This window comes from Chryseobacterium sp. LJ668 (assembly GCF_019613955.1).
In the GTDB taxonomy this organism is placed as follows: Bacteria; Bacteroidota; Bacteroidia; order Flavobacteriales; family Weeksellaceae; genus Chryseobacterium.
Map to the genome: position 1 here is coordinate 2,018,306 of NZ_CP080443.1, position 57,671 is coordinate 2,075,976.

Annotated in this window: 52 protein-coding genes, 1 tRNA gene and 1 riboswitch (1 of these 54 cut by a window edge); of the genes, 16 read left to right on the forward strand and 37 right to left on the reverse strand. The window is 35.0% G+C overall.

Features of this window, described 5'->3' with window-relative positions:
* Positions 1-176: 176 nt before the first annotated feature.
* The 4 genes from K0U91_RS09425 to K0U91_RS09440 all read left to right on the forward strand — a co-directional run bounded on the left by K0U91_RS09425 (position 177) and on the right by K0U91_RS09440 (position 2,893).
* Entirely contained in the window at positions 177-1,112 is a 936-nt protein-coding gene (locus K0U91_RS09425) for an endonuclease/exonuclease/phosphatase family protein (protein ID WP_220180553.1), read from the forward strand.
* Positions 1,113-1,139: 27 nt separating this feature from the next.
* On the forward strand, positions 1,140-1,610 hold the full coding sequence (locus K0U91_RS09430; RefSeq protein WP_219970459.1) for an Lrp/AsnC ligand binding domain-containing protein: 471 nt from the start codon (positions 1,140-1,142) through the stop codon (positions 1,608-1,610).
* Between the two features lie 6 nt (positions 1,611-1,616).
* The gene (gene deoC, locus K0U91_RS09435) at positions 1,617-2,360 is read left to right on the forward strand and encodes a deoxyribose-phosphate aldolase (protein ID WP_220180552.1); all 744 of its coding nucleotides are present in this window, start codon (positions 1,617-1,619) and stop codon (positions 2,358-2,360) included.
* Positions 2,361-2,578: 218 nt separating this feature from the next.
* Positions 2,579-2,893, forward strand: a complete 315-nt coding sequence (locus K0U91_RS09440) for a hypothetical protein (protein WP_220180551.1) — start codon at positions 2,579-2,581, stop codon at positions 2,891-2,893.
* A 130-nt stretch (positions 2,894-3,023) separates the two neighbouring features.
* Here the strand turns inward: K0U91_RS09440 and dusB are convergent, their stop codons facing one another.
* The 6 genes from dusB to K0U91_RS09470 all read right to left on the reverse strand — a co-directional run bounded on the left by dusB (position 3,024) and on the right by K0U91_RS09470 (position 10,147).
* Complete coding sequence (dusB, locus tag K0U91_RS09445; protein ID WP_219970462.1) at positions 3,024-4,019, reverse strand: tRNA dihydrouridine synthase DusB; 996 nt, start codon at positions 4,017-4,019, stop codon at positions 3,024-3,026.
* 60 nt (positions 4,020-4,079) lie between these two features.
* Positions 4,080-4,346: a Trm112 family protein gene (locus K0U91_RS09450; protein WP_220180550.1), complete on the reverse strand. Its 267-nt coding sequence runs from the start codon at positions 4,344-4,346 to the stop codon at positions 4,080-4,082.
* Positions 4,343-4,972, reverse strand: a complete 630-nt coding sequence (locus K0U91_RS09455; RefSeq protein WP_220180549.1) for a thiamine phosphate synthase — start codon at positions 4,970-4,972, stop codon at positions 4,343-4,345. Before K0U91_RS09455 ends, K0U91_RS09450 begins: the two co-directional genes overlap by 4 nt.
* Positions 4,972-6,021 (reverse strand): AIR synthase family protein, encoded by a 1,050-nt coding sequence (locus tag K0U91_RS09460; RefSeq protein WP_220180548.1) that lies wholly within the window; start codon positions 6,019-6,021, stop codon positions 4,972-4,974. Before K0U91_RS09460 ends, K0U91_RS09455 begins: the two co-directional genes overlap by 1 nt.
* Complete coding sequence (locus K0U91_RS09465) at positions 6,018-6,740, reverse strand: class I SAM-dependent methyltransferase (RefSeq protein WP_220180547.1); 723 nt, start codon at positions 6,738-6,740, stop codon at positions 6,018-6,020. The genes K0U91_RS09460 and K0U91_RS09465 overlap by 4 nt, the downstream gene beginning before the upstream one ends.
* Before the next feature lie 69 nt (positions 6,741-6,809).
* Positions 6,810-6,898: riboswitch (TPP riboswitch) on the reverse strand.
* A 63-nt stretch (positions 6,899-6,961) separates the two neighbouring features.
* Complete coding sequence (locus K0U91_RS09470) at positions 6,962-10,147, reverse strand: hypothetical protein (RefSeq protein WP_220180608.1); 3,186 nt, start codon at positions 10,145-10,147, stop codon at positions 6,962-6,964.
* Between the two features lie 196 nt (positions 10,148-10,343).
* Here K0U91_RS09470 and K0U91_RS09475 point away from each other — a divergent pair, with 196 nt between their 5' ends.
* Together K0U91_RS09475 and K0U91_RS09480 are read left to right on the forward strand one after the other, a co-directional pair.
* On the forward strand, positions 10,344-11,333 hold the full coding sequence (locus K0U91_RS09475) for a T9SS type A sorting domain-containing protein (protein WP_258319621.1): 990 nt from the start codon (positions 10,344-10,346) through the stop codon (positions 11,331-11,333).
* Positions 11,334-11,496: 163 nt separating this feature from the next.
* On the forward strand, positions 11,497-12,354 hold the full coding sequence (locus K0U91_RS09480; protein WP_219970465.1) for a lamin tail domain-containing protein: 858 nt from the start codon (positions 11,497-11,499) through the stop codon (positions 12,352-12,354).
* A 48-nt stretch (positions 12,355-12,402) separates the two neighbouring features.
* On the opposite strand, the gene K0U91_RS09485 is transcribed toward K0U91_RS09480, so the two are convergent.
* The 8 genes from K0U91_RS09485 to K0U91_RS09520 all read right to left on the reverse strand — a co-directional run bounded on the left by K0U91_RS09485 (position 12,403) and on the right by K0U91_RS09520 (position 21,678).
* The gene (locus K0U91_RS09485; protein WP_258561916.1) at positions 12,403-15,222 is read right to left on the reverse strand and encodes an aminopeptidase; all 2,820 of its coding nucleotides are present in this window, start codon (positions 15,220-15,222) and stop codon (positions 12,403-12,405) included.
* Positions 15,223-15,280: 58 nt separating this feature from the next.
* Complete coding sequence (gene pyrF / locus K0U91_RS09490) at positions 15,281-16,654, reverse strand: orotidine-5'-phosphate decarboxylase (protein ID WP_220180546.1); 1,374 nt, start codon at positions 16,652-16,654, stop codon at positions 15,281-15,283.
* A gap of 128 nt (positions 16,655-16,782) precedes the next feature.
* Positions 16,783-17,130 carry a YkvA family protein gene (locus K0U91_RS09495; protein WP_219970467.1) on the reverse strand — a complete coding sequence of 116 codons (348 nt, stop codon included), beginning with the start codon at positions 17,128-17,130 and terminating at the stop codon, positions 16,783-16,785.
* Positions 17,131-17,212: 82 nt separating this feature from the next.
* Positions 17,213-17,752: a TlpA family protein disulfide reductase gene (locus K0U91_RS09500; RefSeq protein ID WP_219970468.1), complete on the reverse strand. Its 540-nt coding sequence runs from the start codon at positions 17,750-17,752 to the stop codon at positions 17,213-17,215.
* Positions 17,749-18,312, reverse strand: coding sequence for a thioredoxin family protein (locus K0U91_RS09505; RefSeq protein WP_220180545.1), 564 nt, complete (start codon positions 18,310-18,312; stop codon positions 17,749-17,751). Before K0U91_RS09505 ends, K0U91_RS09500 begins: the two co-directional genes overlap by 4 nt.
* 17 nt (positions 18,313-18,329) lie before the next feature.
* Positions 18,330-19,400, reverse strand: a complete 1,071-nt coding sequence (aroC, locus tag K0U91_RS09510) for a chorismate synthase (RefSeq protein WP_220180544.1) — start codon at positions 19,398-19,400, stop codon at positions 18,330-18,332.
* A 47-nt stretch (positions 19,401-19,447) separates the two neighbouring features.
* Positions 19,448-21,088, reverse strand: a complete 1,641-nt coding sequence (locus K0U91_RS09515) for an LIC_10190 family membrane protein (RefSeq protein WP_220180543.1) — start codon at positions 21,086-21,088, stop codon at positions 19,448-19,450.
* A gap of 53 nt (positions 21,089-21,141) precedes the next feature.
* Positions 21,142-21,678: a glycine zipper domain-containing protein gene (locus tag K0U91_RS09520; protein ID WP_219970472.1), complete on the reverse strand. Its 537-nt coding sequence runs from the start codon at positions 21,676-21,678 to the stop codon at positions 21,142-21,144.
* 315 nt (positions 21,679-21,993) lie between these two features.
* Here K0U91_RS09520 and K0U91_RS09525 point away from each other — a divergent pair, with 315 nt between their 5' ends.
* On the forward strand, positions 21,994-22,293 hold the full coding sequence (locus K0U91_RS09525) for a DUF3817 domain-containing protein (RefSeq protein WP_220180542.1): 300 nt from the start codon (positions 21,994-21,996) through the stop codon (positions 22,291-22,293).
* Between the two features lie 74 nt (positions 22,294-22,367).
* On the opposite strand, the gene K0U91_RS09530 is transcribed toward K0U91_RS09525, so the two are convergent.
* The 7 genes from K0U91_RS09530 to K0U91_RS09560 form a co-directional block, all read right to left on the reverse strand.
* Positions 22,368-22,438: transfer RNA gene (locus K0U91_RS09530), tRNA-Cys, on the reverse strand.
* 50 nt (positions 22,439-22,488) lie between these two features.
* A complete protein-coding gene (locus K0U91_RS09535; RefSeq protein WP_219970474.1) occupies positions 22,489-22,977 on the reverse strand; it encodes an RDD family protein in 489 nt (162 codons plus the stop codon).
* Between the two features lie 31 nt (positions 22,978-23,008).
* The gene (locus K0U91_RS09540; RefSeq protein WP_220180541.1) at positions 23,009-24,370 is read right to left on the reverse strand and encodes a DUF4403 family protein; all 1,362 of its coding nucleotides are present in this window, start codon (positions 24,368-24,370) and stop codon (positions 23,009-23,011) included.
* 27 nt (positions 24,371-24,397) lie between these two features.
* Positions 24,398-24,781 carry a dihydroneopterin aldolase gene (folB, locus tag K0U91_RS09545; RefSeq protein WP_220180540.1) on the reverse strand — a complete coding sequence of 128 codons (384 nt, stop codon included), beginning with the start codon at positions 24,779-24,781 and terminating at the stop codon, positions 24,398-24,400.
* A gap of 483 nt (positions 24,782-25,264) precedes the next feature.
* Positions 25,265-26,284, reverse strand: a complete 1,020-nt coding sequence (gene nadA / locus K0U91_RS09550) for a quinolinate synthase NadA (RefSeq protein WP_220180539.1) — start codon at positions 26,282-26,284, stop codon at positions 25,265-25,267.
* Positions 26,285-26,385: 101 nt separating this feature from the next.
* Positions 26,386-26,949 (reverse strand): guanylate kinase, encoded by a 564-nt coding sequence (gmk, locus tag K0U91_RS09555; protein ID WP_220180538.1) that lies wholly within the window; start codon positions 26,947-26,949, stop codon positions 26,386-26,388.
* An 82-nt stretch (positions 26,950-27,031) separates the two neighbouring features.
* Complete coding sequence (locus K0U91_RS09560; RefSeq protein ID WP_219970478.1) at positions 27,032-27,889, reverse strand: YicC family protein; 858 nt, start codon at positions 27,887-27,889, stop codon at positions 27,032-27,034.
* A gap of 112 nt (positions 27,890-28,001) precedes the next feature.
* Between K0U91_RS09560 and miaA the strand changes: the two genes are divergently transcribed.
* Positions 28,002-28,928 (forward strand): tRNA (adenosine(37)-N6)-dimethylallyltransferase MiaA, encoded by a 927-nt coding sequence (miaA, locus tag K0U91_RS09565; protein ID WP_220180537.1) that lies wholly within the window; start codon positions 28,002-28,004, stop codon positions 28,926-28,928.
* A gap of 88 nt (positions 28,929-29,016) precedes the next feature.
* Positions 29,017-29,616: a phosphoglycerate mutase family protein gene (locus K0U91_RS09570; protein ID WP_220180536.1), complete on the forward strand. Its 600-nt coding sequence runs from the start codon at positions 29,017-29,019 to the stop codon at positions 29,614-29,616.
* A 54-nt stretch (positions 29,617-29,670) separates the two neighbouring features.
* Here the strand turns inward: K0U91_RS09570 and K0U91_RS09575 are convergent, their stop codons facing one another.
* The 4 genes from K0U91_RS09575 to K0U91_RS09590 form a co-directional block, all read right to left on the reverse strand.
* The gene (locus K0U91_RS09575) at positions 29,671-31,083 is read right to left on the reverse strand and encodes an efflux transporter outer membrane subunit (RefSeq protein WP_220180535.1); all 1,413 of its coding nucleotides are present in this window, start codon (positions 31,081-31,083) and stop codon (positions 29,671-29,673) included.
* A gap of 158 nt (positions 31,084-31,241) precedes the next feature.
* A complete protein-coding gene (locus K0U91_RS09580; RefSeq protein ID WP_220180534.1) occupies positions 31,242-34,412 on the reverse strand; it encodes an efflux RND transporter permease subunit in 3,171 nt (1,056 codons plus the stop codon).
* 65 nt (positions 34,413-34,477) lie between these two features.
* On the reverse strand, positions 34,478-35,638 hold the full coding sequence (locus K0U91_RS09585) for an efflux RND transporter periplasmic adaptor subunit (RefSeq protein ID WP_220180533.1): 1,161 nt from the start codon (positions 35,636-35,638) through the stop codon (positions 34,478-34,480).
* Positions 35,639-35,984: 346 nt separating this feature from the next.
* A complete protein-coding gene (locus K0U91_RS09590) occupies positions 35,985-36,581 on the reverse strand; it encodes a TetR/AcrR family transcriptional regulator (protein ID WP_219970484.1) in 597 nt (198 codons plus the stop codon).
* Between the two features lie 254 nt (positions 36,582-36,835).
* Between K0U91_RS09590 and K0U91_RS09595 the strand changes: the two genes are divergently transcribed.
* A complete protein-coding gene (locus K0U91_RS09595; protein ID WP_219970485.1) occupies positions 36,836-37,390 on the forward strand; it encodes a thioredoxin family protein in 555 nt (184 codons plus the stop codon).
* Between the two features lie 208 nt (positions 37,391-37,598).
* On the opposite strand, the gene K0U91_RS09600 is transcribed toward K0U91_RS09595, so the two are convergent.
* Entirely contained in the window at positions 37,599-38,237 is a 639-nt protein-coding gene (locus K0U91_RS09600) for an MBL fold metallo-hydrolase (protein WP_220180532.1), read from the reverse strand.
* A 60-nt stretch (positions 38,238-38,297) separates the two neighbouring features.
* On the opposite strand from K0U91_RS09600, the gene K0U91_RS09605 reads away from it, so the two are divergent.
* A complete protein-coding gene (locus tag K0U91_RS09605; RefSeq protein WP_220180531.1) occupies positions 38,298-39,509 on the forward strand; it encodes a type IX secretion system plug protein in 1,212 nt (403 codons plus the stop codon).
* A 136-nt stretch (positions 39,510-39,645) separates the two neighbouring features.
* Here the strand turns inward: K0U91_RS09605 and K0U91_RS09610 are convergent, their stop codons facing one another.
* From K0U91_RS09610 to K0U91_RS09625, 4 genes are all read right to left on the reverse strand, one after another.
* Positions 39,646-39,906, reverse strand: a complete 261-nt coding sequence (locus K0U91_RS09610; protein ID WP_220180530.1) for a hypothetical protein — start codon at positions 39,904-39,906, stop codon at positions 39,646-39,648.
* Positions 39,906-40,133 carry a hypothetical protein gene (locus tag K0U91_RS09615; protein ID WP_220180529.1) on the reverse strand — a complete coding sequence of 76 codons (228 nt, stop codon included), beginning with the start codon at positions 40,131-40,133 and terminating at the stop codon, positions 39,906-39,908. The genes K0U91_RS09610 and K0U91_RS09615 overlap by 1 nt, the downstream gene beginning before the upstream one ends.
* A 216-nt stretch (positions 40,134-40,349) precedes the next feature.
* The gene (hemH, locus tag K0U91_RS09620; protein ID WP_220180528.1) at positions 40,350-41,372 is read right to left on the reverse strand and encodes a ferrochelatase; all 1,023 of its coding nucleotides are present in this window, start codon (positions 41,370-41,372) and stop codon (positions 40,350-40,352) included.
* A 75-nt stretch (positions 41,373-41,447) separates the two neighbouring features.
* Entirely contained in the window at positions 41,448-42,326 is an 879-nt protein-coding gene (locus tag K0U91_RS09625; RefSeq protein WP_220180527.1) for a NifU family protein, read from the reverse strand.
* 153 nt (positions 42,327-42,479) lie between these two features.
* On the opposite strand from K0U91_RS09625, the gene K0U91_RS09630 reads away from it, so the two are divergent.
* Entirely contained in the window at positions 42,480-42,995 is a 516-nt protein-coding gene (locus K0U91_RS09630) for a gamma carbonic anhydrase family protein (protein WP_219970491.1), read from the forward strand.
* Positions 42,996-43,075: 80 nt separating this feature from the next.
* On the opposite strand, the gene K0U91_RS09635 is transcribed toward K0U91_RS09630, so the two are convergent.
* Complete coding sequence (locus tag K0U91_RS09635) at positions 43,076-43,522, reverse strand: hypothetical protein (RefSeq protein WP_220180526.1); 447 nt, start codon at positions 43,520-43,522, stop codon at positions 43,076-43,078.
* A 64-nt stretch (positions 43,523-43,586) separates the two neighbouring features.
* On the opposite strand from K0U91_RS09635, the gene K0U91_RS09640 reads away from it, so the two are divergent.
* The gene (locus K0U91_RS09640) at positions 43,587-45,713 is read left to right on the forward strand and encodes a helix-turn-helix domain-containing protein (protein ID WP_220180525.1); all 2,127 of its coding nucleotides are present in this window, start codon (positions 43,587-43,589) and stop codon (positions 45,711-45,713) included.
* Positions 45,714-45,948: 235 nt separating this feature from the next.
* On the opposite strand, the gene K0U91_RS09645 is transcribed toward K0U91_RS09640, so the two are convergent.
* Entirely contained in the window at positions 45,949-47,550 is a 1,602-nt protein-coding gene (locus tag K0U91_RS09645) for an ice-binding family protein (protein WP_220180524.1), read from the reverse strand.
* Between the two features lie 431 nt (positions 47,551-47,981).
* Here K0U91_RS09645 and K0U91_RS09650 point away from each other — a divergent pair, with 431 nt between their 5' ends.
* The gene (locus tag K0U91_RS09650; protein WP_220180523.1) at positions 47,982-48,986 is read left to right on the forward strand and encodes an LLM class flavin-dependent oxidoreductase; all 1,005 of its coding nucleotides are present in this window, start codon (positions 47,982-47,984) and stop codon (positions 48,984-48,986) included.
* Positions 48,987-49,051: 65 nt separating this feature from the next.
* On the forward strand, positions 49,052-50,173 hold the full coding sequence (gene ribB, locus K0U91_RS09655; protein WP_220180522.1) for a 3,4-dihydroxy-2-butanone-4-phosphate synthase: 1,122 nt from the start codon (positions 49,052-49,054) through the stop codon (positions 50,171-50,173).
* 58 nt (positions 50,174-50,231) lie between these two features.
* On the opposite strand, the gene fmt is transcribed toward ribB, so the two are convergent.
* The 5 genes from fmt to folK form a co-directional block, all read right to left on the reverse strand.
* Positions 50,232-51,179 (reverse strand): methionyl-tRNA formyltransferase, encoded by a 948-nt coding sequence (gene fmt, locus K0U91_RS09660; protein ID WP_220180521.1) that lies wholly within the window; start codon positions 51,177-51,179, stop codon positions 50,232-50,234.
* A gap of 90 nt (positions 51,180-51,269) precedes the next feature.
* Entirely contained in the window at positions 51,270-53,171 is a 1,902-nt protein-coding gene (locus tag K0U91_RS09665) for a RecQ family ATP-dependent DNA helicase (protein WP_220180520.1), read from the reverse strand.
* A gap of 75 nt (positions 53,172-53,246) precedes the next feature.
* Positions 53,247-54,713 carry an OmpA family protein gene (locus K0U91_RS09670; protein WP_219970499.1) on the reverse strand — a complete coding sequence of 489 codons (1,467 nt, stop codon included), beginning with the start codon at positions 54,711-54,713 and terminating at the stop codon, positions 53,247-53,249.
* Positions 54,714-54,763: 50 nt separating this feature from the next.
* Positions 54,764-55,861, reverse strand: a complete 1,098-nt coding sequence (locus K0U91_RS09675) for an OmpA family protein (protein WP_220180519.1) — start codon at positions 55,859-55,861, stop codon at positions 54,764-54,766.
* A gap of 23 nt (positions 55,862-55,884) precedes the next feature.
* A complete protein-coding gene (folK, locus tag K0U91_RS09680; protein WP_219970501.1) occupies positions 55,885-56,298 on the reverse strand; it encodes a 2-amino-4-hydroxy-6-hydroxymethyldihydropteridine diphosphokinase in 414 nt (137 codons plus the stop codon).
* A 19-nt stretch (positions 56,299-56,317) separates the two neighbouring features.
* On the opposite strand from folK, the gene sppA reads away from it, so the two are divergent.
* Positions 56,318-57,671, forward strand: the 5' portion of a protein-coding gene (sppA, locus tag K0U91_RS09685; RefSeq protein ID WP_220180518.1) for a signal peptide peptidase SppA. It continues 401 nt past the right edge of the window; the window shows 1,354 of its 1,755 coding nt (coding positions 1-1,354); the start codon lies at positions 56,318-56,320; the stop codon falls past the right edge of the window.

Consider the following 57,671-nt stretch of genomic DNA (forward strand, 5'->3'; position numbering starts at 1 on the left):
GAATTATTTAAAATTTTGATGATAATAAATTAACAAGCTTGCGATTATGTTAAATTTTATTGCATATGGATGAAAATTTAATTATGAAATATGGTATGATACTTAAAAAAACAATAAATTTACAGTCTGAATTTAAAATTTGAGTTTTTAAGAGTTGCCCATAGAAAAACGTGTAGATGGAATTGTTTGCTTTTTATAATGTAGAAAATCTATTTTTGCCAGATCCGCCGCCTAATCACAGGCTCGATCCCACAACATCGGGGCTCAAAAACTGGGATGATAGAAAATACAGGGATAAGCTTTTCAAAATTTCTCATGTTTTTCAACTAATGAAAGAAGAGACAGGTATTTTACCATGTTTGATTGGGCTTTCTGAAATTTCAGGAAGAAAGGTTTTGGAAGATCTTGTGAAAATGAGCCCATTTAATTCACAGTACGGAATCGTGCATTACAATTCTATGGACGAAAGAAAGGTAGATGTAGCCTTACTTTACGATAAGTCGAAGGTTGAAATCATAGATTCTGAAGCCATCACTTTTTTCTTTGAAATCGTCGATAAAAACCCTGAAAATTACGATACAACAAGAGATGTATTGTTTTCTAAAGTAAAATATAAGGAGGAGATCATCAATGTTTTTGTAGCGCATTTGCCATCAAAACGTGAAAAAGATATCAATCAGCCAAAAAGGGAATATATTTTGAATGAGATCAGAAACAGAATTCTCCAAATTGTGAATGTGGAAAAAGAAAATGTTATTCTGTGCGGTGATTTTAACGAGAATCCGGATGACGAAAATTTGGTGAAAATCCTTTTCGATGATACCCATCAGAAAATATTGGTCAATCCTTTTCAGGAGCTCTATTCGACTCAAAATTATTCAGCTTTTCATTATAAATCGGGTCTTTTATTTGATCAGATTTTATTATCGCAGTCTTTTTTTGATGATAATAATGGGTCTTTATCATTTTATGATGCTAAAATCTTTAAACCCGAAAAATTGAGAAGCAGACATAAAATGTTTACAGACAGACCTTTCAGGACCTTTGCAGGAACCCGTTATTTGGGTGGTTACAGTGATCATTTTCCTGTTTTTGTAGTATTAAAAAAGTAAATGACAATATAAAAGTAATAATCTAAAATGAAAAACTCAACCAGTACAAGCTATCATTTAGACCCTTTGGATAAAGAAATAATCTATATGTTGATGGATAACGCAAAAAGTTCATTAGCATTTATTTCCAAGCAAGTAGGGATCTCAACCACAGCTGTGCATCAAAGAATTAAAAAATTAGAACATGCAGGAGTTATAGAAAACTCTATTTCGTTCCTAAACCCTAGAAAAATAGGATACAAAGTAGTATCGTATATTGGGATGTTTCTCGATCAGCCAAGTCATTATCCGGAAGTTGTAAAATCACTGAAAGAAGTAAATGAAGTGGTAGAAGCACATTATACAACAGGGAACTATACGATTTTCCTTAAAGTGCTTTGTAAAGATAACGACCATCTGATGGAGATTTTAAACAAGCTTCAAAAAATGAAAGGCGTAACAAGAACTGAAACTTTTATATCTTTGGAGCAAGGTATCTACCGACAACTCAAAGTATAATTTGTAATGAATATTGCCCAGTATTTAGATTCAACATATTTAAAGACACCTTCACAAACCGGGATTTCTGATATAGAAACTCTTAAAAAAGTGAAAGATCTTGCGCAGGAAGCTATTGATTATCAATTGTATGCCGTAATGATCCGTCCGGATTATGTTTCTGAAGTTAAGAAATATATTGATGAGCAAAATTCTGATGTTTTGGTAGGAACAGTCATCGGTTTTCATGAAGGAACTTATTCAGTCAGAGAAAAGTTGGCAGAAGCGATACAAGCAATAGAAGACGGCGCCGATGAATTAGATTTCGTGATCAATTATTCTGAATATTTAAAAGGAAATCTGGAATATGTAGGAGAAGAATTTCTAACGTGCACACAAGTATGCATCGAAAATCATAAAGTTGCGAAATGGATTATCGAAATTGCCGCTCTCACCGACCAGCAAATCGCGGATCTCACGAAGCACATTTCCAATTGGGCAGAAGAAAATTTTTCTGAGAATGATTTATCTAAAATTTTTATAAAATCATCAACGGGTTTTTACGAAACCAGAGACGGAAAACCAAACGGTGCCACGTTTGAAGGTATTAAGATCATGATCGATAATGCTGGTAAACTTTCCGTAAAAGCAGCAGGTGGTGTACGAACTCCCGAAGACGCCGAAAAGATGGTCAGTCTTGGTGTCAAAAGGATAGGAACTTCTTCAGCATTAGCTTTACTTAAAAATGAATCTTCTTCGGAAACATATTAAAATAAACAAACCCATCAAATTCTGATGGGTTTTGTGTTTCTATATATTTTCTGACAACTTTATTCAACCTCCCGGTGGAAACGCTGAAACAGTTTTAAGTATTCTTATTTCAACCAATAACGAAACCTCAAGAACCTGATCCTTCCGGAAAACAAACCTGAAAAAATTTGATTTTAAGTAAAATAAAGTAGTAATTTTAATCTTAATTTTTAAATACAATGAAAAAAACAATTTCAATTCTGACAATTTTATTGATTATGTTATCTGCCAATGCACAAGAAAAACAGACTGTAAAACAAACAGTGAAAAAAGACGCTCAAGCTGTAGAAAATGCTGTTAAAAAAGGAGCCGACGCAACTAAAAAAGGTGTTCAGCAAGGAGCAAAATGGACGGGTAATACCGTAAAAAAAGGAGCCAAAGCTACAGAAAAAGGGGTGAAAAAAGGCGCCAATTGGGTAGGTGATAAAAGTAAAAAAGGCGCAAAAGCTGTAGAAAAAACATATCAAGACGTGAAAACTGATATCAAAAAGTGATTTCTTTTTTCAAGTATAATAGAAATAATAAACCCATCAAATTTTTGATGGGTTTTGTTTTATGTAAATTTGAAACATTAAGAATCATATGCACTTCAGTATAAAAATAATCTTTACCTAAAACTGAATATTAAACCTGGACCTGATATTCCGCGTAAAACCCTTCAGTTTCCTTGATCACCTCATCCATTTCTTCCAAAGAATATACTTCCAGAAACTTTCTTCTGAAGTCCTTGAAATGAGGAATTCCTCTGAAATAATTGCTATAATGCTGTCTCATTTCAATTAATCCCAATTTTTCACCTTTCCATTCTGCGCTCCATTCTGCATGCTGACGAACCGCTAAAAGTCGGTCTGAAATTGTAGGAGCATCAAGATGTTCTCCTGTTGCAAAGAAATGTTTGATTTCATTAAAAATCCACGGATAACCGATTGCGGCACGACCAATCATTATTCCGTCGCACGCATATTTATTTTTATATTCTAAAGCTTTTTCGGGCGAATCGATATCACCGTTTCCAAAAATAGGAATTTCGATATTCGGGTTTTGTTTGATTCTTGAGATGTGTTCCCAGTCGGCCTCACCTTTATACATTTGTCCACGCGTTCTTGCATGAATCGTCAATGCTTTGATTCCAGTTTCCTGAAGACGTTCGGCCACTTCATCAATGTTGATTGAATTGCTGTCCCATCCCAAACGGGTTTTTACCGTTACTGGAAGACTTGTAGAGTTTACAACAGCTTTCGTGAGACGAACCATCATATCCACATCTTTCAAAACTCCGGCACCGGCTCCTTTGCAAACCACTTTTTTTACCGGACAACCAAAATTAATGTCAACCAAATCAGGGTTTACGGTTTCCACGATTCTTGCTGACATCGCCATTGCTTCTTCATCACCGCCAAAAATTTGAATTCCTACAGGTCTTTCGTAATCGAAGATATCCAGCTTCTTTCTGCTTTTTATCGCATCACGGATCAGGCCTTCAGAAGAAATAAATTCTGAATACATCATATCTGCGCCGTGCAATTTGCACAATCTTCTGTACGGTGGATCACTCACATCTTCCATCGGAGCGAGCAAAAGCGGAAATTCCGGCAGTTCTATGTTGCCAATTTTTATCATGGCGCAAATTTACGAAATTCTAAACTTTTGACATTTTGAAATTATCTATTGCTGTTATTGTTACGAAATCAGTCTGAAATTCTCCACTTTTTTATCTTCCAAATATTTCTTCCAGCGTTCTAAAATGGGTTGTTCAAACTTAAATTCACGGTATTCATCGGGTGACATGATGGGGATTCCGCTGATGATCGGGTAGATTCTTTTGCAAGTGTCACAGATCAGTAATCCTTCTATAATATTTTCTGTTTTATCCTGTGAAATGATGGTTAAATTTAAATCTGATATGTCAAACGGACAGCATAATTTTTCTATGGTTTTTATTGTCATTGCTTAATTTTTTGATGGTAATTATTAATAGTTTCTGACGGATTTTCTGCACTCATAATTCCTGAGACAACCGCTATTCCGTCATAATTTAAATGATTTAAATTTTTAATATTATTTAAATCAATTCCACCGGCTAAGAAAATTTTTCCGCTAAAAATGCTTTTCGCTATCTGAACGGTTTCAAAGTCGACCAATTCACAACTGTTGACTGTTTTTGATGGAAACATCGAGCAGAAAGAAATATAATTGAACCGATGTTTTTCAGCATATTCGATGGTTGAAAGATCATTGTTGCAGGTAATTCCAACGATGAAATCACGGTTTATTTCTTTTTTAATTTCATCAATATTTTCAGGGATTTCATTAAAATGAACTCCATCCAAAGAAATTGGCTTTAAATATTCCCAGCGGTTATTGATAATCAACGGAATATTGTTTACTGAAATTATTTCATGAATTTTTAAAAGAATTTTTTCAATATTTTGATCTTCATTAAAATTATCCCAAATCTGAATAGCCGATATTTTTTCTTTCACAATTAAATTTAATTTAGAAAAAAGAATTTTCTCTTCTATCGAAGGATCAATAATCAAATAGATTCCCGATTCTATGGTTTTCTTTTTCATTATTTCCAACCGTTTTTATAAGCGTTAAAGAAAGCTTTCCAGTAAGGATCTTCTTCGAAGTACAGTAAATCATTTGCTTTTGCGTTTTCAATTAATTTGATCCCACTAGATTTTTCGGTAATGGTTCCAACTTGTGTGCACGGAACATGATTTAATTCTAATCTTGAAATGATTTCCGAAGCCTTATCTTTTTTACAAGTAATAATCATCGAACCCGCACCAATGCAATATCTTGGATCCAAAGAAAACAGATTGCAAACTGCTGACTGTACATCGCCAATCGGTAGTTTTTCATTAAAAACTTCGGCACCATTTCCTGATGCAACCGCCAATTCGTAAATCGCTCCTAAAACACCGCCTTCTGTCACATCGTGCATCGCTGTCACGCCTGAGTTTTCAATTTGCACTGCGGCCAAAGCGTCTTTTAAAGATGAGGTTTCATAAAACGAAGCTGAAGCTGAATAGTAAAATTCTTTTCCGATCTTATTTTTAACGGTTTCTGGAAAACTCATCGCGAGAATTGCTGCAGATGAAAGTGCGCTTGTTTTGGTTACTAAAATTGTATCGCCAGGTTTTGCGTATTTTGAAACTAGAATTTTTTCTTTTGGAGCAATAGTAATCAAAGTTCCGCCGCCTGCCATGGTAGAATTTTGTCCTTCGATAAATCCGGTATGTCCGCCGGTGATGGTTACACCAATTTCTTTGCAGAATTGATGGATGTAATTCCAGTAAATTTCAAAATCATTTTTAGATAGGTTTGCCGGAAGATTTAAAACGAACTGTCCGAACATCGGTGCGAAACCTGTCGTCGCCATATCATTCGCCATCAGATGAACCGATAGCCAAGCCGATTCTTCCAAACCCAAAGACGGAATCAAAGACAGCGGATCGCTCGTTAAAGCCATCGCTTTTTCGCCATCCAAATCGACTACAGAAACGTCTACGCCAAATTCAGGACCTACACGTACTTCCTCACGATCTTTTCCGCATCGATGTTTTAGAAAATCTTCAAATTGAGAATGATTTATTTTCCCTAATATTTCACTCATTCCACATCATTTAGCTGAATGTATAAACCAAAGAAATCGCCGACCGGAACATTCCATTGTTGTAAAGGAAACCATTTTGGAAGCCCAGTACATGTCCATTCAACCGTATATTTTCTTCCGACCAAAGCTTTTTCAATAATCTTGGTTAGCATTTTCGGAGTGTAAAAAGTTGCTGTCACATAGAATGGGTTTTTTCCAAACAGCTGCTGTGCTCTTCTCCTTGCAACCTTCGGAGAGTTTCTGTTCATCATTCCCATTGCAATTCCGTATTTGGCAACACGAGCTGCTTCACGAATGACTTTTACAGGATCTTTGTAATATTCAAACGTTGTGATAAATGCCAGTGAATCGAAAGAATGATCTTTAAAAGGCATAAAGTGTGAATCTGCCATCACCAAATCACCATCAAAAAGATGAATTGCCTGTGACAGCATCAACGGCGAAATATCTCCACCGGTTGCTTCAATACCAATATTTTTCCACCAGCGGGTAAATCGGGTAGTGCCACAGCCGAATTCTAACAGTGTTTTTATTCTTTGATCTTTGGAAACTAGCTGTTCCATTACTTTTTTCTGCCAGATTTCGGCACGTTTGTAACGACCTTCATACCACAATTCGTAGGTGTCGGTATGTTCTCGGTTGAAAAACCACTCGGGTCTTCCTTGCCAGTTTTTGTCTTGTTGGGGGATAAGTTCTCCGGAATACTTTGTTACTTCCATTTTATTTTATGTTGATTTATTCAGTTCAGACCACAGATAGGCATGCGAACGAATAAAGCATAAAATGAAAATATTTTAAGCAGACATCCCTACGTTGGCATTATCCAAATCAGGTCATCGGGTATAATCTCAGCCTTGCGGCACCCCGTGTTTATTACAACAAATATAGGAAAATATTAATAATGAGTAATTATGTATCTGACATGTAACATCTAACCTATTTAGAAACTAGCTTTCACCTGCATGCTTCCAATGTGAATTGTACGGTCACCAGAATTTCTTCCTTCATAATTTAAATTTAATTGTAAAAAAGAATTGATTGCCTGCTGTACAAAAACACTCCATACCTGGTTTTTCCCTGGCTTCAAACCGTCGAGCATTTGGTTTCCTACGATGCTGAAGTTGTTCCCGGTAAAATTGTTGTTGATGAAAGAGAAGTTTCCTCTGATAGAAGTCTTCCTACGCTCCCACTGAAGCGTTCCGGTGATGTCAAAAGCTTTCAGAAGTTCTTCGCCGTCCACTCTTTTCTTTTCCCGGTAAGCAGATGAAAATTCTGCCTGTATGGCATCTGTAAATTTGTAAGTTGCTTTCGGCTTTGTTTCAAAATTATTCAGTCGGTAATCTCTCGTAGCAAAAAGCTGTGAGGAGTTTTGCAGATCGTGCACAGAGTTTTCCCAATCGACCCTGAATTCTTTATTAAACCAATATCCGAGATTCACGAAATGGGAAGTCTGATTCCGTTCTTCGTTGCTGAAATTGGCATTGATGAGGTTGTCGTTGGAAATGAATCGATAATTTCCGTTCCAGCCTGATTTTTCAGTTGGATTAAACTGTACCGAAGCTAAAATATTTTGGTTCTTGAGAATCTGATCATCACTTTTTTCAAAAGGATTTAAAACTAAAACTTTTTCTCTTTTAAAATATGAGTTTTGAGAATTTAAAGAAACATTAAAATTCCAACGTTTTAAGAATTTATTTTCAGAATTAAAAACAATCGCAGGATTGACGAATAAAGCTAACTGTAATTTATTTTTGTTGGAAGGAATATACCGCACCGAATTGGTGTAAATCCTTATATACTGCGCCAAATCCGAATATTCGGCAATTTCAAATTCGTCAAGCTGCTGAACGCCGTCACCGTTGTAATCGGTCCATTTGTAAACTCCCTGTCCGTCAGTCACTTTAATGTATTGGAACTCACGCTGTGCCTCCTGTCCGTTTCCTAATTCGTAAAATGCCTGAAGACGCATTCCGTTTTTAAATAACTGTTGATTGTACAGTAGGTTTCCCACAACAAAATCTTTATTCTGATTCATGTCCGCATCTTCATTTTTATAGAAGAATTTTCTGTAATGAATCAATGCATTCAAAGTGGTTTTTTCTGTTTTAATTAATTGGCTTTCCGCCATGAAGCCTAAGATTCGGTTCATATTTTGAAGCCTATTGTCGCGTACCGAGTCATTATCTCTGACATACATTTTAGCCAAAAGCTTGGTTCTCGTACTATCACCGATTTTTTTCTGAACAAATAATTCTTTCCAGCTGAAACTGGTGACATCCATCAATTGGGTTTCATTAAATTTCTTTTCATTATGCTCCATACTTCCACCCAATGCCCAACTTCCTTTTGTGCCGGTGTATTCTGTCGCGACACCACCACGGATGAATTTTGTGTCCTGCAACGTTGCGTTCGTATCCAAGTAAGACAAGTTTCCTTTTGTGAAGAATTTTCCTTTGATCCAACCAAAATCCAGATCATTTTTAATTCCTTTATATGAATCCTGTTCGTCAAGATAGTTGAGACGATAGTTTAAAACTGATTTATTATTCCATTTATTCAAAAAGTTAAAAATAAACCTGTTTTGGGTTCTGCCGCTAAACTCCTGAGCTAAGTTGAAATCTCTCGAAAACTCTACATCATTGATACGGTCAAGAATATGGAATTGTTTGTCGATGTATTGGTATTCAAAGCTTGGCGTTCCTTTCCAGCTGTTTTTTGTAAATGTCTTATTTCCGAAGATTCTTGCGGCGTACCCCAAGTTTTGGTCGGAATCTTTTGACGAAAATAAATTGAGATCGTAATTGCTTAATGAAATATCTGCACCTATTTTTCCATCTTTTAAAAGATATTCAGAATTTACCGTGTAGACCTGGGATTTTTGTGGTGAAGGCAGTTTTCTGACCGCACGATAATCTCCGGAATTTGGTCCCGCATATTCAAAAACACGTCCGTTATTAGTCGTCTGTACCAGTTTATAATCCCCAAGATTAACTCCGAAATAAGTAAATGAAACAGTGTATAACGTTTGAGTAACGTCTGTCGAAAACTGATAGTAATTGCCATTTGGATCCTGGATAAGGCTGTACAAAATTTTGTTGACATCATATTCTGAAACTACTCCGGATGGCGCATACATCAAATTGAGATCATTTCCGGCGTCGGCTAAAATCTGCTCGTCTTCTTTAGATAGATTTAATGCTAAAGGTGCGTTTTTATTGTCATTCTCCATAAACCAGTTGAGTCCGATTCTGAATTTCTCACGCTGATGCTCCAGCTTTCCGGTAAATAAATATCTTGAATAGTTTCGGTTGGTGTAATTAAAAGAAATGGTAATAAAATTCTGCTGGAAGATTGGTCGGAAACTGGTAAAAGTAACCTCACCTGTGTTGTAATTGATGATGTAATCCTGGTTTTCACCACGCTTCATCAAAATTCCATCAATGAAAACCTGTTCTGATCCTGAGATCAAAGTAATAAACTGTTCGCCGTTCTTTCCGGTCAGACGATAAGGTCCCTGGTTGCCTTCAACACCTTGAAAACGTATTCTGTGAAATTCACTTCGTGCAACCCCCATTGAAACATCCACAAAAGTTTTGTTTTCGGTCCCGAATTGTGTCTGAAACTGAAGCCCCATACTTCGCCGCTGATATTTCGCAAAATAATTCTTATCATCTACCAAATCCAAATGCCCGGCTCGCAGAATTGATTTGTCTTTGATGTTAAGCTGCATGTAAATCTTATCAAATTCTTCCAAAGTCTGTGTATATCCATCGGCCTGAATCGGTAGATTATGATCTGAAATACTAGCTAAAACCGTTACATCTTTAGAAAGCCTTCCGGAAATTTGGAGATCCATTGAACTCTGTACGGACTGGCCTTGGTTATTACCAAAAGTGATCCCTCTAATAATGGAGCCTTTAGAATTTAATTCACCTAAAAACCTTTTTTTGTCGTTTTTGGCAAGCACGGCTTCATCTACGATAATTCTATTGCTGGTCTTCACAAAATCCATTGTGTCTTTTGCGAAAATGTCCTGTTCAAGCCTTACTGCAAGTATGCTGTCTTTTTTTAAGCTGTCTTTAGGAATGTTAGGATTTTTCCACGAGAAAATTTGAGCATTATACAAGGATAAGCTCAAGAAAAAAACTAAGAATATCAGTATAGAATTCCGCAAGTTTTTGAAAATAAGTGGTAAAAATAGCTAAAAAATGCGAACAGTAGGCACTTTAGTGTTATTAACAAAAAATTAACCTTAATATTGTTTCAAATGTAAAATTTGGCTTAATTTTGCGGTATAAATTATTAATAATAAAATTTAAGTTATGAAAAAAATCTTTACAATCGTAAGTGTTTTTGTGATAAGTGCAATTTCGCAGGCTCAAAGTACTTTACCATATTATGACGGTTTTGCTTACAGCGGAACAGCTTTACAAACTCAAACAGGATGGACAGCCGCTAATACAGGTGATGATATAGCAATTGTTTCTGGTAATCTGTCATCAACTTCCCTTCCTGCTCCAACTGGAAATAAGATCAGTTTTGCAGGTGCAGGTATTGATGCAGGTCTTACACTTAATGCTATTAGCACCGGTACAGTATATTATTCTTTCCTAATAAATCCAATTTCAATGGCAGGAGTTACAGATGCAAATGGCGGGTATTTAGCATATTTCAACCAAAATACTACTAATTTTGGAGGGTCATTGTGGACCAAGCGAGTAGATGATAATACTTTACAGTTTGGATTAGAAGTACGAACTGGCACCGCAGCAAATACTACATGGACTGGCAACTATGCTGTAAATCAAACTTATCTAATTGTGGTTGCATACACATTTAATGCTACAGGAACTAGTGATGATACTGTTAAATTATGGGTTAATCCAGTTACTGGGGGAAGTATTGAACCTACACCAACTATTACTGATACTCATACAGGTACAGATCTAGTGAATATTGCAGGCTTTATGTTTAGACAAGATAGTGCTACAGAGACTCCAAGTGTAGAAATTGATGAATTAAGAATAGGAACAACTTGGGCTCAAGTGACGCCTTCAGGTACTTTAGCTGTTTCAGATCTTAACAAATCAAAATCAAACTTTGTAAAAAATACTTTCGTTAAAAACGAAGAAATCACTTTCGGTTCGGATGTAAAAGATATTAAAATCTATACTCTTACAGGTCAGGTTGTAAAAACAGCTTCTGTAAAATCTAATGAAACATTAAATGTTGCTGATTTACAAAAAGGAAATTATATCGTTACAGGAACTATAAATAATCTACCTGTTTCTCAAAAGATTTTAAAGGATTAATTACTCTATAAATATCTTATCAAAAACCATTTCTTTCTGAAATGGTTTTTTTGTTTTTCATAGATAAATACTATTAATAATAATTTATCTATAATTATATATGTTTATATATTTTGGTATAAATTTTGTTAATTTTTTATCGAATCAACCAAATATTACCATTATGAAAAAAGTATTTACTTTTATCGGACTCGTTTCGATAGCAGCATTTTCTGATGCTCAGATTGTGATTAATGAAATTTATACAGGCGGCGGAATTCTAGGAGCTACCTTAACAAATGATTTCATCGAATTGAAAAATATTGGGAACACAACAGCTTCGCTTAATGGAGCAACAATTCAATATGGCTCGGCAACCGGTCCGTTTACCCAATACCATACTTTACCCAGTATCACCTTGCCACCGGGACAGACCTATCTTATTCAGGAAGGTTCTGATGGCGGCGGAATTATCAATCTTCTTAATCCTAATTTAATTGTCAATGTAGTACTTAATTTAGATGGAAGTGGCCCTGTCGCAGGTGTAGGCTTAGCAATCGGACTTACCTCGGGAAAAGTTGCTCTGGCAAGTAACACAACACCGGTGACTGGCCCTACTGCATCCAATGTTTTAGATTTTGTAGGTTACGGTTCGGCTAATCAATATGAAGGCTCAAGTGCGGCTCCGTCACCAACTATTCTGAATTCAATATCAAGAATCACCGGTGATACCAATAATAATGGTATAGACTTTACGGCCTCTCTTGCATCACCACAGTCCGGAACTTTAGCGGTGAACGATGTATACAACACTTCTGTAAGATCCAATTTTATAAAGAATACATTGGTGAAAAACAATGAGATCGTCTTTGGATCTGATGTGAAAGACCTGAAAGTATATACCCTTTCTGGTCAGCTGGTAAAAACAACTTCTGTAAAAGCTAACGAAACGCTGAATGTTGCAGAATTACAAAAAGGAAATTATATAGTGACAGGAACCGTAAATAACCAACCCGTTTCTCAGAAAATTTTAAAAGATTAGATTCAATTTAAATGAATAGAGAGCTGTCAATCGACAGCTTTTTTTTGTTTAATACCAACCTCTTCTCGCAGCATTAATAATAGTGCTCAGATTAAGAATTAAAGTATATCTGATGCGTTTGCCATAATCTTTAAAGCCCGGTTCAAAGCCCAAAGATGATTGCACAGGAAAATAAATCTCAAGAAAATCGGGGATCAGTCTTACTTTTACGCCGCTGTCCCAGATAAACTGCGTAGGATTGTTTTTATTTTTATAAATTCCGGCATCAGCATAGATGTGGAAAATTTTCCATACGCTTGTATCTACATTAAATGAGGTAATCCATTTATTCACCGTCCCCGGAATAAAAGATTTAAAACCGCCATCAGCCAAAACAAATTGCTGTGAGAGAATTCCGCCTGTTGCACTTTGTCCCAGAAGATTATAAGAAAAAGAGTAATCAGAAACTCTGGAAATTCCGTAATCAAAAGTGTTGTTACGAGTTTCATTTCTGGCAAAATATCCTGCAAATAATCTTAAACTCAATTTCTGCCGTGGTGCAAATTCCCATCGGTAAAAAGCTTCGGCCGTGATTTTATTAAAATCCTGCATCGCCTGAGTACTGATACTGAAGCTTTTCTCATGAATCATCTGATTGTCGGCATATCCGTAGCCCAATGACCATAGATTGTATTGATCGTAATCACGGTCTGCTATCATTTTGGCATTCAGATCCCTCTGAAAATAATTATAGGAAAAGCTGATGCCGCGGCTCACAGTACTTCGTGGGTCTTTTCTAAAATTTATATTAGAATACAGTGAAGCTTTTTGGTATGCTAAATCATAGTCGTAATGAAAATAAGAACCCGAAACCCCAAAAGTCAGACTTCTGATAACGCTTTCCGCAGGAAGAAAAGAGTAGGCCACCGAACCAGAACCGGTGAGTTTCCCCGTTCCTGTACTGAAAGATGGAGTGATAGAATATAAAAACTTTTGATCAAACAAGGACTGATTTTTAAAATTCATACCGATCAGAAATTTATCATAGGTATTGGTGAAACGTATCCTGGGATTCAGATAAATTTCATTAAATTCCGGATTGGGGATGTCTTTGATCAGTTTAAATTTAATTTTTTTTGAATTTGAAAATAAACCTTTTGTGTACAAAAAATTGTCACGATAATTTGCCTCCGGGAAAATATAATCATCATTTAATGTGATCTTATAGATGTTTTCCGCAGGAAGATTGACGGTTTTTAATCTTTCATTTTTTTCGGTTTCTATCCAGTAAGATTTTATTTCGCCATCTTTGGTTTGGGTTTGCAGCTTAGCAGGAATGGCATCATCTGTATTTTTTGCAATTCTGATCTGTAGTGAATCATCTTTTGTTTTAAATTTTTTGAGCTTAAAATTAACCCTGTTTTTATGTTTCAAAAACTGCGCTAAATAATCTGTAGATGAGTCTTTTTCTGAAAGCTGTTTTAGAAATTCTTCAGGATTGATCTGCTGATCTTTGTTTTCTGCAATATATTTTTTAACTAAATCATTAAAGTTCTCTTCACCCATTTTATCAGCAGAGAAACTGAAAAGGCTTCCCATTTCAAAGCTACTGATAGCCATATCATTAAAATTACTCAAAGCTGAAAATGGCTCATCAATTTTTTGGTCAAGATTCTGTGACATGATGTATTGATAAGCCAAACCGTAACGGTCGAGCAACTTCACATCTGAAGCATGAAACCATTTTAAAGGTTTTATTCCAAACAGGCTGGTTTCAGGTAGATTGCCTAAAAGTTTTGCTTCTCCGTAGAATTTTTTGAGATACTGACTTTCCAAATATGATTTCAGTCCGTTCTTAAACCAATGATGGTCTTGTTTATCGGCAATAATGCTTTCGTCTAAAATTTTCTTCGCAATAATTCCAAAATAATCAAGATCTACCTTTTCGGCATCAGTAAAAAGTTTGAATTTAAATTTCCAGAAACTGATGTCGTTATTCCCAAAAAAATCTTCTTTAGCCCTGAACTTATCTGAAATAAATAATCTTTCCGGTACAAAACCTATTTTCTCTTTGATAAACCTTAGATGAAGCGGAAGGAAAAATTCTAAATTCTGAATTTCCTGCGGGCTGATAGCATACCCGAATTTGATCTCAGTATGAATGTCTTCCGTATTTATTTTGATCGCTGGGAACTCATTTTGCGAAATGATAAATTCTGGATCAGAATCTAAATATCCTTTAAAAGAGTTGATATTAGCTTGAGGCAGATTTCCTTCTACAAATAAATTACCAGGAACGTCAAAATTAATTTTCCAATGGGTATTGAAATTTACGGATTCTTCGATGTCGTTATAATTTCTTTTAGAAGTGTTGCTCGGATCGAAGTGATCGGGAACAATAAAGAAATATTTTAAGGCAATGCTGTTTTCCGAAGTTCCGTAGCCTGTAAATTTTTTATCAGGAATCTGCACCTTATACTGAAGCTGCAATTTAATGCTTTCACCAGCTCGCAACGGCTGATTTAGAACAAAAAATAAATTTTCTTCAGAGGCGTCATTTTTAGAAACAGTTTGATTATTATCGCTGTCAATTTTTAGAGTTAAAATCTTACCGAGGTCTTCAGGTTTGGCAAAATGAAGAGCATTGTTTCTATCTTCGAGTTTTCTGTATACCAGAGAAGTTCCGCGTTTGTTGTAAGCAGCTGCCCAGTTGAGGAGTTTTATACTGTCCAAGGGTTTTTCAGAATGATTATGATAGATAATCTCCTGACTGACCTCAAGTATCTTCCTGTCCGGAGATAATTTTGCGGATATAGTGATGCTGTCTTTTTGTGCAGAAACCTGTACAATTCCCCAAAACAGAATAAAACAAATGCTAAACTTTTTCAATATCGATGACAAGTACCAAATATAACGTAATTTTGATTATAATTTTGAAGAATTTATGTTATACCATCTTCTTGTCTAGAGAATCTAAATAGGCTTTCCAACCTTCATTTTTGTAAGTTGCAGCAGCTTCTCCGGGTTGCTCAGACTGATAAATTCCTCTTCCAACAATGACAAAATCGGTATGCAGAGTTTTGAAAACGTGTTCCGGTGTATTGTATTGTTGTCCTTTGCCGTCCCCGGAATCTGCTAAATTAACACCAGGTGTAAATAATAAAATCTCTTCCGGAATTGCATTTTGAGAAACTCCACCAATCACATTGGGATGAGACAGGGCAATTTTTAAAGCTTCTTCTCTGTAACTGTTTGTCGTTAGAGTTCCTTTTGAAGACATTCCGATGATCGCAACAACACCTACATTTTTGAAACAGTCTAAAGATTCAAATCCTCCGATCACCTGAGAAGTTACAAAATCTGCCCAATCTGTAATTCTGAAAACCCCGCTTGTAAACTGAAGTCCCTGCGTATTTCCAATGTCGGCAAATTTTCTGTCTTCCATCAATAAAAACTGATGTTTTGTTGCCAGTTCCTTAAGTGGAACGATGGTATTCTGATAATCAAAATCAGAAATAATATCTATGTGGGTTTTTAAAGCGATAATATGCGGACCTACTTTTTCCGCCAGTTCTAATAATTCCTGTGTTGTGGTAACGTCGGCAGATGCAATAAGATTAGATTCTTTTGCCAGAGCAATTTCTAATAATTTTTTTGAAACAGAATGTTGAGCAGTTTCAAATTTTTCTTGATAGGAAAGTCTAGTTTTTTCTTCAAACTGGATGTGATTTCCGGCAAGAAAATCCTGAATTCTCTTCACTTCATCGTCAGAAAGCTCACCTTCTTCCTGAAGAATGGTGCAAACTTCTGAAATATTAAAAAGTGTATGTACTCTGTATCCTTTACTTTCTAAAAGCTGTTTACCCCCTTGTTCTCTGTCTAAAACGACAACAATATCGGCAACTTTCAGATCTTCCTGCTCAATTTCAGCAATTGTTTCTACTAAAGATTTCCCGGAAGTGATCACATCTTCTACCAGAAGACAGTTTTGCCCCTTCTGGTAAATTCCTTCGATCATTTTTTTGGTTCCGTATTCTTTGGCTTCTTTTCTTTTAATAATTAATGGAATATAACTTTCAAGAGACATTGCAGTAGCCATCGGAAGAGCAGCGTAAGGAACTCCACAGATCAGGTCAAAATTATCCAACGGAAGCATTTCCAATAAGTAATTTGCTAAATTTTTCAAAATTTTAGGATCTGAAGCTAAGGGCCTTAAGTCTACATAAAACGGACTTTCGATCCCACTTTTTAGTGTAAATCTTCCGAATTTGATGATGCCGAGTTTGTAGCACTCCAAAAAGAATTCTTTTTTACTTTCCATTATTTTTTATTAGATAATTGCAAATTTAAGGATTTGAAAGGGAACTGGGAAATGTGTATGAATATAGATGATTTATTTTCTGATTCATACGAATAAAAAAAACCATCCTTTCATGAATGGTTTCAATTTTATTTCACAATTTCGGCATCAATTATCTTGGTGTCGTTTGTGCTGTATTTACGTTCGGCTTCCCAAAGTAAAAATTTGTCAACTTCCTTAATCAGTTTAGGAATAGCTAATGATAAAACTGCCAAGTCATCTAACACTCCGATTACAGGAACTGCAATCTCAGGCAGGAAATCTATTGGAGAAATCACATACAAAAGGCCAATTAATGGTAAGATAATGTCTACCGACCTCATAGGATATGCTCCTTTTCTCCACATTTTCACCATTCTGAAGATGTCTGGAATTTTTTTTACAAAGCCTTTGTGGCTGATAGCCTCTTTGGCTAAATTGAGTTTTGAATATTTCATTTTGTGTTTATTTTAAAAAATAATTTTAACCCTTTCAATTTCGCAAATACTATACCAACTAATTATAAAATTAAGTTAAAAGTTATTTAATGATATTATCAATAAATTGATGTTTAGCTTCTGAATCCCAGTCTGTAGCCGCATCTTCTTTAATGAGAATTCTACCGTTTTCATTGAGTAGGAACGTTGTGGGGAAAGCTTTAGGAAGTATTTTTTCAGAAATAGGGCTTTGTGCAATGTATACGGGAACTGTATACTTATTTTCTTTCAGAAATTTTCTTACCGCCGGTTCTTCATCTTTCATGGCAATCAATACAAAATCAATGCTTTCTTTTCTTTTATCATAAAGTCTTTGGATGGAAGGCCATTCTTTTCTGCAAGGCGGGCACCAAGTACCCCAAAAATTTAAAAAAACAGGTTTATTCCTGAAGTTTTTCATATTGGTACTCGGAACATTTATTCCCTGAAGATCAATATCGTAATCATCTGCTTCAATATGCACGGCATTTTCTATGGTGGCAATCGGGAAAAACATGTCTTTCAGAGAATTTCTAATGCCTGGAACAAGAAACACAGCTCCTAAAACGACAAAAATAATGATGTAAGTGATTAATTTTTTCATAATAATTCTAGAATTTCCTGAATCGAATCTTTTCCTCTGTTTCTGGAATAGTAGATTTGAAGATCATTGTAAAATAATTCTTTCGTATATTCTTCAGGATTTGCTTTGTATTTTAACAACAACTCGTGTCCGAATTTTGGTCGCGGTCCCCAAGTATTTTTCACGTTAAAGTCTTTATCTAGTATAATAACTTTCGGGATAGACTGCGTTCCATTGGTCAAAAATTGATCAATTAAGCTGGTGTCGCTGTCCCTCAGGAAAATTTTCACTTCATTCTGACCTTCAAAAAATTTCACTAAAGCAGGAACCGTAGCGCTTGCATCTCCACACCATGCTTCAGAAATAATTAAAATCTTTCCGTCAAAATTTTTAGACCTCAATTCGTTCAGTTGCTCTTCATCGATGACAAACTTTTTCAGCGTTCTGTCCATTCTCTGGATGCCGAGTTCATAATATTGCTTATACTCAGTATCTTTATGGTTTTCAGGATTAATGAGTCTCTGATTGGCAATTTGAAGGTACTCTTCGAAGCTGATTGCTTGGTTCCAGTAATTTTGCATTACTTAAATATTTATGTTTAAAATTGATTTAAATTTCTCGTTTTGCTGATCAGATACAGATCCGCCAAAACAAAAGCCGCAAGACTTTCCACAACAGGCACTGCTCTCGGAACAACACATGGATCATGCCTTCCTTTCCCATCGACAGTTACTGCATTTCCATCTTTATCTACGCTTTCCTGCGGTTGCAAAATTGTGGCAACAGGTTTGAAAGCAACCCGAAAATAGATGTCCATTCCGTTTGAGATTCCTCCCTGAATTCCACCGGAAAGGTTTGATTTTGTCGTAAAATCTGTATTGAAGGCATCGTTATGTTCGCTTCCTGTCATTTTTGCACCGCAAAAACCACTACCGTACTCAAAACCTTTGCAGGCGTTGATATTCAGCATTGCTTTTGCCAGTTCGGCCTGTAATTTAGAGAAAACAGGTTCGCCAATTCCTACAGGAACATTTTTGATGACACAGGTAATTGTTCCACCAATCGTGTTGCCTTCTTTTTTGATTTCTTTGATTTTTAAAATCATTTTTTCAGCAGTTTCAGTATCCGGACAGCGAACTTCATTGCTTTCTGTTTTAGAAAAATCTAGAGCCTGATAAGGTTTTTCGCAGAAAATTTCTCCAACAGAAGAAACGTAAGCGTTGATTTCAACATTTTTTAAAAGTTGTTTCGCTAAAGCTCCCGCAACGACCCAATTGATGGTTTCACGGGCAGAAGATTTACCACCACCACGATAATCCCGGATTCCGAACTTCTGGTCATACGTAAAATCTGCATGACTTGGTCGGAAAGATTGTGCGATGTGGTCGTAATCTTTCGACTTCTGATTTTCATTTTCAATCATAAAGCCAATGGGTGTTCCTGTCGTTTTTCCTTCAAAAATCCCTGAAAGAAATTTTACTGTATCACTTTCTTTTCTTTGTGTAACAATGGCTGATTGGCCGGGTTTTCTACGGTCTAATTCGTACTGGATTTTTTCTAAATCAATTTCCAAACCTGCAGGAAAATTATTGATGATTCCGCCATACGCCAAACCGTGACTTTCACCGAAAGTCGTGAGGCTGAGCAGATTCCCTAAAGTATTGAGCATAGTACAAAATTACCGATTTTTATCGGGATAAGAAAGTCTTTGAATAGTTAGAATTTATATTGTTTTTTAATTTCCTCTGTGATTTTTTTGACCTGTTTTTGCTCTTGCAATGTCATTTTTTTTGAGACAAAACCTTTACGCATATTGTTTTTATCAATCAGCTGTGGAAAGATTCCGGCTTTTTGGTAATCAAAAACAAAACTTGCTGAAATTGCAGGAACCGGTGTATCAAAGTTGAACGGATATTTTTCTGAAACATTAAAGTTTAAATTTCCAACTTCAAAAGAATGGAATTTTTTATATTCGTATATAGAAGGTTTGTACCATTGTTTTTCTTCAAATTTCCCCATAAATGATAACATTCTGTAACTCGGAATAAACTTCACAAGGACCGTAGGAAAAGTCATGAATCCAATAACTATTATGGATAAAAAAGAAAAAATTAAGATTGATTTTTTTTGATTAAAATAGGTATAAAATATTACAAAAATAATCACAAAAAAAACATCAATAAAAAATCTGTACTGTGCTGAAAATAACAAAACTAAAACACTTTTTATAATCAATGATATACAAATGAAGGTAATGATTTTGTTTTTTTTGATGAATGTAAAAACGGTAAAAATGACTAAACTTAAAACAAATGCTATATTAATTACAGATTTAATTCCATCAAGAAAAAGCCAGTTTTTGATATAATCAAGAGCAGAAAATTTCTGAATTTCTGCAAAAGTATGTTGATTGTCATAGGTTTTTTGAAGAGCATATTCGGAAGAGGATTTTAGTAATTCTGCATCGGGTTTCCAGATGAATCCAAAGTCGATTACCGGAACAGGAAATATCGGATATCCGAAGGTCCAGATGTTTTTCATGAAAAATAATAAAAGGATAAAAATTCCGGGAATCAGAGTTTTTAATGTAGATTTAATGATAAAGACAGAGTAGAGCAGACTTAAAATAGGCAGCCAAATCATTGTGGGCTTTATTGCAAAAATAAATAGTGAAAAAGCAAAAATGAATCTTGTGTTTTTATCGCCTGATAAAATTTCATTTAATAAAATCAAAGAAAATATAATTACCGGCAGATCCGGACTTGGTGACTGTGAAAACAACAATAAAATAGGTAGAAAGCATAATTGAAGCCAGCTCTTTTTTTCGATAATGTAAATGGAATAAATTATAAGCAGAACAGCATTTATTCTTAAGAAAGGATCTGCAAAACTTGAAAATCCCGCCTGGAAAATATGCCACAAAGACATTTGACCGAGTACAAGATCCAGATTTGAAATACCTTTTACCAATCCATATTGTTTCAGCCATTCTATACTAGGCAAATAATATCCAAAATGATCTAATATGTAAGGATAAAATGAACTGCAAAAAATAATTATAGCCGAAGTTATTGCTGACAAAACATAATTTTCCTTTGTAAACTTATATATTTTCAGGTAGAGCTTTTCTTTAAAAAAGCAGAATAAGCCAAATAAAATTGTAGGAATTTCAACATTTAGATTTAAAGGAATAAAAAATGCAAGAATCGTCCAGATCACGCAGATTCCAAAAATCCCGGATGTCAGTTGTCCAGAAATTCCCTCAAATATCTTAGCTTTAAAAGTGCCTTCAAGAAATTTTCCCCAACCTAAAAGGGTAGGTATGATTATTATTGTTGTAAGAAGAATAAACAGCATAAAAAAAGATTGCTTAAAAATAAGCAATCTTTTATTGTTTCTGAAATGATTATCTATTTAGGCTGTACTCGCCCACTTTTTCTATCCTGTGCTCTACCTAATGTATACCCGGTTGCGGCACCAATAACTCCACCTACTACAGCACCTCCACCACGGTTTTTTTTGTTAACAATAGCACCCAAAGCTGCCCCACTTACGGCACCAATCGCGGTACCTTTAGCAGCTTCACTGATTCCTTTTTTCTGCGGTGCAGTTGTTCCTGCAGAACTTCCTCCGTTGTTAGCAACACTACCGCTGTTTGAACTTGATGATCTGTCTCGGTATATTGTTTTTGTTTCTCGTATTACTTGAGGCGAAGCAGCTGCAGCAGTTTTAGCTTTCTGCACCTCAACAAGGCTGTCTGCTTTTTTCTGAGCTTCGTATGCGAATCTTTCTTTTTCAATTGCCAGTTTTTGCTTCTCTATATCAAGCTGTCTTGCCTGAAATTCCATTTTTTGTTGTTCTAAAGATTTTTCTGCAACCTGGTCATCTTTCTTACAGGCAGTCAGTGTAATCACCGACAAAATTCCTGCTAATACTATATTTTTCATATGTGTAAATTTTAATTATTAATAATGTCATCGTATTGCCAGTTTTATTTGTAATTAAGCCTAGCTGATTACGTGTAAATAATTCAATTTTTCAAATTCTACCAAACCCAAGTTAGTCTGATGTTGTGGTATGTTCAATTATGAAGCCAAGTTTTAGTTAAGAAAATGTTAAAATGTAAAAAACAAGTGAATAAGGTAATGAGAGAGGGTACTATCGTTTTATGATATTGTTTAAATTTCAGTTAGTATTTTTATTATTGCCCATTTCGGAAGAATGCATTATTATTGTTTGAAAATGATTTATAAAGAAAACGAATGGTCAATTTATATCGTAAAATAGCAATTATTGAAGGTGTTTCTTATCTGATTTTATTATTTGTTGCAATGCCGTTAAAATATCTGTTTGATATCCCGGATGCTGTAAAGTATTTTGGCTGGATACACGGCGTTTTATTTCTCGTTTTTATAGGGATTCTCATCATCACAGCATTTCAATACAAATGGAGCTTAAAAAGAGTTATAGTTTATCTAATAGCATCAGTATTGCCTTTTATACCATTTATATTAGACAAGAATTTGAAAAAAGAATATACGAATACGTCTGGCTATCGTTAAATAAAGCAAAAGTTAGCGTAAGAATATAAAAAAAACCCTAAACTCTGAACATTCAGTAGAATAGGGTTTTGATGAGGTACCTAGCGGATTCGAACCGCTGTAGATGGTGTTGCAGACCACTGCCTAGCCGCTCGGCCAAAGTACCATTTTTAAGTGGTGCAAATATAGAAGATTTTCTAATTCAAAGCAAAGTTTTTAAGCGATTTCTTTCTTTCCAAGATCTTCAATATCTGTTCTTACCTGTTTTTCAGCCTCATAATTTTTGATGCTAATTACACGTGTATCACTCCAGCTGTCATGTAATCCAGTTTCTCCAAAAAAAGACAGCTGATCAATCAAGATAATCCCTCTAGTAATATTTCTAATGAAAAAATTACTTACTGAGGGTTTGCTGCCGTCAATCATGATTACTTTTGTTCCTGTAATCAATTTTCCTAAGCTTCTGCCTCCTGTAACAGATTCGATGATAAAAATGTATACAACATAACATACAATACTTAGAAGTCTGTCGGTGATCGAATTGATATTGCTTATCCAAGAATTAAAAGCTGGACTTATCGTCAAAAGCATCAGAAAAGCACATGTAAATAAAATGTAAAAAGTAAAAAGATCTACAAAATAATTGGCGAATCTTAGTCCCTTTGAAGCTTTGTTGTTTTCTACAATTTTTAAATGTTTTCTCATCGTTTATTTATGGTTTTAAGTTTACAATTATTTAAAATCCTTTTAAAGTAAGTCTCAGATTTGCATTCGTATCGATCACAGCTGTAATTCCCGAATTATTTAAAAGAATCTGGTGAGGCTTAAGATTTGAAACTTTACCTGTCATCTTTAAGCCTTTATAATATTCTTTGTTAAATGCTTCTTCTATACTTTTCTTTGATGAAATTTCAAGATCAGATGTTGGAATCCCGTATTCATCTTCTATCATTTTCACAATTTTTCCTTTGAAAAGAGAAGTTGCTAACTTTTGAATAATATTGGCTGTCCTTAGTTTAAATTTTGTATCTGAAAGTACTATTTTTCTTTTACTTTCATCATAAGCGGGAATTCCCGAAATAAAAGCTGTTCCGTTCACATAACCTTCCGTGTCAGCTTCTATCATAATTCGGTTGGCTTCGCCGTATACTTTGATATTCGTGATTTTTACTTTAGAATCTCTGACGTCAAATTCTTTATTCAGAAAAGTTTTTTTTGCGATATTCGTTGCTTCAGAAAACGGAATATTCGCAGTGGTCTGCAGGACAAATTGGTCTGCCAAAAGAGGAATAAAATTAAAATTCATCACGGCTTTTGCGGGTTGCGAAGCTTCAGGTTTGGTTCCGGTGTACGTTTCTGAGAAAATATCGATTCCGATAGTGGTGTCGATTTGATTTCCGTAGAATTTAAATGGAGTAATATTGACGTTGATCGGCGTGATTTTGAGCCATGTATTATATTCTTCGGAGATGTTAAAGGGTTGAGAAAATGCATTCCAGGCCAGAACTGCATATTGCTGAAAATTGAGTTGTGAAGCCATTTGCTTATCAATCGTTTTACAGAAATTGTATTGCTGTTCTTTCAGGCTTTTTTCAACAAAAGAAGTAATTGGGATCTGAATTTTTCCGAAATCTAAAACAGGTTTTTTCACCCATTTAAAACCCATTGGCTGTGTGAAAGTGCTTACCGTCCAGTTATTTTTAAAGCTTAATGCGGTTTTAAAATACATGACCGTTTCGAAAGCCGTTTCCTGATAAGTATAAACTCCCAAAGTTCCGATGCCTTTTTCTGCCCAAATTTTTAACGGAACTTCTATCAGAATGTTTTCATTAGCATCTCCAACGAGTCTTATCGGTCTGGTTTTCCAGACTTTTACTTTAAATTGGTCGTTATCATTGTCCGTATAAGAATCATCCTGAAAAATCAAATCTTTCACCGAAGCATTAATCATATTGCTGATTTCCGACAACGGAATTGTAACAGGCATCGTAATGCTCGATTTTATTTTCGGAAAATTATAAATGGCATCGCCGGACGTATTGCTTTGTCCAAAAATTCCAATAGAGAGAAGTAGAAATAATATGTTTAATATCTTCACTAGGTTTTTATTTTTTAAAACTGAAAATTACTCATTTCCTGTAATTCCGCCTAATAAAAAACTTTTTTCAAGCTCTATACTTGCACCTTTAGTTTCGCCTTTCATGGGCGGGCTTGTTTTGGTGATTCTTAATTTGATGTAAGAAATCTGATTGAATTTTTCATTGATTTTGGTAATGATTCTTCCTGCGACATGTTCTAGCAGCTTAGATCGAATCTTCATCTCATCATGAATAATCTCATTAATATCTGCATAGCTTATCGTATCATTCAAATCATCGGAAGCAGCAGCATCCCACAAATCAGTGTGTAGCTCTGCATTTAAAATATAATAGGTTCCGATGATGTTTTCTTCGGGAAGAACGCCGTGATAAGCGTAGATTTTTACGTCTTCTAAAAATATTTTGCTCATGAATTTTGAAATTGTTTTAATGACTTATTTTAGATTCAATTTTTATAAAATAAATAAATAAGCGGATAAGTTTTAAGTGAAAAAGCGAGTAAAAAACCCGCTTTAAAATTTATTTGATGCTTTTCAAAAGGTCAAGCATTGTCTCTATAGGTTCTAATACTTTGAGAAGCATAATTTTTTATGTTTCATAATAAAAATCTACACAAAAAATTATCCAGTTTCTTTGGTGTAAAAATCAAGAATAATCGTAATCGATGTTATTAACCAAAACCAACAAGAAAAAATAAATGCATAAAAAATAACCAAAACCATTAAATGAAATAGTGTCATAGTTGAGTAAGAACTATTGAGAACTAGGTCATAATCATCAATTAGAAAATAAATTAAAAAGACAACTATAAATATTGAAACCAAATATTTATAGATTTTAAATGCCTTTTTAAATGCACTATTCATTTCTTATATTTTTCCGTGTATGTATTTTTATTTAATGCTTTTTGAAAGATCGAGCATTGCCTCAATAGGTTTCAGCGCTCTCAGTCGAAGTTCTTCTTCAATGATAATTTCAGGAAGTTCATATTTCATGCATAAATAGAGTTTTTCCATTGTATTTCTCTTCATGTAAAAACATTCTGAGCAGTTACAGCTTTCGTCAAAAACCAAAGCAGGAATCAGTTCTTTGTGTGGTGCACGTTTTCTCATTTCGTGAAGAATTCCTTCTTCTGTTGCAATAATGAATTTCTGACAATCGTCTTGTTCTACAAAATTCAAAAGTGCAGAAGTCGAACCGATAAAGTGAGCCAGTTTTAAAACGGCTTCTTCACTTTCCGGATGTGCAATCAGTTTTGCATCAGGATTATCTGCCAATTGCTGTGCAATTCTTTCCATGGAAAACGCTTCGTGTACAATACAACTTCCGTCCCAAAGAATCATATCACGTCCGGTTTTTTTAGATAAATATCTTCCCAAATTTTTATCCGGGGCAAAGATAATCGGTCGGTCAGTCGGTAAAGCTTCAATTACGGTTTCAGCGTTCGAACTGGTAACAATGATGTCACTTTCTGCTTTTGTTTCAGCGTTACAGTTGATGTACGTAGCAATTAAGGCATTGGGATATTGCTCACGCATCTTTCTCAAACCTTCTCCTGAACAACCGTCTGCTAGAGAGCATCCCGCCATTGTATCTGGAAGAACTACTTTTTTAGTTGGGTTCAGGATTTTTGCAGCTTCTGCCATGAAATGCACTCCGCAGAACACGATCATATCGGCATCGGTATCTTTTGCCTGTCTTGCCAACTGAAGAGAATCTCCCAGAAAATCAGCGATATCCTGAATTTCTCCCGGTTGATAATAATGCGCCAGAATAACGGCATTTTTTTCTTCTTTCAATTGGAGAATGGCTTTTACCAAATCTTCCCCTTGTGGAATTGCTATATCTTTCAAATCTAAAAATCCTTTTACAGGAAGTGTAGATTTAGCTTTTTCTAATGTTTCGGTGCTCATCTCGACCTCAGTTTTTAGAATTAGAAATTAGAAGTTAGAAATTAGAAATTAGATTTTTGATGTTTTTACACTACAAACCTCCAACTTCTATCATCCAGCCTTTAACTTCCAATAAAATTTTTTATTAAACTTTCTATTTCTTTTTTTGCTTCACTCAAATCGCTGTTGATAACGATTTTATCAAATTCTATCGCGTAAGTAAGCTCTTCTTCAGCTTTTTCCACGCGGGTTTTGATGGTTTCGGCGTCATCGGTGTTTCTTGAAATCAATCTTCGTTCCAACTCGGCAATCGAAGGTGGTTCAATGAAAATGGACAATGCTTTTTCGCCAAAATATTTTTTTAATGAAATTCCGCCTTTTACGTCTACATCAAAAATAACAACTTTTCCCTGATTCCAGATGTTTTCTACTTCAGATTTTAAAGTTCCGTAATATTTATCGGTGTAAACCTCTTCAAATTCCACAAAAGCTTCCTCAGCAATTTTCTGTCTGAATTCGTCAGGCGAAATAAAGTGATAATCAACGGCATGAATTTCACTTCCTCTTGGCTCTCTCGTCGTGCAAGAGATGGAAAATTCCAATTCGGGAATTGCTTCCAACGAATGTTTTACCAACGTTGTCTTCCCGCTTCCTGACGGCGCTGAAAATATGATAACTTTATTCATTATTCATATAGTTGCTGGCTGATGGTTTTAAGTTGATGGGTGAAGAAATCCTAACAATCATCAATTAAACCGAATCAACTAATTATAATACATTTAATGTTTGTTCTTTAATTTTTTCTAAGTCATCTTTCATCATCACCACCAATTTCTGAATCTCAGCGTGATTGGCTTTTGAACCTAAAGTATTGATTTCTCTTCCGATTTCCTGCGAAATAAAACCTAGTTTTTTCCCATTAAAATCTTCGTTGTCCATCACTTCAGAATAATATTTCAAATGCTGGGAAAGTCTTACCTTTTCTTCCTGAATGTCTAATTTTTCAGTGAAATAAGCCATTTCCTGATAAAATCTTGTCTCATCAACGTTTTCAAACTCTTTTAAAGTTTTCATATACCGTTCTCTAACGGTATCAATTCTCACCTGTTCATAAGGAACAACTTCTGTTAAATATTTATCAATATTTTTAATGTTCCGTTCCAGCTCTTCATGAAGGATATTTCCTTCCGTTTTTCGGAATTCCTGAAATTTATCGACAGCTGCATGTACAATTTTAGCCAAAGCTTCCCATTCTCCTTCATTCAGTTCGTCTGGTCTCGAAGTGATGGCATCAGGAAGTCGTACTGCCATTTTAAGGTATTCAAAATCTGGTCCGTCAGAAGCAATGTTTTTAAGCTCATTCATATAAGAATCAATCAGACTTCTGTTGATTTTCACATCATTGGTTTCTTCAAGATTCTCAATATTAATATAGCAATCTACCTTTCCACGGATGATTCTATCATTGAGAATTTTTCTTACTTCAAATTCTTTTTCTTTGTAACGTAAAGGAATTTTAATGTTCAAATCAAAGCTCTTGCTGTTCAGTGATTTAATATCTATCGAAATTTTTTTTCCTTCAAAAACACCTTCGGCTCTACCGAAGCCGGTCATTGATAAAATCATACTTTTTTATTGTTTTACAAAGATAAACATTTAAGTCTATGTGTTCTAAATATCTTCAATTTGTGGTTTAAAAATAAAAGTTAAGCTAAACTCATTTTTGTAAATTAGCAAAGTGAAAAATAAAAATTTGATTTCTGTTGTAGGTCCTACCGGAATTGGAAAAACGAGATTGGCAATTGATCTGGCAAAACATTTCAATACAGAAATTGTCTCCTGCGATTCGCGACAGTTTTTTAAAGAAATGATCATCGGAACTGCTTCTCCTTCAGCAGAAGAACTGGCTGAGGCAACTCATCATTTTATAGGGAATCTTTCGGTTCAGGAATATTATTCTATCGGGCAATATGAGGAAGATGCCTTAAAAAAACTCAACGAACTTTTTGAAAAACACAATACCGTCATTTTAGTTGGTGGAAGTATGATGTACGAAAAAGCGGTCATAGAAGGTCTGAATGACCTGCCGGAAGCCAATGAAGAAAATCAAACTAAGCTGCAGGCAATTCTTGATCATGAAGGAATTGATAAACTTCAGACAATGCTGAAAGAACTCGATCCGGAGTATTATTCTGTCGTAGATTTCCATAATCACAGAAGGCTTTTACGGGCAATTGATGTTATTTGGCAAACAAATAAAAAATATTCTGAATTGATTGCTGTTTCACAGGATTCAAGAGACTTTAATGTGATCCGGATCGGTATTGATGCCCCGAGGGAAAAGCTGTATGACAGAATCAACAGGAGAGTGGATATCATGATGGAGAAAGGTTTGTTGAATGAAGCTAAAGGTTTGGAGAAATTCAAACATTTGACGGCTTTGAATACGGTTGGATATGCCGAATTGTTTAAATATTTTGACGGAGAGTGGGATTTGGATTTTGCGGTTTCTGAAATCAAGAAAAACAGCCGAAGATATGCAAAACGCCAATTAACCTGGTATCGAAAGGCGGAAGATATTCATTATTTGCAAATGGGATATTCTGAAAAGGATTTTAATGATTTGATAGAATTTATTTCTGCACAAAAAGAGTCAATAATTTAATTTTGCTTTTGAATATTCTTCATTTAAGTTTTGTTTATTAAATTTACCTGAAAACCATTGGGTTCTATTAATTTTAAATAAATTAATCATGAAGAAAACATTTATTTCGAGCTTATTGCTGATTGTCCTTATTGCAATAGGTGTACGAATTTCCGCTCAAGAACTTAAGACTGTTACTCCGGCAAATTCCATTGAAAGTCTATTAGGCATTCCTTTACAATCAGAAATAAAAAGTACCGAAACTGTATTGATTTTGCTGCGTCATGCTGAAAAAGAAAATGTCGGGAATGATCCTGAATTAAGTGCTGATGGAAAAATGAGAGCAGAAGAATTAAAAAAAATATTAAAGAATGTGCATGTAGATGCTGTTTTTACAACTCCATTTAACCGTACGAGACAAACAGTGGCTCCGTTGGCAGCAGAAAAAAATCTTTTAATTAAAGAATACTCACCCAAAGAAACTCCACAGCAATTCATAGAGAATATCATTGCACAGAATAGGGGGAAAGTAGTGGTTATTGTAGGGCATTCTAATACAATTCCTGAGATGGTAAAAATATTGAGTGATAATACCATAGATCCAAAGATCAACGATGCTCAGTTTGACAATTTATTTGTGATTAAAAATTCATCGGTTTCGGGAACTGTGTCTGCTGTTCAGAAAAAATTCGGGAAAACCACCCCATAATTTAATAAAAATGCGATCCCGAAAGACCGCACTTCAAACAATATAATTAATTTACTACTTCCATCCGCCACCTAAAGCCCGGTATAAATCTACGATACTGCTTAATCTCTGTCTTTTTACGGACGCAAGATTCAGTTCAGCCTGTAGAGAATTTCCCTGAGCGGTAATCACTTCTAAGTAATTTGCCATTCCGCCTTTGTACAGCATTTCGGCACTTTTGATTCCGTTTTTCAAAGTTGTTACCTGTTCGCTGGCTTTCTGTTCCTGAACTTTTAAACTTTCGTTAGAAACCAATGCATCAGAAACTTCGCCTACTGCATTCAAAACAGACTGACGAAATGCCAAAACGTTTTTCTCTCTTTGAATTTTAGCAACATTTAAATCTGTTTTCAATTGTCTTTTCTGAAAAATAGGCTGAGTCAATCCTCCTAAAACCGAACCGAACAGGGAAGCCGGAATCTGAAACCAGTTATCAATCTTAAATGAATTAACGCCACCGTTTGCGGTAATTCTTAATGCAGGATACATATTGGCCTGAGCAATTCCTACCAATGAATTTGATTCCAGTAATGCCAATTCTTGCTGACGAACATCAGGACGACGGCTCACCATCGCTGCGGGAAGTCCTGCGGAAATATCCTGTGGTAAAGAAGTGTCAGACATTTCAATCGTTCTATTGACTTTATTTGGATTTTCACCAACCAAAATACTTAGAGCATTTTCCTGAATGGCAATATTTTGCTCCAGTTGAGTGATCAAAAGTTCTGTCGATTGTTTTTGAGCAGTTGCCTGCTGAACTCCTAATGAAGTTGTATCGCCACTTTGCCACAATTTTTCTGTAAGAGAAAGCGTGTTGGTACTTAAATCTAAATTGGATTTTGCAATCTGTAATTGTTTATCAAGCATCAATAAATTATAATAACCCTGCGCAATTGCGGCAACAACCTGTGTCTGAATTGCTTTTGTCGCTTCATAAGTCTGCAGATACTGCATTTTTGAAACTTCCTGCTGATTTTTTATTTTCCCCCAGATGTCTGCTTCCCAAGAAAGATTAAATGCTGCATTGTAATCTTCAACATGACTTTGCCCTAAAAATAAATTTAAGCTTTGCCCATTCATGCTGTTTTTTGAAGGTTTTGAAATCTGTGCAGAAACTCCGAAACCAATATCAGGATATTGAAGATATTTTGCCTGTTTCAGTTTTTCTTGAGAAGAAGCAACCTGTTTTAATGCAATTTGTAAGTCATAATTATTTCTAATCCCTTTTTCTATCAAATCTTGCAAAATAGGATCGTTAAAAAACTGTTTCCATTGTAAATTGGCTACACTTGCGGTGTCGGCGGTTGCCGTATATTGAAATTGCTCCGGAAGCTCAAGTTCAGGTTCTTTGTACGCCAGTTTTGACACGCAGGAAACCGAAACTAAAGCCAGCGCAAATGCTATGATGATATTTTTTACTCTTTTCATAAGTCTATATATTTAAATTGATCACAAAACTTTGAGTGGTAAGCAAAATTGTCTTTAGTAGGAGAAAATATTTTGCTTGGTTCAGAAAATCTTTAAAATTAAATTGAAGAAAAATTTTGTATGATTTTCATTTCTCAAAGTTTTGTTAATCATTTTTATTAATGTGCTGCTGCTAAAAGTTTTTGTTTTTGAAGTCTTTTATTCTTTCTGCTCGGCATTTTTTCATGTAAATACTGGAAGATTACGTACATCACCGGAATAATGAAAATCCCGAAGACAACTCCTGTAAACATTCCGCCAACAGTACTTATTCCGATGGAGTGGTTACCTTTTGCGGCTGCACCTTGAGTCCAAACCAAGGGTAACATACCAATGATAAAGGCAAATGAAGTCATCAGAATTGGTCTCAAACGTAATCTTGAAGCCTGAAGAGCTGATTCAATTAATGTTTTTCCAGCTTTTCTTCGCTGAACGGCAAATTCCACGATCAGAATCGCGTTTTTCGCTAGCAATCCGACGAGCATGATTAATCCGACCTGAACGTAAATATTATTATCAATTCCGGCTAATCCTGTGAAAGCAAATACTCCGAAAATCCCTGTTGGAATAGTCAAAATAACTGCGAACGGAAGAACATAACTTTCGTACTGAGCTGCCAAAAGAAAATATACAAACAGAATACTCAACATAAATACAAAAGCAGTCTGTCCACCGGTTTTGATTTCTTCACGGGTAATTCCTGTCCATTCGTAACCGTATCCACGAGGAAGTGATTTCTGGGCAACTTCTTCTACCGCTTTGATTGCATCTCCCGTACTGTAACCAGGTTTTGGAGTTCCGTTGATGGTTACAGCGTTAAATAAGTTGTTTCTTGAAACGGTTTCTGGCCCGAAAGATCTTTTTAATGTGACCAAAGTCTTTACAGGAACCATCTCGCCGGTTTTATTTTTAACATAAATTCCTTCCATAGAATTCGCATCGGTTCTGTAAGGAATATCTGCCTGAGCCATTACCCTGTAGTATTTCCCGAATCTGTTGAAATCTGAAACGAAGCTACTTCCATAATAAATCTGCATGGTCTGCATTAATTCGGTTACAGAAACTCCCAATTGATTGGCTTTATCCGTATCTACATCAATTGTATATTGAGGATTTCCTGCTGCATAGGTTGTAAATGCAAAAGCAATTTCAGGGCGTTTCATTAATTCTCCGATAAAAGCTTGAGTATTGTTTCCCAACTGCTCAAAAGAACCGTTGGTTTTGTCCTGTAACATAAATTCAAATCCTGAAACGTTACCAAAACCCTGTACTGTTGGGAAATTGAAGAAAAATGCGTTGGCATCTTTCACTTGCGCCACTTTTCCTGTCAATCCTGCTGCAATTTGATCCGGATCTTTCACCTCGCCACGATCTTCAAAATCTTTCAGTTTAATAAAACCTGCAGCATATGGTGAAGCATTGGAATTACTGATGAAATTCATTCCGTCGGCAACCCAAAGATGATTTTTTGCTTTTTCACCGTTAATAATCTTATCGATTTGTTCAGTAGCTCTGTGCGTTCTGTCTAATGAACTTCCGGGCGGCGTATTTACTGCATACAAAACAAATCCCTGATCTTCTGTAGGAATAAATCCTGTCGGAGCTTTATTAATTAAGAAAACACTCGCAGCGGTAATCAACGCTAAACCTGTAACCGCAACCCATTTATTTTTAATTAAAAATTTAAGGCTGTAGATATATTTTCTGGTCATGTTGTTGAAGCTTTTGTTGAAAGCATTGAAAAACTTCGCTCCAAAACCTCTTTTTTGACTGTGTTCGCCATGTTCACCTTGAGAATCATTTAATAACAAAGCACATAAAGCAGGACTCAATGTTAATGCATTAACCGCTGAAATCATAATGGCGATTACCAAAGTAAAGGCAAACTGTCTGTAGAAAACTCCAGCAGGACCCTGCATAAAACCAACCGGAATAAATACCGCACACATCACCAATGTAATGGAAATAATTGCTCCGGAAATTTCACTCATCGAATTTGTTGTTGCCTGTTCAACCGGCATTCCCGTTTGTTCCATTTTAGAATGGACGGCTTCTACAACGACAATCGCATCATCCACCACAATTCCGATGGCTAAAACTAAAGCGAATAAGGTTAACATATTAATGCTGAATCCAAACATTTGAAGGAAGAAAAATGTGCCGATAATTGCTACCGGAACTGCAATCGCAGGAATTAATGTAGATCTGAAATCCTGAAGAAAAATAAATACTACAATAAATACCAGAACGAATGCAATTACTAAAGTTTCCACTACCTGATGAATTGACGCATCCAAAAAGTCTTTGGAATTGTACATGATGATGGGCTCAACTCCTTTAGGTAGGGTAGTTTTCATCTGCTCAACCTGCTTTTCAATATCAGTTAAAATTTCGTTGGCATTAGAACCTGCAGTTTGCAAAATTGCAAATCCTGCTACGGGTTTACCGTCCATTCTGTTGGCTGCGGTGTAGGTATAAGAACCGAATTCTACTCTTGCAACATCTTTTAATCTTAAAAACGAACCGTCACTGTTTGATTTGATGGCGATGTTTTCGTAGTCTGCATTTTTGTTTAATTTACCTTTATATTTTAAGATATATTCGTACGTTTCTTTGCTTCCCTGTCCCAAACGTCCCGGTGCTGCTTCAAGATTGTGATCTTTTACTGCTGCCAAAACTTCCTGTGGAGAAAGATTGTTGGCAGCTAACCGGTCTGGTTTCAGCCAAAGTCTCATCGAATAATCTCTTGTTCCGAAAACCTGAGCCTGAGCAACTCCCGGAACACGCTGTATTTGTGGAATGACATTGATCTTCAAGTAGTTTTGCAAGAAAAGTTCGTCATATTGTTTTGGGTCATTACTTGATAATCCCATAAACATAATCATACTGTTTTGAACTTTCTGAGTCGAAATTCCTGCCTGTACAACTTCCTGCGGAAGCTGGCTCATCGCTTTGGAAACACGGTTTTGAACGTTAACTGCTGCGTTATCCGGATCTGAACCCTGTTTGAAAAACACACTCAAAGTCATCGATCCGTCGTTACTTGAATTGGAGGTCATGTACGTCATGTTCTCAACACCGTTCACAGCCTCCTCAATAGGAACTGCAACTGATCGGGCAACAACTTCTGCATTCGCTCCCGGATAAAATGCTGTCACCTGCACACTTGGTGGTGCAATATCCGGAAACAGCGTAATCGGAAGGTTGAACACCGACATTGCTCCCAACAGCAAAAGTATGATGGAGATAACCGTAGAAAGTACCGGTCTATCTATAAATTGTTTTAACATAATAGTTTATTTTTAATGTTGTTTAAACGCTTTTCTGACTTTTGTATAAAAGTTTTAAACGATTTTTACAGAGGTCTTGCTCTCAAAAGACTGTCAGAAGAAATCGCTTTTGGCTGAATCATGACACCATCTTTCAGAGCTCCGATTCCTGTGTAAACGATTTTGTCACCAGCGGTAAGTCCTTCAGAAATAAAGTAATAACTGTCTGTTTTTCCTGAGATCGTAATTGGCTTTGAAGTTACTTTTTTGTCTTTTCCAACTACATATACGTAGACTTTATCCTGTATTTCGAAGGTTGATTCCTGAGGAATAACAAGCGTATTTGAAAATAATTGTGGCATACGAACCCGCCCTGTGTTTCCTGTTCTCAACGTTCCGTTTGCGTTTGGGAAAATAGCACGAACGCTGATTGCCCCTGTGGTTTTATCAAACTGTCCGTCAACGATGCTCATTTTACCTTTTTCAGGATATGTGGTATTGTCTGCGATCACCAAATCTACCATCGGCATATTTTTTAGTTTTTCGTTCAGCGTTGCACCAGAATATTTTTTCTGAAAACCGATAAAATCTAGTTCGCTTAATGAAAAGTAAGCATAGATTTCACTGATATCAGACAATAAAGTCAACGGACTTGGATCTGTTCTTGAAATCAGACTTCCTTTTTTGTAAGGTATTCTTCCAATATAACCGCTTACAGGCGCAGTAATCGTTGTGAATCCCACATTGATTCTGGCACCACCTACTGATGCTTTTGCTTGTGAACCTGCAGCGACTGCTGCTGCATAATTGGCTTTTGCAGTTCTCAGTTGTACATCTGAAACTACCTTTGCAGCAACCAACGGCTGAAGTCTGTCAACTTCTACTTTTGCCTTCTGAATATTGGCATTGGCAACCTGCAAATTAGCCTGAGCCATATTCATTTGCTCGCCGTAAGCTCTTGAATCTATTTTGAATAGGGCTTGTCCGGCTCTTACATAAGCGCCTTCTTCCACATAAATTCTATCTAAATATCCGTCAACCTGTGATCTGATTTCCACATTGTTTTTTCCTTCCAGAGCAGTTGGGAATTCCTGATAAATTGTTGCAGGTGAAGTAGTAACAGTAAATACAGGTAATTCTGGGGCGGGTGGAGCAGCATTACTGCCTTCTGCTGCTTTTGTGCAACTCTGTAAAAAAAGAATACTCGATATAAGTACGATCAATTTTGTTTTTGCAGTTGTTTTCATTGTAAGTTTTATTTTTTTTTAAAATGTTGGATTAAATAATATTGGTTTTAAAAATAAGTAATGTAATATTTTCTAACAGTGTTAAGTTATGGTTAAAAAAAATAAATCATTTTTAAATACTGAGTTAATATGTAATATTCATGGTCTACAATTAAATTATATTTTAATTTTTTTGTTTTAGATGTTATTTTTCTTAACAGTGTTAATGATAAGGAAAAAAAATTGCCAAAAATAGTGTATAAAAGTTATGTTTCATTTTAAAAGTTTTTTCTTTTTAGTTGTTGAATAATGTTAATTATTTCATGTTACTTTTCCTAACGGTGTTAATTTTTAGTTTAAAAAAAATTTACAAAGATTTAATAAATGCAGAAACCGTTTCGTCTAAAGTTGTTTTATTCATCGTTGAAGGTATATCGTCATTTCTCATCATCATAATCGAAATTAATCCATGTACTGCCGAAAACAAGGCATGAGATGAGTGACAAGCGTTATCTGGGTTTGAACCTTTCTTCTTTATAATTTCAAAAGTACAATCAAAAATCATATCCTGAAAAGATGAAAACTCTTCTTTCATTAAACCCTTTCCGCTGCATTGCATTCCTAAACCAAACATCAATTGATAGTATTCTTTATTTTTGAAAGCGAAATTCCAGTAAGCGTCTACAATCGCAGTTAATTGATCTTCCGGAGTTTCGTGTTTTTTCTGAGCTTTCAATAATTCTATTTGCAGACAATGAAAACCGTTAATAGAAATTTCATATAAAATTGCTTCTTTGTTTTCAAAGTGATCATAAACTACCGGCGCACTGTACTCGATTGCATCTGCAATTTTACGAATAGAAAGTGATGCCCAACCGTCAGCTTTCGCCAAAGTGAATGCTGCCTGCAAAATATTTGCACGGATAGATTCTTTTTCTCTTTGACGACGTTCATGTAAACCCATGATTTTTATTTTACTAACAGTGTTAGCAAAACTACAAACATTTTGGTATACCAACCAAATAATTTTTGAAATTTAATGTATAGCGTAGCTCTTCGAAGAAATACTATATTTAGCGGATGCCGACATAATGGGAGCTTGGATAATTTATTTTATAATTATTGTAAAAATTAATAAGTTACATAGCCTAACTCAATTAGTTATTGTTTTAGCAACTACTCAAAGAAATCTTTATCTTTGTTGACAAATAAAAAGAAATGAATACACCCTCAAATATGTTGGCATTAGGCACAAAAGCACCGTTTTTTGAACTTCCTAACCCTTCAACAGGTAATGAAATTCAGTCATTAGATGATTTGAAAGGCGAAAAAGGTACATTGGTGATTTTTATGTGCAACCATTGTCCCTTTGTACTTCACATTATTGATAAACTGACAGAATTGTACGAAGATTATAATGAAGCGGGGATTGAATTTATAGCAATCAACTCAAATGATGTTGAAAAATATCCTGCAGATTCTCCGGAAAAAATGATTGAATTTCAGATTGAGAAAAATTTTGATTTTCCATATTTGTATGATGAGAGTCAGTCTATTGCAAAAGCGTATGATGCGGCTTGCACGCCTGATTTCTTTTTCTTTGATGATAAATTAGACCTTATTTATAGAGGCCAAATTGATGATTCTAGACCGGGAAATCATAAAGATGTAACCGGCGAAGATTTAATTATTGCTTTCGAGAACCTTTTGATTGGTGAGCCTCAGGAAGAAATTCAGAGACCGAGCATAGGTTGTAATATCAAATGGAAATAATATAATCTTATTTAAAATAGACAAAAACCGTCAGATATTCTGATGGCTTTTGTTTTTTTAAATATGCCCGACTTTGCTTGGCATGACAATTCTAGTACGAACTGTTTTATTTAAATAGCTCATTTGTAGCAATATCATGCTGAGCTTGCCGAAGCATCTCACTATTTTAAAACTCTTAAATTCTCCCACACTTAAACGTAAATTACACTTATCTTAAAAACGGATTGTACTGTTTTTCAAAACCAATCGTTGTAGGATTTCCATGTCCTGAAAAGACCTGCGTTTCATCATCCAAAATAAAAAGCTTGGTTTTAATGCCCTCAATTAATTGCTCGTAATTTCCTTTGTACAAATCTGTTCTCCCGATGCTTCCCTCAAACAAGACATCACCTGAAATGATAAATTTTTGAGTTTCATTATGGTAAACCACACTTCCCGGAGAATGTCCCGGAACGTGATAAATTTTGAATTTTTCTCCGTCAAAATCCAATTTATCAACTTCATTTATATATTCTAATTCAACATTAATGTGATCAAGCTGGAACCCGAATCTCATTCCGCTGATCTGGAACATATCCAAAACTTCTTTATCATCTTCATGCATCGTTACCGGAACTTTATAAGTATCGAAAGCCCATTGTAAACCCAAAACATGATCAATGTGGGCATGCGTTAAAACAATTTTTTCAATTTTTAAATCATTTTCCTTAATAAAAGTCTCGATGACTCTGGTTTCCTGGTCGTTAATATTTCCCGGGTCAATTAGCCAGGCATTTTTATTTTCATTAAAAAGAACATATGTATTTTCATTTGCAAAATTGAAGACGAAAGCCTGTATCTGAAACATATTTTTGATAATTTTTATCAAAAATACGATATTCTCGAGAGATTCGTTATCTTCGTTATAATGAAAACGTTGCAGATATTTTTACTCAGTTTAGGTTCTCTGGCTTTTGGGCAGAACATTCAAAGCATTCAGTTGTTTAATCCTCAAACCAATGACGAAACGCCTGTCATCACTATGAATCAGCAGTTGGTGTTGAGTTTTGATGATTTAACCAATTCAAGTACCATTTACAGATACACCATCAAGCATTACGACAGAAACTGGCAGGACGACAATCTTTTTTTTACAGAAATTGCCAATGGTAGCATGAATGCACTGCTCGATCAATTTGAGTATTCTTTTAATACCATACAACCATACACTCATTATAAGCTGAATTTTCCGAATGATAAGATCAGACCGAAAATATCAGGAAATTTTGAAATCATCGTTTACAAAGATTCTGCGGATAAGCCGCTTTTCACCAAAAGATTTTCTTTGGTTGAAGATCAGGTCAATTTAGCTTTAAATATTTCAAGAATTTCCGACGCAAGAAACCCATATGTCAATCAAAGGGTAGAAGTTCAGGCGACTTCAAAAGGTGGAGATTTGTCAGCAAACGTAAATTCTATGACGCTGAATGTGATGCAGAATAACAATCAGAATATGAAAATTACCAATCTGAAACCAAGCTCTACTTTAGGAAGTCAGATTTTATTTCAGCAGATGAGTATCGTATTTCCAGGGAATAATGAATTTTACTATTTTGACAATAAAAATATGAATATGCCTGCCGATATGGTAAAAGAAACGGGGTTGAAAGATGGGGTTAATCAGACTTATCTTCATCCGGTTTGGGCGTATCCGCTCAATTATCAATATCAGCCAGATGTGAACGGAGCATTTTATTACCGAAGAAATGATTTAGGTTTAGAAAGAAATGCAGAACGAGAAGCTGATTATTCTTGGGTGTACTTCTCATTAGATTCTGATCCAATGGAAAAAGAACTCTATGTGTTGGGAGGTTTTAATGATTTTAAAGCAAATAAAGAATCGCAAATGATTTATAATGCTGAAACTAAAAGTTATATAGCAAAGATTTTTCTGAAACAGGGTTTTTATAACTATATTTTGGCAACGAAAGAAGCAAATGGTTCTTTAAACCTGGGTGAAGTTAATGGTAATTTCTGGCAGACGGAAAATCTCTATCAGGCATTTTTGTACTATAAGCCTTTTGGTAGAAATTATGACGGATTGCTTGGCTATGGTGAGTTTAGAACGCCTGTTAGATAGTTAAGGATAAATTATTTATAAAAAAACCTTACAAAATTTCATTTGTAAGGTTGCTGTTTAAGGTGTACAAGACCTTTACAGATAAAATCAAACTATATAATAATGTCAAAAAAAGTCGTCAATTAAATATCTTTTTTTAATTCTTAAAAATGGCAGTGATAAAAAGGCTGTCGTTGTCTTCAAATAAATAATGAATATCAACAGGAAATCTTTCGGTTTTATATACCTGAATTTCCTTGCTTTTTATATCTAAACTTTCGTAGTTGCTTAAAATCATATTGATTGATTCTTTTAAATCATCAAGAAAATACTTGCCTTGATTGTGTTCCTCAGCATTAAAAACCCTCATCAGCATCCGAATGTCATTCTTTGCAATAGATGACAATAAAACTTTCATTATGCACAGATTTTTTCAAGTTCTGCAATACTTTTAAAAAAATCAAGCTTTGTCTTACTGTTTTCAGAGTGAAACTGAATTCTGTTTAAAACTTCATCCAATTGAAATTGCGGAACATTAGATTTTGGAGTTGTATCTAAATTATCTACGATTCTAATGAATGCCTCTGCAAGTTCCGGAGTGAAAGTTTCAATTTTCCTTTTTAGAATTTCTATACTTGAGTTCATTATTTCTAATTTTTAAATTGGCCCTATCTTTTGATAGGGTAAAATTACAAAAAAATATTAAAAAACCAAACTTACCCCCTATTAAATTTTAAATTATTTTAAAATAATTGCATTTTTTTCGCTTGTATTATATGTTTTGATGGGGGGTGTTGTTAAAATAAATTTAAAAAGGACATCTGATTGCTCAAATGTCCCATTTATTTTTAAAATTAAAATTTAAACGAAATAAAACTCGTTCAGTTTTTCCTCACAGAGTGTTTTTACAACATCGATCCATCGGTCTTCGTCATTTAAACAAGGAATGTAATGGAAGTTTTCTCCGCCACCATGCTCAAATTGATGTTTTCCTTCAACTGAAATCTCTTCTAAGGTTTCAAGACAGTCAGAAACGAAAGCCGGACAAACAATAGCAAGGTTTTTAATTCCTTTTTTGCCAATAGTTTCCAAGGTTTCGTCTGTATACGGTTCCATCCATTTGTCTTTTCCCAATCTTGATTGGAAGGTGACCATCACTTTTTCTTTTGGTAAACCTAATTTTTTAATCACAGAATTGGTCACATCAAAACACTGATGGCGATAGCAAAACTGATGACTCGGATTGTTTTCACGAGAACAGCAGTCATTAAGATTGCAGGTATTCGTAGGATCTGTCTTATAGATATGTCTCTCCGGAACTCCGTGATAAGAAAATTGTAATGCATCAAAATTTTCAGGAAGCTTTTCTCTGATACTTTCTGCAAGACAGTCGATGTAAATTTCTCTGTTGTAAAAAGGTTGAATGTAATTGATTTTAATTCCCGGAAATTTCTTTTTTCTTACTTCTTCTGCTTTTTCAATCACGGTTTCAGTCGTACTCATCGCATATTGCGGATATAATGGAAATAAAACAATTTCCTTCACACCTTGATCAACTAATTTCTGAATCCCGGCTTCAATGCTTGGCTGTGCATATCTCATCCCGATTTCTACCGGAACATCAACTAATTTCTGAAGTTTTTTTTGAATTTTCTGCGTAATGACAATCAAAGGTGAACCTTCATCTGTCCATACTGTTTTATAGGCTTCAGCGGATTTTGCGGGTCTTGTATTAAGAATAATTCCCTGAACCAAAAGCGCACGGAAGAACCATCGGTAATCAATCACTTTCTCGTCCATCAAAAATTCATCAAGATATTCTCTTACATCAGGTACAGAGGTGGATCTAGGTGAACCGAGATTGACTAATAATATTCCTTTCATTCTATATAGGTAATAAGTAATGGGTAATGAGTAATAAATTTAGGTAAAAAATTACCTATTGCTCATCACTAATATTTAGCCGTTTACAGCTTCAACGTGTTCTACCAGATCCGGAACGAATTGTTTCAAAATGTTTTCAATTCCGCCTTTTAATGTAGCTGTTGAGCTCGGGCAACCAGAACATGCGCCTTGTAAAAGCATTTTTGCAGTTTTGTTGGCTTCGTCATATTCTATTAATGAAATTTTTCCACCATCATTTTCCACAGCAGGAGCCACATATTCATTTAAAATATCAGAAATTTTCTGTTCGTTGTCTGTATAATCTCTGTTAATGATATTCTCAACCGGACTTTCATGTTTCTGTGCAACGATATTTGAAATTTCTCCACCACTCTGAAGATGTTCTGCAATAAAACCACGAACTGCCATCATGACCTGATGCCACTCAACGGAATTATCTCTCGTCACCGCAACAAAATTATCTGAAATAAAAACTTCTTTAGCAAAATCAAATTCCTTAAAAAGTGCCTGAGCTAAAGGAACACCTTCAGAAGTCTCTCTGGATTTGACTTCCACAAAACCATCCATCAGCATTTTGCTAGAAACGAATTTCATCACATTAGGATTAGGAGTCATCTCAGCATAAATCTCATACTGTTCTTTTTTCTTTTGAAGATAAATTCTTGGGTTAGCTAAAAGCTCGTCCTCAACCACATTTTTCAGACTTTCGGCAATATGTTCCCATTCTACGGTATCCTGTTTTGCAACTGCAACAAAATTTGCAGTGATAAAAACTCTTTCCACAAAAGGATAGTTGAAAAGTTCTTGTGCCAAAGGAATTTCTGATATATCTGAATTTCTGTCCAACTCTAAAGACCCTGGAATCAAATTGTAATCAGCTACAAATTTCATCACTTTCGGGTTTTCTGTTGGCTCTATAAGAATAGTATGCATTTTTTCTTTAAATTTGAGATACAAAAATACGGAATTAGAACTTAGAAGCTAGGAGTTGAGAGTTAGATTTTTGCTATCACTGTAATTTAGAATTTGTGATTTCGTTATTTAATTTTCAAATTAACTCATTAACCAATTTTCAAATTAATATAAATGGCACTTGTAAAAGAACTTTTAGGAAAAGCACCGCAAATTGGAGAAAATACTTTTTTAGCAGAAACAGCAACTATTATTGGGGATGTTGTGATGGGAAAAGACTGCAGTATTTGGTATAATGCGGTGATTAGAGGTGATGTAAATTACATCAAAATGGGAGACAAAGTAAATGTACAGGATAATGCCATGTTGCATTGTACGTACGAAAAGTTTCCTTTAGAAATTGGAAACAATGTGTCTATAGGTCACAACGCAATCGTTCACGGATGCAGAATTAAAGATAATGTTTTAATCGGAATGGGATCTATCGTTATGGATGATTGTCTGGTTGAAGAAAATTCAATTGTTGGTGCCGGTTCCGTCGTGACGCAGGGAACGCATATTAAGTCAGGAGAAGTCTGGGGCGGCGTACCGGCAAGAAAGATAAAAGATATCTCTTCCGATTTATTGGAAGGAGAAGTAAACCGAATTGCAAATAATTATGTCAAGTATTCTTCTTGGTATAAAGAATAAATTATTTAATCTTGTAAATAAATAACAAAAGCTCTGAACTAATTTAATCGGAGCTTTTGTCATATCATAAATTGATTTAGTTAAGGATAAATCAAAACAGCTTTTTCACCTTGGCATTTCACGCCAGTTGGTTCTGCAGCCATTATACAATCTGAAGTAATGTTATATTTCTTATTAAATTCAGACATCTTCTGAGTATATTCTTCAATTTTTGGAAGTATAGTTGCCTCATTTTTCTTCGGATAAGCGATATATGTGACAGGTCCTCCGCAAGCTTTCGTTCCCAATGGAGAGAAAGCCCATTCTGCTGCATCAGTGCATTTTTCTTTGACAACCGAAGATTCTATAGAAGCTTTAAGTTTATCGAGTTGTGCTTCATCGTATTTCTGCGAACTTTCATCTGCCGGTCTTTCTGAAATATCTTTTGGCATTTCCGCAGGGTCATTACTTTGTGCAGATTTGCATGAAAGTAGTGTAAGACCTGCAAATAATACCACTGCCGGAATTTTGATCAACCAATTTTGCATAAATAATTTTTTTAGTGCTCATCAAATTCCATTCCTTATTTTCAATTTTTGTAATTTTGCAGCGATGAATAATCATTTTTTTGACTTAATAGAGCATACAAATCGAAGTGTTTTTCTTACCGGAAAAGCGGGAACGGGAAAAACAACATTCCTTAACGAATTTGTAAAAAAAACCAGAAAAAAACACATTGTTGTAGCGCCTACAGGGATTGCCGCAATCAATGCAGGTGGCGTAACCATTCATTCAATGTTTGGTTTGCCGCTGCGTACTTTTTTACCGACAACAGACAGAATTGACGGCAGCTTGGGAAACAATATTGCCGATCTGATGTCTCATTTTAAATACCGAAAAGATAAGCTTAAGCTTTTGCGTGAAGTTGAGGTTCTGATTATCGATGAGGTTTCAATGTTGCGTGCCGATGTTTTGGATATGATGGATTTTTCCCTGCGATTTATCCGAAGAAACAATCAGCGTTTTGGAGGTGTTCAGATGTTATTCATCGGAGATTTGTATCAGCTGCCTCCAGTGGTGAGAGATGAGCATATTTTAAAAATGTATTACAATTCGCCATTCTTTTTTGACAGTCTTGCAATAAAAGATATCCCTTTATTAACGATTGAATTAACGAAAGTCTATCGTCAAACTGATGAAGAATTTCTTGAAATTCTGAACGCAATCCGTGACGGTGATGTTGCCAATATTGATTTTGAACATTTAAATGAGAGATTTAATCCAGATTTTAATGCGGGTGAAGATTCTTACATCTATCTCTGTTCGCACAACAAATTGGCAGACGATATCAATCAGCAGAAATTAGCTGAAATTAAAGTCGATCCTTCAACTTTTGAAGCTAAACTTTTTGGTGAGTTTAAAGAGAATCAATATCCGAATGAGCAGTTTTTAGAATTAAAAGTGGGCGCTCAGGTAATGTTTATCAGAAATGATATTTCCGGTGAGAAAAAATATTTTAATGGGAAATTAGGTGAGATTTCTGCATTAGACGAAAAAGAAATCAAAGTGATTCTTGACGGCAGCGAACGTGAAATTACCGTGAAAAGAGAAGTCTGGGAACAGAAAAAATATTCTCTGGATGGCGAAAAAAATATTAAAGAAGAGGTTTTGGGAAGTTTCGAACAGTTTCCAATCAAATTGGCTTGGGCTGTGACGATTCATAAAAGCCAGGGTTTGACGTTTGATAAAGTAATTATCGATGCCGGAAAAAGTTTCACTGCAGGTCAGGTGTATGTGGCTTTATCTCGTTGCCGAACTTTAGAAGGGATTGTTTTAAAATCTAAAATCACTCCTGAAGTGATTTTTAAAGACAACAGAATTCTGCAGTTTCAAGGTGCAACTTTTGCCAATGATAATGTGGAAGAAATTCTGAACAGAGAAAAATACGATTACAGCATCAGAAAAGTGCTTCGTTCGGTCGATTCTCAATGGCTTTTAAAAGAAATAGAGTTGTGGAATAACCTTTCGATCACTACGAAAAGTATTGACCATGGAAAATCTAAGCAGCTTTATTTACAATTAAAAAATGACATTGTTAATTTAGGTAAAATCTTTGAAAAACTAGAACGAATTATTTTTCAGAAAGTAAATAATTTCATCAGTCAAACTGAAGAATGGAGTGAGATAGAAAATAAAACCAAAGGTGCCGTTAATTTCTTTTTCAATGAGGTGAAAGACAAAATTTTCAGTCCGCTGAAAGAATTTTATTCTGAAATAAAAGGCGTAAAAGGTCTGAAAAACTATAATGAAGAATTCAAAAGCTGGCTCGAAGATATCGAAGAATATCTAAATGGTCTCAAAACCGCTCATCTTTTGGAAACGAAACTCTTAGACGAAAAAAACGACAAAGAAGTCAGCATGAAAATTGCAAAAGTTCCTTCTCAGGTTCTGACGTTCCAGTTGTTTGAGCAAGGGAAAACCATTTCAGAAATCGCTTTAGAAAGAGGTTTGGTCAAAGAAACGGTTTTGGGTCATCTGGCAAGATTTGCCGAACAGGGCTTGCTTGATTTGTCAAGGGTAATTACTTCCGATAAAATTAAAACCTTCGAAAAAGCTTTTAAAACTGATCCGAAAGAAACTTTAAACGAGTGGAAAACTGCGTTGCCTAATGATTTTGATTTTAATGAAATCAGGATTTTGATAAATCATTTTAATTTTTTGAAGGAGAAACGTAAATAAGAAGTATTAAAAAAGAATTTGTTTTTACACTTAATTTGTAAGACAGTTTTCCTTTATATAAACTTTGTTTTTCGGAAATAGAATATTTTTCTCCTGAAAACTTTTTTTAGATTGTTTAATATTTTTTTTAAGACTGTTTGGCAGTTAACCAAAAGTAAAATTCTATCGTTTATACAAAAAAATCCGTCTCACATTGAGACGGATTTTTGATTGTTATTAAGCAATTATCTAGGTTCTATGGTTTAGATATAACTTTTCCTGTTTGTACTTTACCATCCTTATCTTTTATTTGATAAAAATAAATTCCTGCAGGAAGATTTAGCTGTAATGAACTTACAGTTTCATTTAAAACTTTTCCTAAAACTCTTGTACCAGAAGCATTGTAGATTGTAAAATTTGAACCGGTATTTTTATTGTCAATTTTAACATTCAGAACTGATGAGAAAGGATTTGGAAAAACAGTAGCTGTTTGTTTGTTTCCGGCAACAGAGCTTACAGCTAGTGAGCCAGTGCATCCTGCTGTAATTTGAGCATTAATCCCTGTTGTATTGATTGCGCCGCTCGTACTGAGTACACGACCTTCAATTGTAGAACCAATATTCATACTGATTGCCCCATTATTACCAATTACGGTACCTTTGAAACTGGCGTAATCATTAAGACTCACAGCGCCATCCACTTTCCAGAATACATTTTTTGCTTGAGCTCCATTTTGTAAAACTACAGAAGCATAAGTGCTTGTTGAGAGTGCGCCAGTTATTTTGATGACAAAAACAGCGTTAGGATTATTCTGTGCGTTCAAAAATACTGTACCGTTGAGAACTGTAGCAGCATTTAATTGATAAGTATGAGGTGTAAGAACCAGGTTTTGACCAAATGCAGCCGGGTAAAGCAATTGAATATCAGTTGGAAGCGTGTTGAGATAAGTGTATACATTAGATAGATCTACTGCACACACTGCTGTTGACGTATCCGGACTTGGGTGAATCGTTCCATTGACATTGATAGCTAAAAAACCTGTAGTAAGACCTAGATTAGATCCTATATCGCCGGTTACCATAGACACCCCTGTGTTGGTAACTGTTCCATTTCCTGTAAATACTGCATAGCATGCAACACTATTCAAAACCGGCTGAGCGGGTCCTGTTAAAATCAAACTTCCGCAGCCAATTGGTTTTCTCACAGTAACGCCAGAAACGGTAACTGCTCCTGTTGTTGAAAGTGCACGACCTTCAAGTGAAGTTCCTGTATTTAATATGATTGCAGCATTATTAGCAACAATGGTACCTTTCATTGTTGTATTGGCTGCCAAATCTACCAATCCTTCTACTTTCCAGAATACGTTGCAGGCCAGAGCGCCATTGGTAAGTACTACCTGTGCTCCTGCAGCTGAAGAAAACGCACCCTGAATTTTAAATATAAAAACAGAATTTGCATTTCCGCCACCGTCAAGCGTTAATACGTTATTAAGTGTTGCACTTTGAGTGATAGAATAGGTTCCTGCAGTTAATGTCTGTCCGTTACCCAATAATGGAGCAGGAAAAAAATTAGGAATGGCTGCATTTAATTGATTGTATGCAATTGTAAGGGCTGCTGCTGCTGTAGCTGTAGCACCATCTGCGTCATGCATCACACCATCTACGTTTCCAAAGTTTGTACTTGAACCGTTATTCGTACCAACATCGCCTGTTAACTGGGACAATCCGGTATTACTTACTGCGCCATTCGAAGAAAAAAGCGCAAAATTGGCGGAAGCACCTAAAACTGGCGCTTGTGCAGATACTCCTACAGTAATCATTACTGTCATAAAGAATATGAATTGTAAAATTTTTATCATATAAATATTATTTTTATAATTATTTAAATATAATTATATTATCAAATGTACAATAAAATATTGTATAAAATCAAAATATTTCAATATATTTTAATTATGTTGAATATTTTTTAAAAATAATTTTATTATTAATAAAAATTATTTAAAAAATTATTTTTATTTATTTTATAATATTTTTTAAAAAAATTATTTTATATATATTTAATATAATATTATTAGAAGAGAAATACAGATAGGTTAAGAAAATGTCTATGTTAACTGGAAGATTATAATTGAGAAAGATAGATAGTTTTTACCGAACCACTTCATCATCCCTATCAATTACAAAAAGTAACTAATGCGATTAATTAACTTTAAATTTGTATTCTAATCAATTATTAAATAAATCCAAAGGGGATTGCTATCACTTTTGTAGAAATAAACAACCCGATATGAAAAACTTTGAAATATCTGTTTTAGATCTTGCTCCCGTAAAACAGGGAAAAAGTATTAATAATACTTTTCAGGACAGCCTGTCTTTGGCAAACTATGCTGAAAATTTAAATTATAAAAGGTTCTGGCTTGCCGAACATCATAATATGGAAAGTATTGCCAGTTCTGCAACCTCTGTTCTGATCGGTTTTATTGCGAATGGTACAAAGAAAATCAGAGTCGGTTCAGGAGGCATTATGCTTCCCAATCACAGTTCGCTCGTCATTGCCGAACAATTTGGTACCTTAGAATCACTTTTCCCCGGAAGAATTGATCTCGGTTTGGGAAGGGCTCCCGGAACAGATGGTTTGACGGCCCAGGCTTTAGGAAGAAATCCGGCCATCATTAATGAGCAGTTTCCGAGACAGATTTTAGAATTACAAAAATATTTTTCCAAAGAAAACTCAAACGCATTGGTTCGTGCAATTCCCGGTGAAGGTTTAGATATTCCGATGTATATTTTAGGATCGAGTACAGATAGTGCGTGGCTGGCTGCTGAGTTTGGACTTCCGTATGCTTTCGCGGGACATTTTGCTCCGGATCAAATGGAAATGGCTTTTAAAATTTATAAAGAGCATTTTGAGCCTTCAAAATATCTGGATAAACCATATATCATCGCATGTGTAAACGGAATTGCTGCCGAAACATCGGAAGAGGCAAAGTTTCTTTCTACGACTTTGTTTCAGGCATTTATTAATATTATCAGAAACGACCGCAAGCCTTTTCCAGAACCGATAACTGATATGGATGATATTTGGAATCCGATGGAGAAAGCGATGGTTTTAAAAATGTTAAAATTCAGTTTTGTAGGAGATCAAACTCAAATAGCAGAGCAATTGAGCGATTTTCAGGAAAAATATCAGGTTGATGAATTGATGATTAATTCTCATATCTACGACCATCAGAAAAGATTGAATTCTTATCAATTAATCCGACAAGCGACCGAGTCACTCTTCAAAGCTTAACAATCTGTACATATTAATTGTTGATCCTTTTTTTATGAGTATCTTTGCGAAAATTTAAAGTAAAAATGTCTGATATTAAATTAAATACTATTCCGGAGGCTATTGAAGACCTTAAAAATGGTAAAATAATCATAGTGGTAGACGACGAAGACAGAGAAAATGAAGGAGATTTTCTATGTGCTGCCGAACTGACAACTCCTGAATTGATCAATTTTATGGCTTTCCACGGAAGAGGGCTGATCTGTATGCCACTTCCTGAAAAGAGGTGTGACGAGCTTGGTCTTGATATCATGGTAAGTAGAAGTAGCGATCCTAAGGAAACTGCATTTACAGTATCTGTAGATCTTTTAGGTGACGGTACTTCTACAGGAATTTCTGCAGGAGACAGGGCTAAAACCATTTTAGCATTGATGGATGACAAAGCTAAATCTACAGATTTTATGCGTCCCGGTCATATTTTCCCGCTTCGTGCGAAGAAAGGAGGAGTTTTAAAAAGAGCAGGACATACAGAAGCAGCGATTGATCTGACTTGCCTTGCAGGCTTAAAAGAAGGTGGTGTCATCTGTGAAATCATGAACGAAGATGGAAGTATGTCTCGTTTACCTGAGTTGTACGCTTTTGCGCAGAAACATGATATGAAAATCGTTTCTATCGAAGATCTGATTCATTATCAGCTTAAAAAAGGAAATCTTATTGAAAGAATTGAAGAAAGAGAAGTGAAGACCGCTTATGGTGATTTTGATTTTCTTGCTTTTAGAGAAACTTCTAACGACCAGATTCACTTTGCATTAACAAAAGGTTCTTGGACGGTTGATGAGCCGGTTTTGGTAAGAGTACAGTCTTCAGATTCTTATTTTGATGTTTTAACCAGATTAAATAATGGTGAAAAACCTCAGCTGGAGAAAGTTACCAATATGATCAACGAGGCAGGAAAAGGAGCAATTATTTTCATTAATAACGTATCAAATTCTGAAAATACATTGAGAAAATTGCAACAGTTCTTAAATTATCAGGATGGACAGCAAAAACATCCAACTGCCGCTTTCAATTATAGAGATTACGGTATTGGAACTCAGATTTTAAAGAATTTAGGAATCAATAAATTTAAAGTAATTACTCAAAATCCTAATGTAAAACCTCAGGTTGGCGGTTATGACGTTGAGGTGACGGAGATGGTACAGCTTTAAACGTGAATGATTTCGAATAAATTCACAATTAAAATATATAAAAAATGGCTTGAGTATATCAAGCCATTTTTATTTCATCGAAATTTCTAAATCCGTTGAGGAAATCTTTAATATTCATTCTTTTTTTTCCTTCTAATTGCAGTTCTAAAGGAAAATAGATTCCGTCTTTCGTGTAGATTTTTAATTCATTTTTAGAAATATCTAATGATCCGGAAGTTTTTCCGTGATCAGAAATTTCAAATTTCCCGTTGTAGATTTTCAGTCCTTTTTCTTCTTCCCCGATTTTTATTGTGGTAAAAGCTGCGGGATAAGGTGACATTCCTAAAATGAATTGATGAACTTCTTTCGATGATTTATTAAAGTCGACCTTAGTATCTTCTTTAAAAATTTTAAAGGCATTTTTCGGATGTTCAACGTGTGGCTGAGGTTTTTCTGTAATTGAGTTTTCAGATAGACCGTCAAGCGTTTTCACGATTAATTCAGCACCCATTTCCATCAGTCTGTCATGAAGGCTCCCCGCATTTTCATCGGGTAAAATTTCAATTTCTTCCTGGAGCAAAATATTACCTTCGTCTATTTTTTCATTGATAAAAAATGTTGTAGCTCCGGTTTTTTCTTCTCCATTAATAACGGCATAATTAATTGGTGCAGCTCCACGATAATCTGGAAGTAAAGAAGCATGAAGATTGAAAGTTCCGAGTTCAGGCATTTCAAATAAGATTTTCGGCATCATTCTGAAGGCAACGACCACGAAAACATCAGCGTTTAAATCTTTTATTTCTTCTAAAAATTCAGGATTTCTTAATTTTTCGGGCTGCAAAATATGAAGATTATTTTCAACAGCATAAATTTTTACAGCAGATTGATTGATTTTCTGTCCGCGGCCGCTTGCTTTGTCGCCTACAGTCACTACACCGACAACTTTATGATTTGATTGATGAATGGCTGCCAAAGCTGTCTTAGCAAACTCAGGTGTACCAAAAAAAACGACTTTCAATGATTTCATACTGCAAAGATAATTTTCTTTGATTTATTAAAAAGATTAAAAGATTAAAAGATTAGATCGAAAATCTTTAATATTACCGATTGCCTTTGCCTATTTCAATGCATACGTTCTAAAATTCAGCATTTTTACTTTATCAGAATCCAAAAGAAATATTAAACTTTCTAAAATTTCTTCTTTTGCATGAAAATTGAGCTGAATTGATAACTCTTCAATTGTTGCAGGTTTATCTGCTAATAAATTGATAATTTGTGATGATATATTTTTTCCAAAAATAGACTGTTTATTCTTTTGACAGACTGTACACTGACCACAATTTTTTGTGTTTTTTTCTCCAAAATAAGCAAGAATTAATTTCATTTTGCAGTAGGTGGAATCTTCAATATAAAATTTCATTTCTTCCCACTTTTGAATTTTATTTTTCTGAATTTGTTCAAACAGTTTCCAATAAATGCTGTTGGTCACCTTTTCATCTCTTGGTTTGAGGAATTTTACACTCGCCAAAGCTCCATCAATGTATTCCAGATAATTTTTCTGTTGCAGCTCTTTTAGCCTTTCTTTGATCAAATGAATGCTCACACCGATTTTGTCACTTACTTTCTGCTCGCTGAACATTACTTTGTGTGTTGTAATTCCCGAGATCGAGCGTAAAAGAAATTCAATAAAATAGGCATCTTTTTGAGGCAGCTGATCAATTTCATCAGCTTTTATTGAGAGTTCTACAGATGATAAACTCTTGTTGCTGTTGTAGTAAATGATTTCTTGAGTATGTAAAAAATTTAAAACATTTTTGATTTTAGCATTTGAAAGTTTTGTAAAATTTTGAATTCCGGAAATATTTAATTCAAACACTTTTTCTGGAAGCTCAAATTCAGCCACCTGAAATTTAGAATACAGATAAGAAATGATCTTCAAAAACTCAGCTTTATTAGGAATTTGATTTCTTAAAATTTGATCAAAATTTAAAATCTCCTGTTGATCCCAGAGCATGAACGCAAAACTTTTCTTGCCGTCTCTTCCGGCACGCCCGATTTCCTGATAATAATTTTCGATCGACTGAGAAGGGGAGAAATGAATGACAAATCGCACATTATCTTTGTCAATTCCCATCCCGAATGCATTGGTGGAAATCAAAACATTCTGATCACTGTTGTTCCAGAAATTCTGTCTTTCGTTTTTTTCTTTTGTCGTTAAACCCGCATGGAAATAATCTACATTACTGATTTTATTTCTGTGAAGAAATTCGGTAAGCAGCTCGGCATCTTTTCTGGTTCGCACATAAATAATTCCTGACTCTTTCGCATATTTAAGAATATTAAAAATCCTTTGGTACTTATCTGAGATTTCTTCTGAAAAAATTTTAATATTATCTCTTTTAAAACTTTTTTGAAAGACATTCGGTTTTTTTAATTCGAGTTTGTTTTTTATTTCCTCTAAAACTTTAGGGGTTGCTGTTGCCGTCAAAGCAAGACAAGCTATTGCAGGGTTATTTTTTCTGAAATCTTTGATATTCTGATAGCTGGGCCTGAAGTCCTGACCCCATTCTGAAATACAGTGTGCCTCATCCACTGCAATAAATGATAATTGTATCTCTTCAATCTGCCGGATAAACTGAAAATTTGTAAGTCTTTCCGGTGAAACGTACAGCAGCTTTGTTAAGCCGTCCTTGCAACGGTTGTAAATAACTTCAGCATCAAAATCATCGAGTTCAGAAGACAGATATTCCGCTTCAATTCCTCTGAATTTTAGCTGATTGACCTGATCTTTCATCAATGCCAATAGGGGAGATATTACTAAACAAACACCTTCTCGTAGTAAGGCGGGAAGCTGATAACACAGTGATTTTCCTGCCCCTGTTGGTAAAAGTACCAAAGTATCATTTCCAGTGATTACAGAATCGATAATGTCACCTTGAGAATCTCTAAAGGTATCATAACCCCAAAAATACTTGAGGGTTTTATTTTTCAGTTCCTGAAAATCATGAGAAGAAATCATAACGTAAAAATATAGAAACTAATTTAACAAAAAAAGTCACGCAATGCGTGACTTTTATTCTATATAAGCGGTTTATTATTTTGCTTCGAAATAAACCCTTCTGTTTGCTCTGTTTTTCCATTCAGGACATTTAGTAGCAGGTTCACACTCTGGGTATTTAAGATCTTTCTCGCCTCTACCTACGGCATTTAGCTTAGAAGATTCTACACCGTTTTTGATCAGATAATTTTTAACACTATTTGCTCTTCTTTCGGATAGTTTTTGATTATAGTCGTCGCTAGCTCTTGTATCTGTAGCTCCAATCACTGTATAAGATCCACTAGAAGAATTGATATAGCTTACAGCGTTGTTTAAGATAGGTGTATTTGAAGGTAAAATTCTGTCAGAATTTAAATCAAATTCAATTCCTGCCATTTCCATTACTGTTTCTATTGGTCCTTCTGGTGTACCAGAAACAGTTTGATTAACAGGACAGCCATTATTTTCAACCGGTCCCGGAACTGTTACACATCTATCGTAAAGATCGATTACGCCATCCAAATCTGCGTCAAGAGCTACACCTGCACCATCCACTCTTGCACCTGCAGGAGTATCCAGTTGTCTGTCCCAATCATCACAAACTCCGTCATTATCAGCATCACCTTTCTTACAAACTTCGATATCCTGATTTTTGTCAGCCAAAACATCTAATTTATAATAAATTTCCTGTAATGGATCGTGCCACATCAAGTGAGATTCATGTTTTCCTAATTTTAATGATAGACCTAAAGTCGCATTGAAAAAGTTGTCAGAAACCTGATCTTCTCTTCTGTTGATAGCACTGTACTGATCACCGCCACCGTCGAATTGATCGTCTCCTGTGTAAACATACATTAGTCTGGTTTCAAGATCAATTCTTCTGTTTACTTTAAATTTAAGTCCTGCTCCAGCTTGTCCAAAGAATGAACCAAATTTAAAAGGTTTGATCTCAGTCATTAATCGTTGACCGCTATCATCTTTTAAATACGATTTATAAGCTAATGTTCCTACACCTGCATAACCGTGTAAAGCCCATCTGAATGTAGATTTGTTATCAACTCTTCTTAGAAGATTTGAAAAATTAATATCTCCTAAGATTGAAATTGCGTCGTATTGCGTTCTTGCACCTTCTTGTCTGTTTGCTGCTGCATTAGAAGGAGCTGCATCTTTGGTATTAAACCAGCCTTGTCTTGTTTCACCACGATCATACTGTAAATTAATACCGAAAGCGTGGGTAATTGCTTTATCAACACTTAGATAAGCTGAATAACCAAAAAGGTTTTTTCCGTTACCATTTTTTATTGATGTTAAATCAGCAGATTGTACTAATGGTACTCCGGCACCAAATGATACAGCCCAGTCATTAAATCTCTTGGATTGTTGTGTAAATGGGGATATATTGGCAGACCCTGATGAGAATGTATTAGGATATCCTTCATTTGAAACTACCGCTATCGAATCCTGTGCAAAAGCAACAGTAGGTACTGCTAAAGCAAATGCAACAATTGCTAAACTTAATTTCATAGTATATTTTTATTTAGTTAATTATTAATGATTTGTTTTTTTATAATTGATTATTGCGGGCAACCATTGTTATCTGTAGATCCTGCAACTGTAACGCATTTGTCGTACAAGTCAATAACTCCGTCAAGATCCATATCTAAAGCTACACCTGCGCCATCAACTCTTGCCCCGGAAGGTGTATTGAGCTCTCTGTCCCAGTCATCACAAACACCATCATTATCATTATCACCTTTTTCACATACTACAAGCTCACTGGCAGTATTTTCGAGTAGATATGTTTTATAATAAATTTCTTGTAAAGGATCATGCCATGCAAGATGAGATTGCTGCTTTCCTAATTTAAAGGACAGACCTAAATTGAAAGACATCATTGCATCAGAGTACGAATCATTAATCAAGTTATAATTAAGTCTGTTACCATTTGATCCTTCTACTTCTCTTACATTACCTCCGCCATCAAATTCTTCATCGAAACTATTAAGATACATTACTCTTGCCTCAACATCAATTAGATTAGATATGTTGTATTTTAAACCGACTCCTGCCTGCATAAAAAATGATGCGATACCTAACTTTTGATCAACCATGATAGGAAAGTTTGGTGGATTTGTTTGCCATTGAGAAATATCATTATCGATCAGCTCAGTTTTATAACCCATAAAACCACCACCTAAATATCCGTGAAGAGCCCATCTGAATGGGGACTTATTATCCACTCTTCTCAATAAATTAGAAAAATTTAGATCTCCTAATAATGATACTTGATGAAATTTTGTCCAGGCATTTGCAACGCCCGCTTTTGGGTTGTTCGGAAGCTGCCCCTGTTGGTTAGTTTCGCCCATTTGATATTGTAAACTAATACCGAAAGTATGGGTTATCTGCTTATCGATACTCGCATACACATTCCACCCCCATTTGATTTCATCACCATAAAAAGAAGTGACATCTGCGAATGTCATGAAAGCAGGACCTCCACCAACTGAGATTGCCCAGTCGTTGAATCTTCTTGCTTTATTGTCAAATTTTTGAATATTTGCAGAACCTGAAGAAAAAGTATTAGGATACTGATCTGTGGTGTTAACAGCAATACTGTCCTGAGCATAAGTAGCAATAGGCAGTATGGCCAATAAGAATAAACCTAATTTCATGCAATATGTTTTTATGTTTTGTTTTATATTATATTTTGTAATAATATTCTAGAAAATTCTCTTTCAAAAAGATGTTTTTTATGAGGGATTTCCAACTTTTCTGAACTGAATTTTAATTCGTCATATTTAATGATATCTATATCTATAATTCTATCTGAATAGCTTCCTGATATTTTAGTATCATTAATTCTCCCCATTTCAATTTCAATCTTCTTAATGAAATTAAGTAATTGAATTGGTGAAAAATGCGTAAATATTACAGTTGCAATATTACAAAAATTATTGGAACTTACAAATTCTACGGGTTCAGATGTTAAATATTCACTAATTTTTACTACCTCACATTTCTCCCGTAGCTTTTCCAAAGCCATATCCAGATTGTTTTTTTTATCACCAATATTACTTCCCAGTAACAAAACGACTCTATGTTGCGACATATTGAAAAATGATTATTTTATGAAGAGTTTCTTTAAAAATGTATTGGCAAATATAGTGGCAATTATGGTACTGTGTGCGGTGTTTTTCTTCTTTTTTATCATCATGATTGCTTTTGGATCAATGAGTAATGAGAAGTCTGTGAGTGTGAAAAAGAATTCAGTTTTGACAATTAACCTTAAAACAAATATTATTGATAGCCCAACAGAAGATCAGCAAAGTATCTTCAATGTCAGTGATAAAAATACCAATGTACTAATATATGATGTATTGGAAGCGGTGAGAAAAGCAAAAGATGACGATAATATTAAAGGGATTAGTATTGAGGTCGATAATCTGAATGCCGGAATTACTCAGATTGATGATCTGAGGGAGGCTATTCAGGACTTTAAGAAGAGCGGAAAGTTTGTGTATGCTTATGGAAATGTTGTTTCGCAGTCTTCCTATTATTTAGGATCTATTGCCGATCAGTATTATCTGAATCCATCAGGTGGAATTGAACTGAAAGGTCTTTCAACAGAGGTTACTTTCTTCAAAGATTTTGCTGAAAAATATGGGATCGGTATTGAGGTTATCCGTCATGGTAAATTCAAGTCTGCAGTTGAACCATTTTTAAGAAATGACATTTCGCCCGAAAACAAAGAGCAGTTGAGCACTCTTCTAAATGATATTTGGGGTAATACTGCTTCCAAAATTGCAGCTTCAAGAAAGATGGATGTGGGTCAGTTCAAAACGGTTGTTGATAGTTTATACGGAATGATTCCTGACCAGAGCTTAAAATACAAATTGGCGGATAAATTGATCCAGAAAACAGAATATGATCAAATGATCAGAGCAAAATTAAGTCTGAAAGATGATGATAAATTAAATAAAATTTCATTAAACAAATACATAGATTCTTTCACTGATAAAGATAAATCCGGCGAAAAAGTTGCTGTGCTGTATGCTTCTGGATCTATCAACAGTGGTGATCAGTACAATGATATTAATTCTGAAAAATATATCAAATATATTAAAGATCTTCAGGATGACAAAAAGATAAAAGCTGTTGTATTGAGAATTAATTCTCCGGGCGGAAGTGCAAATGCTTCGGACGAAATTTTATTCGAACTTCAACAATTAAAAAAGAAAAAGCCATTGGTTGTTTCGTTTGGCGATTATGCAGCTTCAGGCGGATATTATATTGCAATGGCGGCAGATAAAATTTATTCTGAACCCAACACATTGACCGGATCAATAGGAGTTTTTGGAGTTTTGCCTTATTTCAAAGAACTGGCTAACAAAAATGGAGTGCGCTCTGACATTGTTGCGACCAACGCCAATTCAGCATATTATTCTTCATTAAATGGATTGACGCCTTACGGTGTAAGCGTGA

What these genes read in the sequence shown, in the direction of transcription:
- K0U91_RS09425 (WP_220180553.1), top strand. Translation starts at nt 177, where the DNA reads ATGGAATTGTTTGCTTTTTATAATGTAGAAAATCTATTTTTGCCAGAT.
- K0U91_RS09430 (WP_219970459.1), top strand. Translation starts at nt 1,140, where the DNA reads ATGAAAAACTCAACCAGTACAAGCTATCATTTAGACCCTTTGGATAAA.
- deoC (WP_220180552.1), top strand. Translation starts at nt 1,617, where the DNA reads ATGAATATTGCCCAGTATTTAGATTCAACATATTTAAAGACACCTTCA.
- K0U91_RS09440 (WP_220180551.1), top strand. Translation starts at nt 2,579, where the DNA reads ATGAAAAAAACAATTTCAATTCTGACAATTTTATTGATTATGTTATCT.
- dusB (WP_219970462.1), bottom strand. Translation starts at nt 4,019, where the DNA reads ATGATAAAAATTGGCAACATAGAACTGCCGGAATTTCCGCTTTTGCTC.
- K0U91_RS09450 (WP_220180550.1), bottom strand. Translation starts at nt 4,346, where the DNA reads ATGACAATAAAAACCATAGAAAAATTATGCTGTCCGTTTGACATATCA.
- K0U91_RS09455 (WP_220180549.1), bottom strand. Translation starts at nt 4,972, where the DNA reads ATGAAAAAGAAAACCATAGAATCGGGAATCTATTTGATTATTGATCCT.
- K0U91_RS09460 (WP_220180548.1), bottom strand. Translation starts at nt 6,021, where the DNA reads ATGAGTGAAATATTAGGGAAAATAAATCATTCTCAATTTGAAGATTTT.
- K0U91_RS09465 (WP_220180547.1), bottom strand. Translation starts at nt 6,740, where the DNA reads ATGGAAGTAACAAAGTATTCCGGAGAACTTATCCCCCAACAAGACAAA.
- K0U91_RS09475 (WP_258319621.1), top strand. Translation starts at nt 10,344, where the DNA reads ATGAAAAAAATCTTTACAATCGTAAGTGTTTTTGTGATAAGTGCAATT.
- K0U91_RS09480 (WP_219970465.1), top strand. Translation starts at nt 11,497, where the DNA reads ATGAAAAAAGTATTTACTTTTATCGGACTCGTTTCGATAGCAGCATTT.
- pyrF (WP_220180546.1), bottom strand. Translation starts at nt 16,654, where the DNA reads ATGGAAAGTAAAAAAGAATTCTTTTTGGAGTGCTACAAACTCGGCATC.
- K0U91_RS09495 (WP_219970467.1), bottom strand. Translation starts at nt 17,130, where the DNA reads ATGAAATATTCAAAACTCAATTTAGCCAAAGAGGCTATCAGCCACAAA.
- K0U91_RS09500 (WP_219970468.1), bottom strand. Translation starts at nt 17,752, where the DNA reads ATGAAAAAATTAATCACTTACATCATTATTTTTGTCGTTTTAGGAGCT.
- K0U91_RS09505 (WP_220180545.1), bottom strand. Translation starts at nt 18,312, where the DNA reads ATGCAAAATTACTGGAACCAAGCAATCAGCTTCGAAGAGTACCTTCAA.
- aroC (WP_220180544.1), bottom strand. Translation starts at nt 19,400, where the DNA reads ATGCTCAATACTTTAGGGAATCTGCTCAGCCTCACGACTTTCGGTGAA.
- K0U91_RS09515 (WP_220180543.1), bottom strand. Translation starts at nt 21,088, where the DNA reads ATGCTGTTTATTCTTCTTACAACAATAATAATCATACCTACCCTTTTA.
- K0U91_RS09520 (WP_219970472.1), bottom strand. Translation starts at nt 21,678, where the DNA reads ATGAAAAATATAGTATTAGCAGGAATTTTGTCGGTGATTACACTGACT.
- K0U91_RS09525 (WP_220180542.1), top strand. Translation starts at nt 21,994, where the DNA reads ATGGTCAATTTATATCGTAAAATAGCAATTATTGAAGGTGTTTCTTAT.
- K0U91_RS09535 (WP_219970474.1), bottom strand. Translation starts at nt 22,977, where the DNA reads ATGAGAAAACATTTAAAAATTGTAGAAAACAACAAAGCTTCAAAGGGA.
- folB (WP_220180540.1), bottom strand. Translation starts at nt 24,781, where the DNA reads ATGAGCAAAATATTTTTAGAAGACGTAAAAATCTACGCTTATCACGGC.
- nadA (WP_220180539.1), bottom strand. Translation starts at nt 26,284, where the DNA reads ATGAGCACCGAAACATTAGAAAAAGCTAAATCTACACTTCCTGTAAAA.
- gmk (WP_220180538.1), bottom strand. Translation starts at nt 26,949, where the DNA reads ATGAATAAAGTTATCATATTTTCAGCGCCGTCAGGAAGCGGGAAGACA.
- K0U91_RS09560 (WP_219970478.1), bottom strand. Translation starts at nt 27,889, where the DNA reads ATGATTTTATCAATGACCGGCTTCGGTAGAGCCGAAGGTGTTTTTGAA.
- K0U91_RS09570 (WP_220180536.1), top strand. Translation starts at nt 29,017, where the DNA reads ATGAAGAAAACATTTATTTCGAGCTTATTGCTGATTGTCCTTATTGCA.
- K0U91_RS09575 (WP_220180535.1), bottom strand. Translation starts at nt 31,083, where the DNA reads ATGAAAAGAGTAAAAAATATCATCATAGCATTTGCGCTGGCTTTAGTT.
- K0U91_RS09580 (WP_220180534.1), bottom strand. Translation starts at nt 34,412, where the DNA reads ATGTTAAAACAATTTATAGATAGACCGGTACTTTCTACGGTTATCTCC.
- K0U91_RS09585 (WP_220180533.1), bottom strand. Translation starts at nt 35,638, where the DNA reads ATGAAAACAACTGCAAAAACAAAATTGATCGTACTTATATCGAGTATT.
- K0U91_RS09590 (WP_219970484.1), bottom strand. Translation starts at nt 36,581, where the DNA reads ATGGGTTTACATGAACGTCGTCAAAGAGAAAAAGAATCTATCCGTGCA.
- K0U91_RS09595 (WP_219970485.1), top strand. Translation starts at nt 36,836, where the DNA reads ATGAATACACCCTCAAATATGTTGGCATTAGGCACAAAAGCACCGTTT.
- K0U91_RS09600 (WP_220180532.1), bottom strand. Translation starts at nt 38,237, where the DNA reads ATGTTTCAGATACAGGCTTTCGTCTTCAATTTTGCAAATGAAAATACA.
- K0U91_RS09605 (WP_220180531.1), top strand. Translation starts at nt 38,298, where the DNA reads ATGAAAACGTTGCAGATATTTTTACTCAGTTTAGGTTCTCTGGCTTTT.
- K0U91_RS09610 (WP_220180530.1), bottom strand. Translation starts at nt 39,906, where the DNA reads ATGAAAGTTTTATTGTCATCTATTGCAAAGAATGACATTCGGATGCTG.
- K0U91_RS09615 (WP_220180529.1), bottom strand. Translation starts at nt 40,133, where the DNA reads ATGAACTCAAGTATAGAAATTCTAAAAAGGAAAATTGAAACTTTCACT.
- hemH (WP_220180528.1), bottom strand. Translation starts at nt 41,372, where the DNA reads ATGAAAGGAATATTATTAGTCAATCTCGGTTCACCTAGATCCACCTCT.
- K0U91_RS09625 (WP_220180527.1), bottom strand. Translation starts at nt 42,326, where the DNA reads ATGCATACTATTCTTATAGAGCCAACAGAAAACCCGAAAGTGATGAAA.
- K0U91_RS09630 (WP_219970491.1), top strand. Translation starts at nt 42,480, where the DNA reads ATGGCACTTGTAAAAGAACTTTTAGGAAAAGCACCGCAAATTGGAGAA.
- K0U91_RS09635 (WP_220180526.1), bottom strand. Translation starts at nt 43,522, where the DNA reads ATGCAAAATTGGTTGATCAAAATTCCGGCAGTGGTATTATTTGCAGGT.
- K0U91_RS09640 (WP_220180525.1), top strand. Translation starts at nt 43,587, where the DNA reads ATGAATAATCATTTTTTTGACTTAATAGAGCATACAAATCGAAGTGTT.
- K0U91_RS09645 (WP_220180524.1), bottom strand. Translation starts at nt 47,550, where the DNA reads ATGATAAAAATTTTACAATTCATATTCTTTATGACAGTAATGATTACT.
- K0U91_RS09650 (WP_220180523.1), top strand. Translation starts at nt 47,982, where the DNA reads ATGAAAAACTTTGAAATATCTGTTTTAGATCTTGCTCCCGTAAAACAG.
- ribB (WP_220180522.1), top strand. Translation starts at nt 49,052, where the DNA reads ATGTCTGATATTAAATTAAATACTATTCCGGAGGCTATTGAAGACCTT.
- fmt (WP_220180521.1), bottom strand. Translation starts at nt 51,179, where the DNA reads ATGAAATCATTGAAAGTCGTTTTTTTTGGTACACCTGAGTTTGCTAAG.
- K0U91_RS09665 (WP_220180520.1), bottom strand. Translation starts at nt 53,171, where the DNA reads ATGATTTCTTCTCATGATTTTCAGGAACTGAAAAATAAAACCCTCAAG.
- K0U91_RS09670 (WP_219970499.1), bottom strand. Translation starts at nt 54,713, where the DNA reads ATGAAATTAAGTTTAGCAATTGTTGCATTTGCTTTAGCAGTACCTACT.
- K0U91_RS09675 (WP_220180519.1), bottom strand. Translation starts at nt 55,861, where the DNA reads ATGAAATTAGGTTTATTCTTATTGGCCATACTGCCTATTGCTACTTAT.
- folK (WP_219970501.1), bottom strand. Translation starts at nt 56,298, where the DNA reads ATGTCGCAACATAGAGTCGTTTTGTTACTGGGAAGTAATATTGGTGAT.